The sequence below is a fragment of the Peptidiphaga gingivicola genome (genome assembly GCF_001652275.1).
GTDB classification, from domain to species: Bacteria; Actinomycetota; Actinomycetes; order Actinomycetales; family Actinomycetaceae; genus Peptidiphaga; species Peptidiphaga gingivicola.
This window is the reverse complement of sequence record NZ_LVZK01000002.1, coordinates 115,344-173,014: the sequence shown is the minus strand read 5'-3', so window position 1 is coordinate 173,014 and position 57,671 is coordinate 115,344. Positions and strand designations below refer to the sequence as shown.

The window sequence follows — 57,671 nt, the reverse complement described above, 5'->3', positions numbered from 1 at the left end:
ACACCGCCCGTCACGTCACGAAAGTCGGCGACGCCCGAAGCCCGTGGCTCTGCTTGTGCGGGGAGCGGTCGAAGGCGGGGTTGGCGATTGGGACGAAGTCGTAACAAGGTAGCCGTACCGGAAGGTGCGGCTGGATCACCTCCTTTCTAGGGAGTTTTTGTGGTGGTGTTGTCTGCGCGTGCTGTCAGGCTGTCGGGCGCTGTGCCTGTGCCTGCCTGTGGGGTGGGTGTGGTGTTTGGGAATCGTATAGCGGATGCGAGCATCTTGTAGTTGTGCGTCGTCTGCGTTCTGTTGTGGGGCGGGGCGGCGTGTGTTGGGTGTGTGCAGGGCGTTCGGTGGATGCCTGGGCATCAAGGGCCGAAGAAGGACGTGGCAGTCTGCGATAAGCCTCGGGGAGTTGGCAAGCGAGCGGTGATCCGGGGGTGTCCGAATGGGGGAACCTGGCCGGGGTTGTGCCTGGTCGCCCGTGTGTGAAGTTCATAGCGCGCGGGTGGGAACGCGGGGAAGTGAAACATCTTAGTACCTGCTGGAGAAGATATTCCGTTAGTAGTGGCGAGCGAAGGCGGAGGAGCCTAAACCGTGTGCGTGTATCAGCCGCCGGGCGGTGCGTGTGCGGTGTTGTGGGCATGCTTGTGGCCGTGCCGGTGTGCGGCCGGGCAGTGAGAAACCGTCGGGGTAGGCGAAGGGTCTGGGAAGGCCCGCCGGAGTGGGTGAGAGCCCCGTAGCCGAAATCGCGGCGGCTGTCTGAGTGTGTTCCTGAGTAGCACGGGGCTCGTGGAATCTCGTGTGAAGGTGGCAAGACCACTTGTCAAGGCTGAATACCCTTGGTGACCGATAGTGGATGAGTACCGTGAGGGAAAGGTGAAAAGTACCCCGGGAGGGGAGTGAAAGAGTGCCTGAAACCGGGCGCCTGCAATCCGTCAGAGCCCTTTGTTGTGGGGGTGATGGCGTGCCTTTTGAAGAATGAGCCTGCGAGTTAGGGGCGTGTGGCGAGGTTAACCCGTGTGGGGCAGCCGTAGCGAAAGCGAGTCTGAAATATGGCGGTCAGTCGTGCGTTCTAGACCCGAAGCGGGGTGATCTACCCATGTCCAGGGTGAAGCGCGTGTAAGAGCGTGTGGAGGCCCGGACCCACCGGGGTTGAAAACCCGGGGGATGAGGTGTGGGTAGGGGTGAAAGGCCAATCAAACTCCGTGATAGCTGGTTCTCCCCGAAATGCATTTAGGTGCAGCGTTGCGTGGTTCTTTGCGGAGGTAGAGCGACTGGATGGCTGATGGGCCCCACCGGGTTACTGAGGTCAGCCAAACTCCGAATGCCGCAAAGTGTGAGCGTGGCAGTGAGACGGCGGGGGATAAGCTTCGTCGTCGAGAGGGAAACAGCCCGGATCGTCGGTTAAGGCCCCTAAGGGTGTGCTAAGTGGGAAAGGATGTGTCGTTGCTGTGACAGCCAGGAGGTTGGCTTAGAAGCAGCCATCCTTGAAAGAGTGCGTAATAGCTCACTGGTCAAGTGGTGATGCGCCGACAATGTAGCGGGGCTTAAGCACACCGCCGAAGCCGCGGCGCCCTCCGTGTGGGGGGTGGGTAGGGGAGCGTCCTGCGTGGGGGGAAGCCGTCGTGTGAGCGTCGGTGGACTGCGTGGGAGTGAGAATGCAGGCATGAGTAACGAGTGGCGGGTGAGAATCCCGTCCGCCGATTGACTAAGGGTTCCAGGGCCAGGTTGATCCGCCCTGGGTTAGTCGGGTCCTAAGGCGAGGCCGTCAGGCGTAGTCGATGGGCAACGGGTTGACATTCCCGTACCGGACGGCGGCCGTCCGATGTCTGCTGGGTGGGGCGTTGTCGTCCCTGTGCGTCGTTTCTGCGCCTTTCGGGGTGTGGGGGGCGTGCGGGNGCGGGGCGTGCCTGTCTGGTGTGGCAAGCGTGGTAACAGGTGTGACGCAGTGAGGTAGCCTGTCCGTGTCTTATGGCTTGGCACGGCCAAGGGTGTGGCCCCTCGCCGTGGTAAATCCCGGCGGTGTGTGGGTGAGGCCTGATGGGGACCGTTGATGGGAAGCGGGTGATCCTGTGCTGCCGAGAAAAGCATCGACGCGAGGCCGTTGTCCGCCCGTACCCGAAACCGACACAGGTGGTCAGGTAGAGTATACCGAGGCGTTCGAGTGACTCGTGGTCAAGGAACTCGGCAAAATGCCCCCGTAACTTCGGGAGAAGGGGGGCCCTGCGCGTGGTCCGTCCGTGCGGCGGGGAGCGTGGCGGGGCCGCAGAGTCCAGGGAGAAGCGACTGTTTATCAAAAACACAGGTCCGTGCCAAGCCGCAAGGCGATGTATACGGACTGACGCCTGCCCGGTGCTGGAAGGTTAAGCGGACCGGTCAGCCCCTCTTTGTGGGGGTGACGCCGGGAAGTTAAGCCCCAGTAAACGGCGGTGGTAACTATAACCATCCTAAGGTAGCGAAATTCCTTGTCGGGTAAGTTCCGACCTGCACGAATGGCGTAACGACTTCTCCGCTGTCTCGACCACGAACTCGGTGAAATTGCAGTACGAGTAAAGATGCTCGTTTCGCGCAGCAGGACGGAAAGACCCCGGGACCTTTACTGCAGCTTGGTATGGGTGTTCGGCGCGGTTTGTGTAGGATAGGTGGGAGACGGTGATCCGCTCGCGCTAGCGGGCGGGGAGTCGCTGGTGAAATACCACTCTGGCCGTGTTGGGCTCCTAACCTCGGCCCGTGATCCGGGTCAGGGACAGTGCCTGGTGGGTAGTTTAACTGGGGCGGTTGCCTCCTAAAGGGTAACGGAGGCGCTCAAAGGTCCCCTCAGCCTGGTTGGTCATCAGGTGGCGAGTGCAAGTGCACAAGGGGGCTTGACTGTGAGACTGACAGGTCGAGCAGGCACGAAAGTGGGAACTAGTGATCCGGCGGTCGCGTGTGGAAGCGCCGTCGCTCAACGGATAAAAGGTACCCCGGGGATAACAGGCTGATCCTGCCCAAGAGTTCATATCGACGGCATGGTTTGGCACCTCGATGTCGGCTCGTCGCATCCTGGGGCTGGAGTAGGTCCCAAGGGTTGGGCTGTTCGCCCATTAAAGCGGTACGCGAGCTGGGTTCAGAACGTCGTGAGACAGTTCGGTCCCTATCCGCTGCGCGCGCAGGAGAATTGAGAAGGGCTGTCCCCAGTACGAGAGGACCGGGACGGACGAACCTCTGGTGTGCCAGTTGTTCCGCCAGGAGCACGGCTGGTTGGCTACGTTCGGGAGGGATAACCGCTGAAAGCATCTAAGCGGGAAGCCCGCTTCAAGACGAGTTCTCCACCACCCTCGCGGTGGGAAGGCCCCCCGAAGACGACGGGGTTGATAGACCGGACGTGGACGCCCCGCAAGGGAGTGAAGCCGACCGGCACTAATGGGCCGACCAACCCAACACACTTTTCCTCTCTCTCCATTCGTTGGGGGGAGGGCGATTCGCGTCCGCTATGCGATACCCGAACCCCACACCCCCCGCGGGGCAGGGGTGTGGCAGCCCGGGACCGCGTGGCGGCGGTCATAGCGGCAGGGACACGCCCGGACCTTTCCTTTCCGAACCCGGAAGCTAAGACTGCCAGCGCCGATGGTACTGCACCCGCCAGGGTGTGGGAGAGTAGGACACCGCCGCCCACACCACAAGAAAGGGGGGGGCCGCCCAGCGGCCCCCCCTTTCTTGTCGCCTGCCACCGCACGCACGCGGCTGCCCCCGCCCCCGCCGCCAACCCGCCAGACACCGCGGCAGACAACGCACCGCCAGACACCGCGGCAGACAACCAACACACCGCCAGACGCCGACGCGGCTGCCGGCGTGCTCAGCGTGAACCCAGCCATAAACACCGCCCGCCAAACAACCAACACACCAACCACAGATTTTCCCGGCTTTGTGCGACCAATCCCCCGAGAAGCGCCCTTAGCAATCGGAGGTGTGTCCAGCAGGCGATTCGGATGTCTTGTCCGGTGGCGTAACGTTTGCTTCGTGGCTGTCAAGCTTCGTGACAAGACAGGCCCCGTCCCTGCTTGTCGAAAGGCGGCTGAGAGGACGCCTCAAAGGTGAGTGCGAGAAGACGGCCTGGCACTGTGCCGAGTACGGAAAGAAAGCTCAGTGCCGTGTATGGAAAGGCGACCCAGCCGTGGCGCGTGAGAAAATGTTTTGGGGAGACGGGCATAGAAGGCGATCGACGTCGTTCTCGAGTCCGGCAAACTGACCGAGGGTCAAGACGCTTTTTTGGGGAGATGCTTGAGGGCACCCCCGATTGTTGAAGCAGCGTTGCCGGTTCGTTTCAACGAAGGCCTCGTTGATCGTCTCAAGGGCGGTTCTGTTGAACCTGCTTCGCAATGCCGGTTCGCGACTCCAACGATCGCGCATCTGTGACTCGGGTCGACTTTCTGTTGATTTGACTTTGCACAGGGGGCAACGGGGACATATGCGAAGGTGTCGCCGTCGTTCAGCGTTAGGTCAAGGAATTCTAGATCTCGTTCGCATCTTGCTTGCCCCAATTCGTCGTCTGTGCTTCGAGCGTGCGCGTGACAAACCCTGCAATGGCGACTTTTGAATGGGGTTATCGGAACGCTGTAGGCCAAACATGCTATGTCGATCAGCTTCGGAAATACCTTGCCTTTTCCTATTGCCTACACGGAACTTCTGCTCTAGGCTGAACTTGTGCGCACAAGAACGACCTGAAAAGTTGGAGACTGGGTTGCGAGCACCGGGCCGACAGGGTTTGACTCGGCACTTCCACCAGAAACAACGTACACAAGTCGATCTGGGACCGCGTACACAAGTTTCCTGCGTGTACAGGCTCACTTGTCTGGATCGTGGGTATTCATAAGGAGCAACTCGATGGAGAGCAAGTGGAATCCATCGCCGAGTCGGCACAAAAAGTCTAGACGACGCCGCGGGCAGCTGCGACTGACTCCTGCGAATGGGCTGCGACTGACTCCTGCAGATGGGTTGCGGCCGATTCCCATAAGCGGACGAGGCCCTTTGAGCGGCGCGCACCGTCTCAAAGGCTTGTGCAGCTTGAGCGAGTTGCGGAGCTTCGGCGGGTTGCGGCGTTCAGGCGGGTCGATTTGCTTCGGCTGGTTGGAGCGTTCAGGCGAACTGGGCACTTTCGGTGTTCGCCGTCGTCGAGGCAACCACTGTCCTTGCCGCGTTGGATCCCAAGAACGGAAAGGCATGGAATGAGCTTCGAAGAAAGCGTCGTTTATCAGATTTACCCAAAATCTTTCAAGGATTCGACGGGGACAGGAGTCGGCGACCTTCGCGGAATCATCGAAAAGGTTCCCTACATCGCTTCGCTGGGGATCGACTACGTCTGGTTCAGCCCCTTCTTCCCGTCGCCTCAACATGACAACGGCTATGACATCTCCGACTACTGCAACATCGACCCGGCGATGGGAACGATGGAGGACTTCGACGAGCTTGTCAGCGCCTTGGGGCGCCACGGCATCGGCGTGATGCTCGACATGGTTCTCAACCACACCTCCACAGACCACGAGTGGTTTCAGCGGGCCCTAGCCGGCGAGAAGAAATACCAGGACTACTACTACATTCGCCCGCCGAAGGCCGACGGCTCCCTCCCAACCAATTGGGTCTCCAAGTTCGGCGGGCCGGCGTGGGCGCCCTTCGGCGACACCGGCGATTACTACCTTCACCTTTACGATCTCAGCCAGGCTGATCTGGACTGGCACAACCCGGAGGTGCGGGCCGAACTCATCGACGTCGTCAACTTCTGGCGCCGCCGCGGCGTGCACGGGTTCCGCTTCGACGTCATCAACGTCATTGGGAAAGACGCGGAGCTTCTCGACGCGCCTGCCGGAACCGACGATCGGAAGATGTACACGGACGGCCCCGACGTTCACACCTACCTACGCGAGCTCAACGAGGCTAGCTTCGGCCGCGACGCCGATTCGATAACGGTGGGTGAAATGTCCTCCACGAGCGTCGAGGCGTGCGTCGGCTACTCGAATCCGCGCGACCGCGAACTCAACATGGTTTTCAGCTTCCACCATCTCAAAGTCGATTACAAGGACGGCGAGAAGTGGACGTCCATGCCCTTCGACATGGGTGCGCTTAAGCGCGTCCTGAACGAATGGGCCGTGGGCATGCAGGAAGGGGACGGTTGGAACGCGCTGTTCTGGAACAACCACGACCAGCCGCGCGCCGTCAACCGATTCGGCGATCCGGGACGCTATCGCGTCGAGTCCGCGACCATGCTCGCGACCGTCATCCACCTCCTGCGGGGCACGCCGTTCGTCTATATGGGCGAGGAAATCGGCATGGCCGATCCCGGCTACACCCAAATATCGGATTACGTCGACGTCGAAGCGCACAATGCGTACGCCGAGCTCGTCGAGTCTGGCCGCAGTGAACAAGAGGCATTCGCAATTGTCCGCGGGAAAGCGCGTGACAATGCTCGAACCCCCATGCAGTGGGATTCGAGCGAGGGCGCCGGGTTCACTACCGGGACGCCCTGGCTGCGCCCCACCGGTCAGGATCGAATCAACGTCGAAGAGGAAGAGTCCTCGGGCCGAATTCTCCCGTACTATCGGCGCCTCATCGCCCTTCGCAAGGAATGCGCGGTCGTCGCCCGTGGCACATATGAGCCGTACGCCATGGATCACGCCGACATATACGCGTACATTCGCGAGTACGAAGGGCAGAAGCTGCTGGTTCTCACGAACTTCCGTCCGAGACCGGCAGAGATCGACATCCCCGAAGAATTTCTCGACGGCAAGGTCTTGATTTCGAACTATTCGCAGAACGGCGTTAAATCGCGGCTAGGCTCGCATTCAACGCCGGACTCGCGGCCCGATCTCGACTCGGCGTCCGGCTCGGATTCGACGCCTGAACCCGGTCCGGCGGACGACGTCGAACCGACGTTGACCCTGCGCCCATACGAGGCGTTGGCGATTCTCATACACACAGACACGCTCGGCGAGTAAACCGCTCGGCGAGTGAACACAAAGCGGCCGATGAGCGAGCCCATGTGCGGGCTGAGCGAACCGAGGCGGACGGCGAGGCGTCCACGCGAGGCGAGCGAAACGGCACAGGCGAGCAGCGGCCGGCGCACCCGATGAGTGCGCGGAACCGTTAGGGACCGCGCCCCCGCGTCGCATTGAAGGCGGCGCAGTCAACAACACACAAAACGCATATCCTCACTGCACTTGGCTTTGAAAGGAGCCTCATGTCTGACATCCCCGCTTCAGGCATTCCGATCGTTTCACCTCTCACTGGCGAAGTGATCGAATTGCCCGATGTTCCCGATCCCGTCTTCTCCTCGAAGGTGATGGGCGAGGGCTTTGGAATCAAACCTTTGATCGGCGAGGTACTCGCGCCGGCCGACGCCGAAGTCGTCATGGTCGCCGAAACCGAACATGCCATCGCCTTCAAGATGGACTCGGGGCTGGAGATCCTCCTCCACCTGGGGATCAACACGGTGGAGCTCAAAGGCGGTCCCTTCCATCTCAATGTGAGCGCCGGCGACAGAGTGCGCGCGGGCGAGACCATCGGGACGATGGACCTCGCAGGCATAGCCGCGGCGGGAAAGAAGACGGAATCCGTCCTGGTTTTCACCAACGGGGACGAGTGCCTTTCCTCTTTGGATGTCAAGACGGGCCTGGCAGACGCAGGCGGTGAGGCAGCGCGTGTCACGCTCAAAGGAGCTGCCGCAAAAGCCCAGGCGGGGGCAAAATCCGCTCAGGTGCGAGCGGACGACGCCGCCGACGGGACCGACGTCGCCGCTCACACGGCGAACGGCTCAGCCTCGCCCGGCGCTATGGCTCCTAAAACCGAAGGGACCAATCCCATGAAAAACAACGCCCTGAGCGGCCCAAACAAACGCAAAGGAAAAAAGAAGGCGGCGTCGGCCGAAGAGCATGCCCAGCTCGACGCTGCTGCCCGCGACATCGTCGAAGGAGTCGGCGGGGCGGGCAACATCCGCAAGGTGATCCACTGCATCACTCGCCTGCGCTTCTATCTCAAGGACGAGGCGTTGGCGGACGACTCGGCGGTCATCGACATCGACGAGGTGATCGACGTCGCGAGGGCCGCCGGACAGTACCAGGTGGTCATCGGCCCGAAGGTCGGCCAGGTCTATGAAGCGATTGTCAAGCTCCTCCCTCGCAACTCTGAAGACGACGTGCTTGGAGGCGAAGAGGAGAGGGAGCGCCCGACCACGCCCTTCGGCTGGGTGAAGTACGGCTTCAGCTCGCTGATCGGCGTCATCACGGGATCGATGATTCCGATCATCGGCGTGCTCGCCGCCTCGGGCATCCTCAAGGGAATCTTGGCGTTGCTCACCTACTATAAAGTTGTTGAAGCAAATAGCGACACATACAAGTTCATCGATGCGATGGCTTCGTCGATGTTCTACTTCCTGCCAATTATCGTCGGTTTCACAGCGGCGAGAAGACTGGGGGCCAACCCGATCATTGTGGCCATTATCGGAGGAGTGCTCTGCTTCCCGAGCTTGGTGGCGATGTCAAATCCCAAGGGCGGAGGCTATCATGTCGTCGCCACGCTGGGCGATACCGTTTTCAACGCGGACTTCTTTGGCATTCCGGTGGCGTTGCCCACTGGAAAGGAAGGCATGGCCTACACCTCCACGATTTTCCCCATCATCATCGCGGCGTGGCTGGCTTCAAAGATGGAACCCTGGTTGAAGCGCTGGATTCCCGCCGTCATCCATTCGATGTTCGCCCCATTGGTCGAGATCTTCGTCGTCTCAACCCTGGTGTTGGTGGTTTTCGGACCTCTAGTCATGTTCTTCTCCGGCTTCATCGCCAACGGAATCGACTCGGTCATCGACTTTAACTACATTCTTGCCGGTCTTGTGATAGGCGGCCTGTACCAGACGCTCGTCATATTCGGTCTGCACTGGGCCGTCATCCCGATCATTGCGTCGCAGCTCGCCGCTTACCATGGAAACGGCCCTTCGAAGATCAACGCCATCGTTTCCGTTACGATGATCGCCCAGGGAGCGGGAGCCCTCGCCATCTGGGTGAAGTCCAAGAACCCGCGCATCAAGCAGATAGCAGGGCCGGCGACGATATCCGCAATGTGCGGCGTCACCGAACCCGCGATGTACGGCCTCAACCTCAAGTATGGACGGGCCTTCATCACCGCCTCGATCGGCGGAGCCGTCGGCGGATTGGTGACCGGCCTCCTCAATGTCAACATGTGGGGATTCACCGGAGCGTTCGTCGGTTTCACGTCCTTCATCAACAAGCAAACGGGAGAAATCGATTCCAGCTTCACCGGATTCTGGATCGCGTCTTTCGTCACGGTGATAGTCGCCTTCGCATGCACCTACCTCTTCGGATTCAAGGACTCCGATCTGGAAACCGAGCGGAAGGTGGAGAAGGTTCGGCTCGGCAGGCGCGAGCCGGTCGCGAAGTGACGCCGGCCGACTCCGCCGGGCGTTTCGCTCCAAACAATTGAAAAGTCAAAGCTGGGCCGCGCGGTTGAGACGCTGCGCGGCCCAGCTGCACGTTCTAGTGCCGCCGTGCGCTGATTTCGTCTTTAAGCGAGTCCGATACGTCGCTCCGCTCTCAGTGGGACCGCCGTTGCAGGGCCGCGTCGCCGATCAGATGGATGCCGGCAGCCGCCGGGCCGTCGTGTTGAACTCGAAGCCTATGGGCGAATGACGCGAAACGGTGTACTCGAACAGCAAACCGTTGGTGTCGAAGGTCGACGACGTCACGGCGACGATGCAGCCTAAGCCTCCCAGGTGGAGGAGTTCGACGTCGTCTTCGGTCGCGGGCTCCACGGTGACGGTTCGCGTGGCGCTGCCGACCGTCACTCCGAGCTCGTGTTCAAGGTGCGCGTAAATTGAGCTCTCCACGATGGTTTTGTTGAGGCTGGGGACGATAGATTTGAGGAAGACGTTCTCATCGAGAATGAGCGGCACGTCGTTGAGCAGCCTCAAGCGGCGCAGACGAAGAACCACCTCGCCCACCGCCATGCCGCTTCGTTTCGCCAGCTCTCGGTCTACGTAGCTTTCCTCTAGGGAGAGCATGCGAGTGCTCAGAGAGAATCCGTTGCGGTCGGCCGCCTCCTTTAGCGATTCGATTCCTCCCAGGAGGAAGGTCGACGGCGGCCGCGATGGGACGGGCCGACGCCGATAGATCACCTGGACGCCGCGCCCCTGCATGGTCAGGATGTGGCCTTGGCCGGCCAGAAGGGCGAGCGCTTTGCGGACGGTGTTGCGCGTGCATGAGAATTCAAGCGCTAAAGCGTTCTCCGAAGGCAACAGGCTTAGAAACTTGTATTCTCCCTGCTCAATCCTGTGCCGCAGGATCTGAAAGATAACGTTGTACTTCGGATCGGCCACTAATCGAACTTTCCTTGTCTGTCGTAATCTCGAATCTGAACGGCCTCCGCGAGGCGGCTTCGCGGCATTCGCCTTCGACGTCGCGTTTACGGAAACCGGAACCGATTTTATCAGGCGGAGGGCACGCAATGGCGAATGACGAGCTTGGAAAAGAATATTGGGACTTTTAAAAGGAAGAGGGTGAACTTCTTGACTCTAAACAAAGCGGAAAAGCACGTAGAGAAGGATGAAGCGCCATAGGAACGTAGGAACGACTTTCGCACTGCGTGACGGCGTTTGCAAAACGCGGGACGCCCTTGAAGCGTATGTGTCTGTCCAGTAATCTGGTCGCGAGAAGATGTCCTATTGAGCGTGACCTGGCGCTGGCTTCTCAGACATCGATTTGGCTCGATGACTATTAATTGACGCTTAACACTGAAGGGATGACGGCATGTCCGCAGAATACCGCGATCTTCCAAAGCTTGTGGGCAAACTCAAGCTGGCGGCGATAGACGCTTATATTGGTAGTTCTTCTAACTTTTCCTTGGACAAAAGCTCTAATTGTTACGTCCTTTCTGGCAAATTAGGAAGTCTAGACATGAGTATCTCCATGTCGCGCCCTAACGCGGATGGGACAGGAGGCGGCGAATTTGCGTCCCCGGAGCGGACTGAACGTAGTGGCTATAAGGAGCTTTTCGATCAGATTCGCAAACGGGTGGACAAGATTGTAAAACCATGGATGGATTTGCCCAATCCCTATTCGGATAGTTTTAATGGAAAAATAAATGAATACAGGGAAAAGGTTGCGGCCGTCTTGTCGGAGACATCCATTGAGGGGCTCGATCCCACGACGAAAACGACAGATGTATCAACGGTCAAACTCCAAAGCTTCGACAAAATCGCCCCCGGTCGCATGAGAACCCTGCTGAAAGGCATGAACGACTACGCTCCCGCACTCGAAGGCAGTGCGTTCAACACGTTCCGTGCGACTTTTGTGACATCGATGCCCTCTGTGATTGGGAATCTTGCTTTGTTGGCGCGCGTTCACGGCGAAACGCTTCTGGCGGAGCAGCTTTTCCTGAAGCAGTTGCGTAAGAAAGTTGTGGAGGCGGTCGAAAAAGCGACAGACGCTTTTGAGGAGATTGCCGAAGAGGAAGACGGTGTTAGTTTTGACATGCTCTTGAACATTCTAATATGGGGTTGCATGGCGGCAACAATTCCCGGAGGAGGGGCGGCTGCGACCGCGCGTCTGGCTGGAGGCGCTTCTGTTCCCTTAGCGGTCCTTAAAGACGTTAGATCGTTAAAGGGCAGCAAAACTGCAAAAAAAGCAACTTTTGAAGCGGACAATTTCGAAGAAATGATGAAAGAGTTTAAGAGGGCTTTCGAGGAAATCGGCGACGACTTCAAAGCCGCCGAAGAGGCTGTTGATGAGAACTTACGTTACAATATGAAGTTGGTGCTAGAAGACAGGGCGCGTCATGGATACACAGACACTTTCTTCCATTTGACGCCGGCGCCCATCCAAGACGCCGCCGGGGCGACCCGAATGGATGAGAACGCGGTCAATCAGATGACTGTGGGCGACGGAGCGACGGGTGGTTACATGTCCCAAATAGCCGCGGAGCTCGAAAAAGCGGCCAAAGCGTTGACCGGCATTTCAATGGTAGATCTCGTTAGGCGCAAACATAATATTGGAATGGGCCCGACGGGGCCTGGCGGAGCGTTTGCCGAGCTTCGCCAAGTGCTCTATGAGCTGCTTCAAGATCTTCGGTGGAAAGTCGATGAAGGGAACGTCAACCTCCGGGCTGCTATGCGAGATTTTCAGGAGAGCGACGCGAGTTCGCAGAAGGCTTTGGACGCGGTTGCGAGCAACGTCGCGCAGGGGAGCGGGATGGACCCCTGGGACCATAAGAAGCAGAAGGAGGAGAATCTGCGGCCCCACAGCAATGGCAACGTCTAAGCGCCAGGCTGCGGCGCCGTCCCGCGGGCGAGGCGTCTGCGCTGTGTGGCGGCGAGCGGGCCGGTGGACGGCGACGTCTGACCGACACCGGAAACGTCAAGCCGTCGTATAGCACGACATATTCGCAACACGCCCGTTCTTCGGCTCGACCGCCGAGCTTTCCCGTTAGACTCAAAGCTCACGACGACCTCCGATCCACGACTCCGCGGGAGGGAACTATGAGCACGAAAAAACGATTGACGACGAGCGCCGCCGCAGCCGCGGCATGCATGCTGTTGGTCCAAGCGGCGCCCGCGAACGCTGCACAGACCGCCCAGAATCCGGCGGGCCTTCGCGGCGGGATCGTCGCGGACGGGACCGGCCGGGGCGGCGGAGGGTCCGGCTCCCCGTCGCCCTCAGCTTCTGACGGGGCCGGAGCCGACCCCGCTGGTCCCACTGCGCCCGGCCGCCCGGGCTCTTCGAGCGCGGGCGGCTCGCCGACGCCGTCGGGCGACTCCTTCGATCTGACCGTCATGGCCACCACCGACGTCCACGGACACGCATACAACTGGGACTATTTCCGCGATCAGCCCTACCCGCAGGGGAGGGTTCGCAAGCTCGGCATGGCGCGGGCCGCCACGATCATCGAGAACGCCCGGAAGTCCAAACCGAAAGGATCCGTGCTGGTCGTCGACAACGGCGACGCAATTCAGGGGACGCCGCTGACTTACGTGGCCGCGAAGCGCCCGCAGCTGTTGCAGGGGCGAACGCACCCCATGGCGGAGGCCTTCAACAATGTCGGATACGACGCGCAGGCGCTGGGCAACCACGAATTCAACTACGGGCTCGACGTCCTCAGAAGCTACGGCGCCCAGCTGAAGGCGCCCCTTTTGGGGGCCAACGTCGTCAAAGCCGGCACGGAGACGCCTGCGTTCACGCCCTACACCCTCATCGATCGCACCATCGGCGGGAAGAGGGTCAAAATCGGAGTGGTCGGGCTCGTCACTCCGGGCGTGCGCGTGTGGGACCGGGCCGTCGTCGACGGCAAGCTCGAGTTTCGCGACCCCGTTGTAACGGCGCAAAAGTACGTGCCCCAGATGAAGGCGCGGGGCGCCGACGTCGTGGTGGCGCTCGTGCACTCGGGGCTCGACGCCGAGGGCGTGGCCTGGAACCCCGCGCTTCTCCAGGAAAACGTGGCCGGATCGGTGGCGTCGAAGGTCAACGACGTCGACGTGGTAGTCGGCGGGCACTCCCACGTGGACATTCCTTCGAAAGTCTTCCGCGCCCCCGACGGGGACCCGGTGCTCTTCACCCAGCCGACCTATTGGGCTCAGTCGGTTTCACAGGTGACGCTTCCTCTGAAGGCGAACGAAAACGGGCGCGGCTACAAGGTTTCCTGGCCTCGGACCGATACGCAGATCGAGGCGCTCGCCCAGGCGAAGTACGCCGACCAAGTCGCCGATTCGCCGACGTTCGCGGCGAACAAGAAGCTGAAGGCCGACCACGAGGCGACCGTCGCCTACGTCAACACCGTCGTCGCCCAGTCGAAGGAAAGGCTCACGTCGGCGACGTCGCACTACGAGGACACTCCCATCCTCGACTTCGTCGGTTACGTCATGGCCGACAACGTCAGGCGCGGGCTCAAGGGAACGAAGTACGAGGGCCTGCCCGTCGTCGCCCAGACCTCGCCGTTCTCGCGAACCGCCGTGTTCCCAAAGGGAAACGTGACGATCAAGGACATCGCGGGGCTGTACGTCTTCGACAACACCTTGGGCGGAGTGCTCGTCACGGGGCGCGAGCTCAAGGACTATTTGGAGCACTCGGCCCGGTACTTCGTGCAGGTCCCGGAGGGGTCGACTTTCGATCCGAGCAAAGTCAACGCCAAGTACGACGGCGCGACCCGCGGGATCCCGGACTACAACTACGACGCACTCACCGGACTCCGGTACCGAATCGACGTGTCGAAGCCGGTCGGCAGCCGCATCGTCGGCCTGAGCTATCCGGACGGCCGGCCGCTGGGCGACGGCGACAAGCTGATCCTTGCTGTCAACAACTACCGGCAGAACGGCGGCGGAGGATTCCCCCACATGGGCGGCAATGCCCGCGTCGTCTACGACGAGCAGCAGGAGATTCGCCAACTCCTCATCGACTACGCGCAAAACGCAAAGACCATCGACCCCGCTGTGTTCTTCGAGCGAAATTGGGAGGTCGTCACGAGCTCGTCCGCCGCTCCAGCGCCGTCGGCGAGCGCTCGGCCTTCTGACGTCGCTCCGTCGGCCAGCGCGGCGCCTTCGCGACCGGCTTCCTCCGGCCCCGCGGATCCCTCCGACGCCGCTCCTTCCGGCTCTCCAGCCCCGTCCGCTTCGGGCGCAGCGTCCTCCGCTTCGAACGGAGCGTCGTCCGATTCCAAGGCGTCGTCCGGCTCGGACGCTTTGCCAAGCGCCCGCGGCGCCCGGGGCGGCGAAGACTCGGACGGCCGGCAAGAAGCGCGGAATCCGCGCCGATCGGCGGACCCCGTCGCCGACCGCCGGCGGACCTTCAACCAGAAGTTGGCCGCGACCGGCCTGGACGCACGGGCGTTGGCGCTCGCGGGCCTGCTCGCAGCTGCCGCAGGATGGGTTGCGATTCGGCGCAGGCAAGCCTCGCTCCGCCGTCGTCCGTGAGCGGATTCATCCGAGGGCGTTGTCTCCCACTCACAGCTGCCTAGACAACTCGCCTAGAATGGGATGAGGCAACAGGCGCCCGGCGCCTCGCAACGACTTAGGAGACAGCCCCAGTGGGAAAGTTCATCAACAGAATCCTCCGCGCAGGCGAGGGTCGCACCCTGAAGAAGCTCGAGGCGATCAAAAAGCAGGTCAATGCGCTCGAGCCCACTTTCGAGGACATGACGGACGAGGAACTCCGGGGTCAGACCGAGCAGTTCAAGGAGCGTATCGCCGACGGCGAAACCCTTGACGAGCTTCTTCCCGAGGCTTTCGCCACTGTGCGCGAAGCCGCCAGGCGAACCATCGGGCAAAGGCCCTACGACGTCCAGATCATGGGCGGAGCGGCGCTCCACCTGGGCAACATCGCCGAGATGAAGACCGGCGAGGGCAAAACTCTCGTGGCGACGCTTCCCTCTTACCTCAACGCGCTGACGGGCAAGGGCGTGCACGTCGTCACGGTCAACGACTACCTCGCCTCCTATCAGTCCGAGCTCATGGGGCGCATCCACCGTTTCCTAGGGCTCACCACGGGGTGCATCCTCACGGGCCAGGATTCCGACGAACGCCGCAAGGAATACGCAGCAGACATCACCTACGGCACGAACAACGAATTCGGATTCGACTACCTGCGCGACAACATGGCGTGGCAGACCTCTGACTTGGTCCAGCGCGGGCACAATTTCGTCATCGTCGACGAGGTCGACTCGATCCTCATCGATGAGGCGCGCACCCCGCTCATCATTTCGGGCCCGGCGGAGGGCGACGCCGACAAGTGGTATTCGGAGTTCGCCCGTCTCGCTCTGCGGATGCGCAAAGACACCGATTACGAGGTCGATGAGAAGAAACGAACCGTGGGCATCCTCGAGCCCGGCATCGACAAAGTCGAAGACCTCTTGGGCATCGACAACCTCTACGAATCTCTCAACACGCCGCTCATCGGCTACCTCAACAACGCGATCAAGGCCAAGGAGCTTTTCGTCAGGGACAAGGATTACATCGTCCGCGACGGCGAGGTCCTCATCGTCGATGAGCACACCGGGCGAGTCCTGCCCGGGCGCCGGTACAACGAGGGCATGCATCAGGCGATCGAGGCGAAGGAAGGCGTGGAGATCAAGGCGGAGAATCAGACTCTTGCCACGATCACGCTCCAGAACTACTTCCGCCTGTACGACAAGCTTTCGGGCATGACCGGAACCGCCGAGACCGAGGCCGAGGAGTTCGCCTCGACCTACAAGCTCGGCGTCGTTCCGATCCCCACGAACATGCCGATGATCCGGGAGGACAAGGTCGATTATGTGTTCCCGTCCCGCAAGAGCAAGCTCAAGGCGATCGTCGAGGACATCAAGGAGCGCTACGAAGTCGGCCAGCCCGTCCTCGTCGGCACGACGAGCGTGGAAAAGTCCGAGGAGCTGTCGAAGCTTCTGCGTGACGCACGCGTTCCCCACCAGGTTCTCAACGCCAAGCAGCACGAACGGGAGGCCGCCGTGGTCGCCGAGGCCGGGCGCAAAGGCTCGGTCACAGTCGCGACCAACATGGCCGGGCGCGGAACTGACATCATGCTCGGCGGAAATCCCGAACACCGGGCCGTCGCGGCCCTCAAATCCCGGGGCCTTGACCCCGAAAAGACCCCCGATGAGTATGAGGCCGCTTGGCCGCAGGCCCTGAAGGAAGCTGAAGAGGCCGTGGCGGAGGAGCACGACGAGGTCGTCGAGCTCGGCGGGCTCTATGTGTTGGGAAGCGAACGGCACGAGTCTCGGCGAATCGACAACCAGCTGCGCGGACGATCCGGACGCCAGGGAGATCCCGGCGAGTCCCGCTTTTACCTTTCGCTCGAGGACGACCTCATGCGCCTTTTCGCCACGGGGATCGCGCAGAGGGCGCTCAATCCTTCGATATACCCGGAGGACGAGCCGCTGGAATTCAAGATCATCTCCAAGTCGATCGAACGCGCGCAGACGTCCATCGAGTCGCGCAACGCCGAGATCCGCAAGAACGTTCTGAAGTATGACGACGTCATGAATGAGCAGCGCAACGTCGTCTATGCGGAACGCCGCCGCATTCTCGAAGGAGAGGACCTCGAAGCGATGGTCGAAGGCTTCCTCGATTACGTCGTCGAAGACATAGTGGGCGTCCACACCCAGTCTGACGCCCCCGACGAATGGGACCTCGACAAGGCGTGGATTGAGCTCAAAGGCTTCTACCGGCCCGGTTTCACAGTCGAGGAGTTGATCGACGAGGTTGGCGGCGTGTCGAAGCTAGAACGCGAACACGTGCTTGACGAGCTCAAAACCGACATTCACACGAACTACCGCGACCGCGAGGAGGAGGTGGGCGAGGACGCCATGCGCGAGCTGGAACGCCAGGTGATCCTCAACGTCCTCGACCGAAAGTGGCGCGAGCATCTGTATGAGATGGACTACCTCAAAGAGGGCATCGGCTTGCGCGCGATGGCCCAGCGCGACCCGCTCGTCGAATACAAGTCCGAGGGCTACGACATGTTCCAGGCCATGAACGACGGAATCAAGGAAGAGTCGGTACGCTACCTGTTCAACTTCGAGCTTCCGAGCGAGAGGGAGGAACGCGAGGCCGCCATCGTCAGCGCCGAGTCCGCGGCGCAGGCCGCTGCCGAGGCGGAGGCCGCTCAGCGCGAGCTGGCTGCCGAGATGGCCGCGCAGACCGCGGCCCAAAGCGCCCGCTCGCGGGTTGATGCCGAGAAGGTTCTGGGCATCAAAACGCCGAAGCGCTCGCGGGCGGTTTCCTACTCGGCTGCTTCGGAAGACGGCACGGTCAAGACGACGGACGAATCCGGCAAGTCCGTGCGCCGCGCGGCCCCGAGAGGCTCGGAAGGGTCAAGCGACGGCATGAACCGCGCCCAGCGCCGGGCCGCCGCCCGGCGGCGCAAGCACTGAGAGCCCTCGGCGCCGTCCGGATCGAGGGCCGACCTCTCGGCGCGTCTGGGGATCAGCGGCTTCCCGTGAACGACTGCCGGTTGGCACCCTCGTGGATGCCCTCGGCTCCCGAGATTAGGCTATTTCGAGGGCGACGACCTTCCACCTGCCCCGCAGGAACTCCATGCGCAGACACGCCGCCCGCACCCTCTGCCCGTCGTAGACGGCGGCCGCCGCTTCGATGACGCGGGCGAGAGGTTTGTTCGCCAACACTTTGAGAATGCGGGGACGGCAGGTCCACGGCGCCCGCCCCTTGATTCGGATCGCGAGGCCCGCTCTGCGCGCAACAGGTCCGTAAACCTCCGGCGCGAGCCAGTGCCTGAGAGCCGTGGCCGGGCGGTGCCCGAGGAGCACCTCCACCACGAGAATGACAATCGACCCGATCAGCGAGGTCCCTTTTGGCGCGTCGGGCGGAAGTTCGGCGTCAAGCCGGGGCGCCTCCTCATCCCACGCGGTCTTGGCGGGCTTCCGGGCCGCGACTGAAAGACGATCCCATGGTCGCTCCGGCGTCGTGTGGGGAAAGGAGCGCGGAATGCCCTCCTCGGGAGCCGGGGAAGGGGCGAGCAGCTGGGAAGGCGGACGCCCGACGACGATTTGTCCGGCACGTTCCTTTTGACCGGTAGGCTCTGCCGGCCCGGTGGACTTCGCGGAGACTGGGGCTCTCTCTGAGATGGAGAGCTTTGTCGCCTCGGGAGGCTCCGAGACGGCGGGCGTTCCCCGACCCGGAGTGTTTGCCGGTCGGGGAGACTTCGTGGCGAGGGTGCTCATTGCGGATCCTTAGGTGCTTTCAGGACTTAGCCGGGGCGAAGAAGGTCGGGGAGGACAGCGTTGTGCGGTTCGCCTCAAACCAGAGCTGAGTGTGGGACGCGATGTCCGAGCGGCTCGCTTCTCCGGGAAGGTTCCGTGCCGCCATGGCCCACGGGCAGCCTCCCGGAAGCGCGGTGACCATTCGCGCTTCTGAGGGGCCACTGCGGGCGCGGCCCCTCTCCTCGCCCGCCGAGCGCCGGGGCCGCTTGGGTTTGGCCGCGGCGCCCGGCGCGAGCAGGCCGACGGCGCGTTTGACCGAGGGAGATCCGAATCTTCGAGCAAAGGCGACAAAGGCGCTTCTTCTTCCTCGGCGCGCGTGGGCGAGGCCCACATAGGAAATCGCGAACCAGGCGCAGACCAACGTGGCCTCACTCGCACAGAAGGCGACGGCGGCCAAACGGAAATTCGAGTTGCTCAGCTGTGCGTCCGCGGCGATACGCGGGATCAGCTTGGTCCACGAAACGGCTGCCGTCCAAGCGCAGGCAAATCCGCATAAGATGTAAGTAGTCGGTGAGTGACTCATTTTGAACCTTTTCTAAGCTCAAATAGTGGATTTCATATTCTTATATATGAATAGTTTGCATCGGCTTCTGTTTGAAGTCTGCAAAGTATGCACGGTATGAAAGTTGTCGCCCCGCAAGCTAGTTTAGCTTCCCGAACGAATCGTGGAGAGACGTCGCCGCCGACGCTGAAAGCCGCATTAAGGCGGATATTCGCCAGGATGCAATGGGGAAGAGGTCAAGCTGCGGCGCTGTGAGGGGGCGACGACTACCCTTGCAAACAAATTATACGCACACGTAGGAGAGGATGTCACGTTGATTGTGAGAGGAGATCCCTGAGGGTGAGACTGGAGGAGTGTGTAGAAGAATGGTTGCTGGGGGCGACGGGGTGGGCCATCGCGCGGCCTTGCGCGATTGGCACTGTTGTGAATCTGCCCGTCGCCGTCGAGGCGAGACCCGGGGTCGCTCGTAAGCTCGGCTTGACCTCGGGTCTGCGCCGTTATGCCGACGGACGGTTTATTACATGTAGAACGCGTGAAGGACTCCACATGGGAGTTCTGGCTCGTGTTGGGCGTGACTTCATAGATGTCGATACCCCGAGTGGCTGCACATGCATCAATCTGCAGGCGATACTAAGGGTTGACCTACGAGATTAGTTGGGTTGGTGGGGGATTAGTGACGTGACGACTCGATCTTTTCACGCGTGTTTGCGTATCCACGCGAGATGTATTCGTTTAGCCTGTCGTCTTCGATGCGCCATTGGCCGCGGCCGCCCACTTGGATTGCGGGAAGTTCGCCCGTCTTGATCAACGTGCGGACTTGGCCGACGGAAACGTTTAGATATTCAGCAACATCTGCAATAGTTAGAAACTTAGCCATAGATACATTGTGACATAGTTTTGCTCCGAATGGGAGTTATCCACAATGGTGTGGATAACTTTTTCGGGACAATCGCCGTTTTTGCGATGATAGGCGCATTCGCATGAGAAAGGAAATCGAAAATGGCGACATGATGGCGCGATCCACGGTTGGGGGTCGAAGTTCTTCTTGTGGCTCTTTCGGGGATGGGCGGCGCATTCGCGTTGTCTGGCCCCGAGAAAGTCCCCGTCTACCGGGCTTGTTCCGCGATGGTCCCCGGGGCTGTGATTTCTAAGGAGGATCTTGACGTTGTGGAGATTGCCGAAACGTTGGCCGTCTCGCATGTGGGGCCTTCCACAAAAGAAGGGGATATTGGAGAATCGGTTGAAAGGGCGAGCTTGTGGCGAGGAGTCGCATCGATCGGAGTGGCGAGGGCGGAACGAGGGTCGCCATTCGCTTGACGCCTCCGGCTTCTTTGTCCGCGACGCCCAGAGCGTGCGTCGAACTTTGGCGCGTTGCGTTCCGGTGGGGGAGGCGACGCTCCCGCGGCGGCCTTTTTGTGGCGCTGGATGTGCTTGTGTTGTCGGTCAACGCGGAGGGCTCGAACGCCGCGGAGGGGGGCGACGGCCGAAGTCCAGATGCCGGACCAGTGCGTGCGTCAGGTTTTCGGCCATGCGGTCGGACGACGGATACGTTTTGGCCGGGAGGCGGCGATGAGTCTGCTTTTGTGTCTTGGCGGCGCGCTGGAGGCCGAAGTCGCCCGCATCCTTTCGAAATCCGATCCCGTCGTCGGCATTGCGCGGCGATGCGCCGACCGTGCGGAAGTCGTGACCGCCGCGGAAGCCGGCGTCGGTTCGGTCGCGGTGCTCCGCGAATGGGATCTCAAGCTCTCCAAACATCTCCACAGATGTAGGATTGTTATAGTGCATGTCGACGGTTCCGGGAATCCCAATCTCGGCCCTCGACGCCGGTGTGTGACGCCCTGACCTCGCCTTTCCCGGGGACGTCGTTGCTTGTGTGCGAAGTCTCATTGAGGCGATGGCTGGCGATGCGGGGATTCCGCCCGCGGAGGAGAAGGCGATCGACGTCGTCGGTGCGGAAGCCGACGATATGAGCGAAGGCAAGGGGTTTGGGGAACGCCGGTCGCCGTCTGGGGCAGGGGTCGCCTGGAAGATCGACGTCGTCGGCGCGGAAGCCGACGATCTGAGCGAAGGCAAGGGGCCCGGGGAACGCCGGTCGCCGCCTGGGGCAGGGGTCTCCTGGAAGATCGACGTTGGCGCGCGACGCGGCCTGTGTACCTGCTCGGTGCCACAAGGCGTTTTGCTCGTCGACGCAGACATGTACGCGTCGCTGTCTCAGCCTTTCTGCGTGGAGGGCGAAGCTTCGGCGCTCGTCGGGGTTGCGCGCAGGCTCAATCGCGGCGATGCGGGCGATGTGCTGCGGGAGTGCCCCATGCGGGTGCACGGTGCCGTCCGAAGGCGGGCGGGCCAGACGTCGGACAGGCGGTCTAGGGCAAACAGGCAAAAGGAAAGGCACGTGACCGCTGAGAAAAGAGCAGCCTCGGGCGGAGAGCCGCATCGACGCGATCGAAAACAAGGCACCGGCGACGGCGCGGAAGAAAATGGCGATGGCGCGGAAGAAAGTCGTTTGCGGCGAATGAAGCGGCTGTTTCCGCTTCGAAAACGAAGGCAGGGGAATGCCGCAGGCTCGAGTGGCCGCACCTGAGTATTTCAGGGCGAGCCCGTTCCGAGAAGACAGATAGGCGTCCATCGGGTCTCAGAAATAATCGTTGGGAAAGAAACGCCGTGCGAGGGCGCTTCGAGATATTATTCGCCATGTGTCGCTAGTATGGCGCCGTGAGAATATATATTCCTGCGACGGGCGTGGACATCGGGCGAGACGCTCTCCTTCCCCGAACCGTGCATGCTGTCACCGACGAGTTGCGGGACCTTCTTCCGGGCGACGTCGAGGAAGTGCTTGAAGCGGTCGCCATGAACGCCGCGACAGACGAATCGTTGCGTGTGCTGGCTGCGTTGGCGGCCAGTGGGGAAACCGTCTATCCCCTTCGAGTGGTGATAGCGGCCGAGATCGAAGAGAAAAAGACTGCGCACGTCGAGGGGGAAGATATTCTCCCGACCGCCTTGCAGCTTGTCGAACCGGTTGGATGGGAAGACGTCGTTTCTTTTCACGTCGACGATGCAAAGGCCGCCAACGACGTCGTCCTCGCCATCGGCGGCGACGCAGCCGCGCTCGAGCGCGTGACCGACGACGAAGACCTCATGTGGTTCGACGTTGAGGAACGAGGTCGACTCATCGAGTACTTCGGCTGAATCGAATCGGCTGGACGTAGGCCCAAATCCGACAACCAAGCCGCCGACAAGGCGCGCCGCTTCAGAACGAGACGTTCGGCGGCCTGCTTGGCGGGCGCGGCGTCAAGCTGCTTAGGCCTGACACGCTGGAATCGCTTGTGTTCCGGAACATCGATTCAGCTGCGCTCAGGATATTGAGCGCCTTACCCTTGGCGGTAAGACCCCAAGTGCCAGACGCTGAGACTGCGGGCTTTGGCTTCGCCTCCCGCGGCGAAAAGCGACACCTTGTCCGCGCCTGCAGCGGGGTAGACCGTTTCGGTGAGGGCCAGCTTGCCGTCGTCGGCGAATACCTCGACGGACGAGGAGTCGACGATCACCCGCAAATGGACGAGGCCGTCCTTCCCGGGTTTGAAATCCGCGACGCTCCGCCCCGGGAAGGCGGGAGAGAATCCGACCTCGCCGGAGTTCGACCGATCGACGAAAATCTGCTGCTTCGCGGCGTCGTAGCCGATTCTCGTTCCCTGCGTTTTGCCGCGGGCGTCTTGTGTGGCGTCTGCCAGAACGGAGATTCCGCTCTCCTTCGCTTTGAGGGGATCCAGGGTCAACGAGATGTCGAGGGATTTGCCCGAGGCTGCAGCGTCAAGCGGCGTCGTGCCCTGCTCGATCGTCACGTCGGACTTCTTGAATTCGCCTCCGGTTCGCAGCGAATTGAGGGACGAAACTGGGGAGAACACGAGGCGCTCTTTGCCGTTTGCCTTGCGGAGCTTGAGCTCGCGCACGGTGCTCATCGCGGAGCGCCACGTTTTCGTGGGAACTTCCTTCGCATACGTCCAATTCGACATCCAGCCGACGGCGTAGCGTTTGCCGTCGGGGGCGCCTTCCCACGTGACAGAAGCGTAGTAATCGTGGCCGTAGTCGACTTTCGGCACGGACTCGTTGAACGCGGGCGTGTCGGAGAGCACGATCTGGTCGACCGTGATGTGACCCCAGTGACTCGAGGTGTTCTTGTCCTCTATGACGACACGGGCTTTCTTTCCCCGCCACTTCTTCAGATCGAGGCTCTGCCAGAACATCTTTGCGCTGTCGTTGCCCGTCGCGGTGGCGACCACCTTGCCCTCGACGACGACGTTGACCGACGTGTGCTGGGATCCTTCCACCGAACTGTAGGGGTGGCTTCCGCCGCCGATGAGCATGTTGAGGCGATTGGCGTTGATCGTGAATTCGGGCGACGTCAAAGTTCCCGTGTCGGAATCGCCCGATCCGTAGCTGTTGACGTAGCCTGAGCCGACGTACCCGGAAATGTCCCTGCCGGTGGCATGCGACGGCCCGTTCCCGAAGGCGGAGCCCGACGTCGTCCACGAGCCGTACGCGTCGTCTTCGAAGTCCGCCAGAGTCTTGCCCTCCTTGCCCGTGTAGGTTCGGGAGGAATCGGCTTTGAACGTCTTGCCGTCCCAGTCGCCGACGAAGTACTGAGCGGAAGGGGACGTGTTGACCGTGAGAACCCATCGGGTCTTGCCGCTTTCGCCCTCGACCTTCATGGGGAAGAGGTCGGGGCACTCCCAAACGGAAGAGACGTCTCCGACCGGCCCGAAATCGGACTCAAACTTCCAGTCCTTCAGGTTGGGCGAGGAATAGAAAGAGACTTTGTGTTCGTCGGCCTTGACCAAGACCATCGTCCAGCGCTTCGTCTTTTCGTCCCAGAAGACTTTGGGGTCTCGGAAGCTCTTCGATTTGACGTCCAAGACGGGCGCCCCGCCGTTGTGAAGGGTCCATGTTCGGCCGTTGTCCGTGGAATAGGCCAGCGATTGCGATTGGATGCCGCTCGCATTGTCGTTGCGCGTCCAAATCGCGACCATGGGGGGATTGTCTGCGGTCCCGAATCCCGACGTGTTGCGGGCGTCGACGACGGCGGAGCCAGAGAAGACGCCGTACTGGTCGGTCCCGGGTATGGCGACTCCTAGTTCTTTCCAATGCACGAGGTCGCTGGAGACGGCGTGCCCCCACGACATGTTTCCCCAGTCCGATCCCTTCGGATTGTACTGGTAGAAAAGGTGGTACTCGCCCTTGTGGTAGACGAGTCCGTTGGGATCGTTCATCCAGTTGCCCTTGGGCGTGTAGTGGGTGAGGGGGCGCCACGGGTCGTTTGCGTCAACTGGAGGGGAGACCGCGGTGGAGTTTGCGGGAGTCTGAGCGCTCGCGGCCTCCGGGTTGGGCGAGGCGGAAGCCCCCGCCGACGGCGTTGAGCTCGACCGGTTGGAGGACCCGTCGGTTTGGCCGGTCTGTGCCCGGGAAGACGATGCTGCGGAGGCGGGACGGGAAGCGCCCTCGCTCGAAAAACATCCTGCGCTCGTGAATGGAAGCAAGAAGGCGGCCGCGAGCGACAAGGCGGCGCGCGGCTCTTTTTTAAAAGATTTCACAACTTGTTCTTCCCAGGTAGTTGTTATGTACGTTTCTACATTAGTACTCGTGGGCGAATTGGGAAAGGGGCAGGATTGAACGAAAGGCAGAATTCTCCCGGGGGAGCGGACATGCGGACAGGGCGCGAAGACGTCGCCCCGGGTCCGCCGCTCGGCGGCGACGCCGGGCGGCGGACCCGATGAAGGGCGGTTTGCCCGGGGAAACGCGACTTTGCGCATTTCGCCGGGCGAGAGAGGCGGGCGGCTTTTCCGCGTGTGCTCCGATTGCCCGCCGCGCGCCCGCCTGCAGACGCGCCCCCGTGCCCGCAGTGACAATTAACCGGATTCCAGCTCGACCAGTGGCGGGCGGCGCGTACCCCCGTGCCTGCAGTGACAATGGACACTTAACAGCGGATCTCCACGCGCGACGAACCGTCGCCCAGGGGCCTGACCGTCACGCGTTCGGCGATCATCTTTTTCATCTCGGCGACGTGGCTGACCAGGCCGACTGCCCGTCCGTCCCTTGCCAGGCCCGTGAGCGTCGACATCACGAGCCCGAGGGTGTCTTCGTCAAGGGAGCCGAACCCCTCGTCGATGAGCAGGGTTTCCAGCGCTATTCCGCCATTCTCGGCGCGGACGACGTCGGCGAGGGCGAGCGCGAGGGCAAGCGAGACGTAGAAAGTCTCGCCTCCCGAGAGGCTGCGGGGAGACCGTTTGGCGGCGCCGTCGGCCTCTCCGTCGCGGTCGATGACCGTCACGGAGAGACCGGTTTTAATCTCGCGCGAGCCGCGTTCCTTTTCGTCGCTGCGGGCGAGTTGGTATCTGCCGAGGGAAATGTCGGCGAGCCGTTCGTTGGCGCGGTCGAGGATCTGCTCGAACCTATGGCGCACGACGAAGGTCGCGAGCGGAATCTTCGTGATCGAATCGCTTCCCGCGTTGGCGAGATTGGCCAGGCGCAAAACGGGCCCCGCCGAGCTCTGCAGCCGGGCCCACGCCTCCTCCCTTTCGGAGACGACGCCGAGCTGGGCGCGTGCTCCTAGGCTGCGCTCGTTCGCCACCGCGGCCCGCCTCTGGGCGGCTCTGGAGGTTTCGGCGGCTTCTTCGGCGAGGCGGGCGGTTCCTTCGACGTCGGGCGCCTCGTCTCCCGTCAGCTCGGCGATTTCAGGCGCGGCGAGGTCGCGGGCGACGTCGTGGGAGGCCTGTCGGTGCTCAGCTACCCGCGTTCTTGCGGCTTCGGCGGCCTCGCGGGGCATGAATGCCTCGCGCGCGGCCGTCGCATCCGCGAATCCCGCCTCCGACAAGGCTGCGGATAACTCGCCCTCCCGCGCGTCAAGCTGCCCGCGTGCGCCGAGCAGTTCCCGCACGGCCTCGACCAGGCGGCGCTGCGCGTTCGCCCGCTCGACATGGGCTTTCAGCCTTTCGGATATCGTTTCGTAACCCGCCAATTCGGGGACGATTCTGGCCTGCGCCCGTTCGACGGCCGCATCTAGGCCCGCGATTCTGGCTTCGGCTGCCGCCTGTTCGCTTTGGGCGGCGGAAAGGGATGATCCTGCAGCCTCGGAGCGCTCTCGCAGGTCTCTCAGCTCGACTTGGCTTGCCGCGGCTTTGCGCTGCGCGCGACGGGCCGACGCGAGCTCGGAGCGGGTCCGTTCGAGCGCGGAGGCGACGGACTCTCGCGTGAGGCCCTTCAAATCCGCCTCGGCGGACGCAACCTCGGCCTGGGCCCGCACAGCGTGTTTTTCGGTCTCGGCGAGCAGCCCCCGGGCTGCTGCTGCGCCCTTCTCCGCGTCCTCGACGTCTTCCCGGGTCGCCTTGACGTTCGAAGGCGGCGCGGGAGCGGGATGCTCGGTCGAACCGCAGACCGGGCAGGCCTCGCCCTCGGAAAGCCCGCCCGCGATGATCGCCGACATCGAAGCGGTCCACGCGAGCGTCTGTTCGTCGCGCAGCAGGCGGGCCTCCTCGAACGCCGCGGCCGCCTTGGCGACGGCCGCATTCGCCTCCTTCGACGCGGAGCGCGCGCGGTCCAGATCGGCGAAGCGCGCCGCCGCCTTTGCGAGCGACGCGGCTTCCAATTCCATGCTCTCGACGCGCGACGCCTCCGCTTCTTCGGCGGCCAGCCTCTCCTCGACCCGAAGGATCGCCTGCGGGAGCGCTGATGCCTGCGCCCGCGCCGCCGCGACTTTCTCCTGTGCGCGCCGAAGGACCTCGCGCGCGGCGGTCCGCTCGCGTCGCGAGGCTGCGAGTTCCTTTTCCACGGCAGCCAGCTCAGTAAGGCGGCCGGTGAGGGAGGTCATGGTTTCAAGGAGCGCGGTCTGCGACTCCAGTGTCGCCGCGTCGACGTCGTGCGGCGAACGATCCGAGGCGTCGAGGAGCGCAAAGCGCCGCTCGGCCTGGCCGAGCTCGGCTTTTGCTCTGTCGAAGGCCGCGAGGAAAGAGGCGACGCCGGCGGCGAGGGCGTGGGCCGCGAGGGATTCGTCGAGCTTGTCGATCTCGGGCTCTTCCGCGCGCAAGCGGTCCCGGCAGGCCAGAAGCCGCGAGCGTTTCTGGAGGCGGGAGGCGAGGTCGGCCGCCTCTTGAGCCGCAACGGCTCGCTCGCGGGCTCGCTTTGCCGCGAGCGCGGACTCTTCTTCGGCTGACTCGCTTTCTTCTTCTGCTCGGAGCACGGCGGCTGCGGCGAGCGCCGTCGTCCGGACCGCGTCTGCCGGGTCCCCGGCCGCGTCTGCGGCTTCCGCCAGCTCGGCCTTCGCTTCGCCTTCGAGCCTGAGGGCCGTTGCCAGGCCTTCGACGGACGACGCCCATTCCCCGCGGGCCGAATCGACTTTTGACTGCGCCGCCGCGGCCCTTTCCTTGAGCAGTTCGGCGACCCGCCTGTAGGCGGACGTGTCGAAGACCTGCTCCAGCAAGGCGGTGCGCTTGGTCGAGTCCAACGTGAGGAAGTCGGCGAACTTCCCCTGGGGGAGCACGATCGTTTGGAGGAACTGTTCCCGGCTGAGCCCCACGAGGCGTGCGATCTCAGCGCCGGTTCCCGCGGGCTTGGCCTCCAGGATCTCGCACGCGTCGAACTGTTGAGCCTCCACGGCGCTTTCGGAGAGCCGCCACAGCTTGGCCGACGCGTTCGTCGGATTCTTGTTTCCGGCCTTGGTCCATTGGGGAGTGCGGCGGACGCGGAAGGTTCCCGCCTCGACGGAGAAGACGAGATCGACGAAGGACTCGCGAGAGGGGCTGGCGTGCGTCGAACGCATCCTGGCGTCCGTCGAATCCCTCCCTCCGGCGACGCCGCCGTAGAGCGCCCACACGACGGCGTCGATGATCGTCGACTTTCCCGAGCCCGTGGGCCCCTCGAGCAAGAACAGCCCTCCCGCTGTGAGGGCGTCGAAGTCGATGGAAAACGTGTCCGCAAAAGGGCCGATGCCCGAGACGGTCAGTCGCCTAAGCCTCATCGCCTCGCTCCTTTCATGGGGGCTCGCTCTTTGTCTCCGTTCACGGGAGTGCCTTTCATCTCCGTTTCCCGTCCAGACGGGCGGCTTCCCACGCCTCCGCGAGGATCGCGCGTTCCTCGCCGGTCAGGTCTCGGTTGCCCGCGGCGGCCATAAAGGAGGAAAGGATGTCGAGGGGCGCCATCGCGGCAATGGAATCGGCTCGCTCGTGCGAGCGAAGGCCTCCCTCGGGCGTGTGGCGGAGCTCGAGGACGTTGTCAAAGGCGCCGTAGATCCGGGCGGCCATGTTCGCAGGCCTGCTCGGATCCGTGATGACGATTCGGAAGAAGGCGTCGGCCGGCTCGTGCGGGGCTTGGGCCAAAAGGTCCTCGAAGCCGCCGGCCAATGTGCGAACCTCGCGCCACACAGGGGCGGGAACGATCTCGGTTTCGACCCGCTTGCCGTCAATGTGGAGCAGGATCGAGCTCTTGGGCGCGGTTTCGGAAAAAGAGAACGCCACGGGCGATCCGGAGTAGCGCATAAGGGGATCGCCCGGCCTTCCCACCCGCTGCGGCGAGTGCAGGTGGCCGAGCGCCACGTAGGAAAGCGGGCCCGGACCGTCCTCGCCGAGCCTGAAAAGCCCCGACGGGGCGCTGTCGACTCCCCCGACGGAAATGTCGCGCTCGGAGTCGGCAGGCTTCCCTCCGGAAATGAAAGCGTGGGCCATGACTATGAACGCCCCGGCGTCCTGCGGGCGCGAGCGGACGTCGGCTGAGACGAGCTTGAGAGCCGCGGCGAGGACGGCTTCGTGAGACCGGCCGAGAGGCTCGGCGGCTCCGTCGTCGCCCGACGTCGGATCGGAAGGCGCCAATCGCAGCCGCTCGACGTCGGGGTCGAGATACGGAATGGGGTAGACGAAAACTCGGTTGCCGTCCCTTCCGACGATTTCGACGGGCCTCCCGCATCGGCGGGCGTCTGTGCGGATATGGACGTTCGGGCGCATAAGCGAGGACCCGAAGCCCAAACGCTGAGGCGAATCGTGGTTTCCGGAGGTGAGGACGACCGTCGTCAGCTCAGCGAGCTCCGCCAGTGTTCGGTCGAATAGTTCAACGGCCGACGTAGGCGGCACGGCTCGATCGTAAACGTCGCCCGAAATGAGGACGGCGTCGATCCGGCGCTCTTTGACAAGGTCGACGACGTGGCGGCTCCACATTTCGAAGGCGGGCGAGAGGTCCGCCCGGTGGAGGCTGCGGCCTAGATGCCAATCGGACGTGTGCAGAACGAGCATGGAGTCAACCTATCGGGGGCCTCCGACGCTTTTCCGGGCGGGCGGACTCCTTGAAGCCGCCCGGACGGCGCGCTTCGGAGCGTCAAGAGGCGGCGGGCGGGCGTTTCACGCGGCGGAGCGCCTTTCAAGCCTCGGAGTTTTTCTGGGAGTTTACCGGCGGGAGCGCGCTCCACGGGAAGGCGATCCAGCGGTCCGTCCGCTTCCAGACGTATTCGCACTTGAGGACGGTTCGGGGCTTCTCATAGAGGACGGCCGTCCTGATCTCGGAGGCGTACTGTTCGCAGATCTCGTGGACGAATTTGAGCGTTCGCCCCGAATCGGCGACGTCGTCGACGATAAGCACCCTTTTTCCCGCCATCCCGTGGTTGTCGGGGACGGGATCGACCAGTCGGGGATCGAGGAGCGTCGTTCCGATTCCCGTGTAGAATTCGACGTTGAGCACGAGCAGGCTCTTGATGTCCAGGGCGTATCCGATGGAGCCCGCAGGAAGGAGGCCGCCCCTGGCGACGCACACGATGATGTCCGGGCGAAAACCCGAATCCCACACGGAGCCGGCCAGGTCGCGGCACGCCTCCCCGAATTCATCCCAGGTGAGTATTTCGCGCTCGTCAGTCATGCGTCAATTATGCCCGCTTTGGCTTCGCGCGGCCGACGCGCTGAGGCTCGGCGCGCCTTCGCCGACGGCGTCCTCGTCGCGAATGGACCCCAGTATCTCAAGAACTTCGGGGTGGAGTGCGCCGTTGGTGGCGAGGGCGCAGCCTCCCCACGGGCCGGGTTCGCCGTGCAGCGACGTGAAGGAGCCGCCAGCCTCGGTCACGATGGGAACGAGGGCAGCCATGTCGAACAGCTCCAGCTCCGGCTCGCACGCCAGGTCGACGGCGCCCTCGGCGACCAGCATGAAGCTCCAAAAGTCCCCGTAGGCTCGCGAGCGCCACACGCGCTGGGCGAGGCGGAGAAACGCGCGAAGCTGGCCGCGGTCCGCCCAACCCTTGAGCGAGGAGTAAGACATCGAGGCTTCCGCCAGATCGGAGACTTCCGAGACCAGGAGCCGGCGCGCGCCCACCCAGCTCTTGCCCGTGAACGCGCCGACGCCTTTAGCCGCCCACCACCGCCTGCCGAGCGAGGGCGCCGAGACGATGCCCACAACGATCTCGCCTTCTTCTTCCAGCGCCAAAAGCGTTCCCCACACGGGGACCCCGCGGACGAAGTTCTTCGTCCCGTCGATGGGGTCGATGATCCAACGCCTGGCCGAACGCAGGAGAATCCCGCCGTGTTCCTCGCCATAGATGGCGTCTCGCGAGCGCGAACGGCCGAGCATCGCCTTGATGATCCGCTCCGCCTCCCTGCCGACGCCGGTCGCGGGGGAAAGGCCCTCCTTCGTTTGGGCGGAGAAATCTTCGGTCTGAAAATGGCGAAGCGTCACAGAGTCGACGCGGTCGATGATCGAGCTCGCGAAGGCGAGGTCGTCGTTGACGCGGGTGAGGGACATTCTCAGCTCCAATCCTCGGTGCAGGCGGCCAAGAGCCGGCGAAAGGAGGCCGTTCGGGCAATGAGCCTCAGATCCGTCTGCTCGGACAGCGCGCATTCCGGGGAATCCCACCCGTGCTCGCAACCGCGTGGGCAGTTCTCGGCGATCGCGGCGAGGTCGGTGAATCCCCTGAGAACATCCTGCGGCGAGACGTGGGCCAAACCGAAGCTGCGCACCCCCGGCGTGTCGATGATCCTCCCGCCGCCGGGCAGGGCGAGCGAGACGGCCGACGTCGACGTGTGCCGCCCTTTTCCGGTGACCGCGTTCACCTCTCCCGTCGCCCGATCGGCGTCGGGCACCAAAGCGTTGATGAGGGTCGATTTTCCGACTCCCGAATGGCCGACCAGCACCGTTTCGACGCCCGCGAGCGCCTTCCGGAGGGCCTCCAGCCCGCTGGCCTCGGCGTCTCCCTCCTCGAGCCTGCGAGCCTCCAAGTCCCTGCGGGATCCCAAGTCGACGACGACGACGCGCAGGCCCAGCGCCCCGTAGGAATCGAGGAGCCGGTCGGGCGAGGCGAGGTCCGCCTTCGTCAGCACGAGCAGCGGCTCCATCCCGGCGTCGTAGGCGGCGACGAGGCAGCGGTCGATCATCCCGGTTTTCGGCGGCGGGTCGGCCAGCGCCGTGACGATCGCGAGCTGCTGGGTGTTGGCGACGATGCAGCGCTCGCGGCCGTTTCCCTCCTCGGTGCTGCGCAGAAGCCGGGAGGCGCGGGCCTCGACCGAGACGACGCGGGCCAAGGTGTCTTTTTTCCCCGAAACGTCGCCCGTCACCCGCACTCGATCGCCGACGACGACGGAGCCGCGGCCCAGCTCGCGAGCCTTGACCGCGGTGACGGCGAGGCCGTCGGCGAGCACGAGGCGGTAGCGGCCGCGATCGACGCCCACGACCTCCGCTGTGCTGGCCGACGAATAGTCGGGGCGGATCTTGGTGCGGGGCCGCGACCCCTTGCCGGGGCGGACCCTCACCCGAGGGTCGTCGGTGCCGATGTCCCGCCTCATGCCCCGAGTCCGGCGTGTCCGAAGATGTCGCCGAGCGGGGCGGGTGCGACGTCCTCGGCGCCCGCCGCGAGGTCTTCCCACATGTCGACGAATTGGGGGAACGTTTTGGCGGTCGTCTCGACGTTCGCAACTCTCAGGCCGGGAATGCGCAGTCCGAGGATCGCCCCGAAGGTGGCCATGCGATGGTCGGCGTAGGTCTCGATCGTCGCGGGCTTCGGCGGGCCCGGCTCGATGAGAAGGTCGTCGCCTTCGATTTGCGCCGTCGCGCCGACCTTCGTCAATTCTGCGACGAGGGCCGCCAGACGGTCGGTTTCGTGGCCCCTGAGCTGGCCGATGTTGCGCAAAGCAGACGGGCCGTTCGCGAAGGCTGCGACCGCGGCGACCGTGGGCACGAGCTCGCCGACGTCGTGCATGTCCGCGTCAAGAGGGGCGATCGTGGCCGGTCCGCGCAAGGCGAGCCTGCCATCGGCTGCGCGGGTGCGCGCCCCCATGGCCTCAAAGAGCTCGCGATAGGCCGACCCGGGCTGCCTCGAATCGGGCCAGTCGAGGATTGTCTCGCCGCCCGTCGCCATAGCGGCGGCGAGGAACGGCCCCGCATTCGACAGGTCCGGTTCGACGGTGACGTCGCCGATCCTCGGGATTCCGGGCTCGACCGTCCATCGCGTGGGCTGACCGGGGGGATCGGCGGGTTCGGCGCCGAGTCCGCCGCAGGCGTCGGAGCCGTTGCACGGAGACGGTTCGACGGAAGGCGAAAGTCCGCCGGACCGGCCGGAACCGTCGATGGCGCGCACTGCGATGCCCGCCTCGCGCAGTACGTCGACGGTCATGGCGATATGCGGCGCCGAGGGTATTCGCCGGCCTGTGTGGCGTATGTCCAGGCCCCTTTCCATTCGGGGTGCGGCAAGCAATAGCGCCGAGACGAATTGCGAAGATCCCGACGCGTCGATCTCGACCGTCCCTCCTGTGACCGCTCCCTTTCCCTTGACGGTCATCGGCAGGGCGGCCTGGCCTGAGGCGGACGTTGAATGCGCGATCTGGCCGCCCAGCTGCTCCAGCGCCCGGACGAGCGGGGCGATCGGGCGCGTCCGAGCGGCCTCGTCGCCGTCGAAAACCACGTCCCCCCGCGCAAAGAGGGCGATTGGGGGGACAAAACGCATGACGGTTCCGGCCAAGCCGACGTCTACGTGCGCGCCCCGCAGCGGGCCGGGCGTGACGACGATCGCTGCGCCGTCGCCTTCGACTCCTGCCCCCATCGCAGCCAAGGCCTGCGCCATCAATGCGGTGTCCCGGGAAATGAGGGGGCGACGTATGACTGCGGGCTCCTCGCCGAGCGCCGCCGCAAGCAGGTACCTGTTCGTCAGCGACTTTGAACCGGGAAGGCTCACGTTTGCGCGGACGGGGCCGGAAGGCTGCGGCGCGGTCCACACGGCCCGCGGCCCGGGCGACGACGAGTGCCGCGCGGACGGTTGCCGCGGCTCTGACTGCTGTGCCGCCGCGGATGCTTGCTGCGCCGGGATCGGGTGCGGCACCCGTCGCTGCGCCGACGCGGAACGTTCATGCGTCATGGCGCTCGGCTTTCTCTGCCTCGAAGGGAACGGCGCCGTCGCGGCCTCCGTCGCTCAATGAGGCGGAGCCCATTGCGGTCGAGCTCATTGCGCCCGATTCGCCCGAGCGGCCTTGAGCGCCTCCTTGTGGCGGCGATTGGCCTGCCGGCGCCAGGAGAGGGAAGGCTTGCCGTCCCTGTCGGCCGCGGCGAGAAGAGCGCCGCCGACGAGCCCGGCAGCCCCGAGAAGCCCCGTCAGCTCGGTGAGGCGCTCCTTGCGGTCTTTGCCCTTGCCCGACCACACTGGATTGTTCGCCAGCGCCACCGGGACTTGCGCGGCCGCGAGGACGGCCCCCGCCGCGCGCGGGAACTTGCCGGCGGCCAGAGCGACTCCAGCGACCGCGAAGACCGCGCCGAGGCTGCGAATCGCCGAATCCGACGTCGTCTCATCCAGTTCGACGCCGAACTTCGAAGCGACGGGGGCGAGCCGCTGCGCGCGCTCGCGGTGAGCCTTGGGGCGGGCGAGCGCATCGGCGCCTGAGACGATGAAAGGCGCTGCGAGAAGGGGCCGGGCAACTGCACGTAGAATACTCATGTGTCTATTCCTACAGCATAAAGGGCCTTGCTCGCAGTAATCACTCCGGTTCGAAAGCGCGGATCGCGGGTGGGACGCTAAGCGAGGCGCAGGTGGGACGCTAAGCGAGGCGCGGGTAGGCCGCCGGGCGAGAAGCGGGCTGGCCGCCGGGCGAGAAGCGGATAGGACGCAAGACGAGGCGCGGGCTGGCGGCTAGACATGCTGCGGGTTGGCGGCCGTGGACAAGCGGGAATCTCGGGAATGTCACCATGCAAGGCGGATCGCGACGGCCGCCGCGAAAGGACGGCAAACGAACGGAAAGGCCGCCGAGGCCAGCAGGCGGGCGGCAGGCAAGCAGGTGCGCCAGGGGCGAACCGGGCGCAGCGACCGGGAATGAAAACCGCCGCGAAGCGTTACCTTCGATGGCGGGGCCAATCCCGCTACCCTAGGAGACGATGACTACCGAGACAACCATTCCAGAAGCCGAGGGCCCCGACGCCGACCGGGCGGCGGAGTTCGACGTCGCAGGCGAGACGCAGGCCGAAAGGTCGCGTCGCTTCGAAAGCGAGGCGCTTCCGTTCCTCGACCAGCTTTACGGAGCGGCCATGAGGCTCACCCGCAATCCGCAGGACGCCGAGGACCTCGTCCAGGAAACGTACGCGAAAGCCTTCGCCGCGTTTCATCAGTACAGGCCCGGCACGAACCTCAAGGCGTGGCTCTACCGCATCCTCAACAACACGTTCATCTCGAACTATCGGAAGGCTCAGCGCCAACCGAAGCAGGCGGATGTGGCGGAGGTCGAGGACTGGCAGGAGTACGACGCTTCGACCCACGCGTCGAGCGGATTGCAGTCCGCGGAGGCTGAGGCGATCGAGAATCTGCCGGATTCCGAGATTCGGGACGCCCTGGCTCAGCTTCCGGAGGATCGCCGCCTCGCGGTCTATCTGGCCGACGTCGAAGGTTTTTCCTATCAGGAGATCTCGGAGATCATGGACACCCCGATAGGGACGGTCATGTCGCGGCTTCACCGAGGCAGGCGGCAGCTGCGCGATCTGTTGACCGACTACGCGCGGGATCTGGGGTACGGCAAGAAGGAGACGAAATGAGAAGCGACGAGGAGATAGCGAAGGCCGTCGAGGAGATCTTGAGGGCGAAGTCGGATCGGAGCTTGCAGGACGCAGGGGCAGGCGGGGCCGAGGGTCTGGCTGGAGCCGGCGACGGGCCGGACGGCTTTCGCGACAGGGCCGATGGCTCCGGCAATGGGCGCGACGGCGTCGGCGACCGGCGTGACGGCCTTGACCGCGGGCCAGGCGGCGACGGCGGCAGGCTGAACGGCGACGGCAGCCGAGGCGTGCGAGGCGCGGGCGTCGGCGGCCCGTGCGGGGCGGCGGGGAGCTTCCTCGAAGGGTCGTGCGAAGAGGTTGCCGACCACCTTTTCGAGTTGCTCGACGCTCAAATGCCTCTCGAAGCGGCCGCGCGTCTGCGGCGCCACTGCGAGACGTGCCCCCACTGCTCGGAGCTGGCCGAGGCGGAAATCCACGTCCGCGAAATCGTTAAGAGGTCGTGCTGCGCAGAATCAGCGCCCGTCAGCCTTCGCATGCGGGTGACGAACCAGATAGCCGTCTACAGGTCGACGACGGCGTAAAACGGCTGCAGGCCGGCGAAGGCCTAGAGCGTCTACGAGTTGGCGACCGTATGAAAGCCGTGGTGGTTTTCAGACCGGGCGAAGGAGTAGAGCGTCTGCGGATTGGCGGCGGTGTAGCGCTGCGCTGCATAGGGAGGGGCGGCGTAGAACCTCGGGCCGGGGCGGCCATAGGGCAGAGGTCGCCGCCAGACCTGCGCCCGCGTCGTGGTGTCTGTCCCGACACCGGGGACGAGGGCCTGGCGGCGGAGCCGAGTCCTGTGGGGGAGGCCCGGCGGCGAAGCGGAGCTCGGCGGGGTGGACTGGCCTGAGGCTGCGGCAACTGTGGCTTTGAACGTCCGGCTTTGCTGGGCCCGAGTGGAGAATGCGGTTTGCCGCGTTCCTTGGCTGCCGTCGTTATCTGGCGTCGTCGCCCTCGATAACTTCTCTAACTGTTTTCTTTAGCTGTTCCGTTTCCTCTTCAGCTGCTCTTCTCGAAGAAATGCTCGGAAAGATCGGAAAAGAGAAGCGTAGAGGCGGCGAAGACCGCTTGAAGGTCAAGCAGCGTGGCGTTGTCTTTGATGTTGTCGAGGAGGGAGTTGCTGGTGTCGATGCGTTTCGGGTTCTCGGATTCCCAGAGGATGGCCCCAATGTGCTGTTTCCCTTTGCTCAGACGGACGCCCTTTAATGAGCGTGGTTTGAGGGTGAGGTTCCCGTATTCTTCCTCCGTGAAACCTAATTCTAGAGATTCTGCCCTGACGCTCCGTTCATGTTTGCGCATGTGGCTGCATTCCCCTTGTTCCCAAACTTTCCCCAGATACCCTTGTGAGTCCGGATAGGATGTTCGATTCTTTTTGGCCAGTTTTGGGTTGTCAGAGCCCCGAACTATGGGAATGAACTCGCGTTTGTCGTCGTCGTGCGCATATATCGTAAAACGAACTTCAGGCGACCATAGGCCGAGCTCCTCCGAAAGATTAGTGCCTATGACTTCAATTGCCTCGGAAAGAGCTTCTTGAGCAGTTGACTTTTGCTCCCTTGCCTTGTCCAGATCGATTAAAACCTGACGGAGGCTCTTCCCCTTTTTCTCCGACTGGATCTGTCCAATGATCGTCAAGGACGCACCGCCGCCGAGGAAAAGCCACAAAAGGAGCGATGAGGTCGGGAAAAATGCGGCCACGGCCAACAGAACTGATCCTGTGGAAGTTAAGAAAGCTCCAAGGTGGCTGTTTACCATGCGCGCAAAGCGAACTAAGAGCGGTTCGCGAGACACGTCCTCGCTCATGCCGGGACCAAGCTGAGTCCGTCTTGTTCCAAGTTGTATTTGTCTTCTGAACGCGGAGTGTCGTCGTCGACGACATTTATGCCGACCTCTGAGGCCGAGTCGCTGATCAGCCGATCGGCCTGGCGCACGCTTTTTGATACAGGGTCGCGAACGATGAGAGAGACGGTTATAACCGTCTCTCCTCGGGAGAAGTCGCGATACACGTTTCCTTCGACGATTTGGGAAAACTCGTCATTTTTGTTGTCGATGATGCTTCTAACGAGGTGAGAGCGAAATGCTTCGAACTTTTCCCTGCCCGAATCGGGGTCCATTACGGTGTCGATGAACTGGGCTTTCAGGCGACTCAGCGTTTCGGCCATCGTGGCGGTCCTTTCTCCTCGAGTGGTTCCAAGTCTATACGAGGACGGGTGTGCAGAGTTCCGCTTGTGGACAACCCTCTCTTGTGGGCCGTTCTTGCGCGTAAAGCGTTTTCCATGCGAAATGCTCTTCCGTGAAAGTCGGGAACGCATCGCGCCTTTTGGCGCTCTCCGGCGCACCACGATTCTTCCCGGCGGCGGGGGCAGGCGAGCGCGCGGGCCTTTTTGGGGCGACGGGGAACAAACGGAGAACAAGAGGCGCGGGACGACTAAAGCAGGACGACCAAAGCTGAACTGGGTGCGGTTTGACAGGCCTTTCATGCCGCGGGGGATGCGCAGGCCATATTGGGCGGCTGGCGGTTGTGGCGGCGCATAGCGGCCGACGTCGTCGGCTGATACACTTTCGATCTGTCGTGTGCCTTTCGGGTGCGCAATCGATTTGAGGAGCAACAATGAGCCGTCGCGGTCGCAAGCGTCGCTCGCGCGCGGGAAAGCCTGCCAACCACGGCAAGCGTCCCAACGCATGAGCGCCGGGCCCGGGTCTAAGATCCGGGCCCTTTCGACGCCCGTATTTTCCCCGTTTCGCGGGTTTTCCGGGCGCGGCCGTGCTGTGGCTTTGTTTGCGTGCGGCCCGCAGGTGTGGCTGCGCTATGGCAGTGTATTTCGCGCGTCCGATCGCGGGGTGCGGTGCGCGGTATCTCGTTGCGCGAAACCGGTCGGGTGTTTGCCGCGCCCGATCGTGAGTGCGGTGTTTTCGGCTGGCGTTCGCGGAATCGGCTGCGTTTCATTCGCCGCCCAGGGAGTCTGCCCGGTGTTTCCTGCCGTTCGCCGAGTCTGCGCCGTGCTTCCTGCCGTTCGCCGAGTCTGCCCGGTGTTTTCCTGTCGTTTGCCGAGTCTGCGCCGTGCCTCCTGCCGTTCGCCGAGTCTGCCCGGTGTTTTCCTGTCGTTTGCCGAGTCTGCGCCGTGCCTCCTGCCGTTCGAGGAGTCCGCTGTGTACGTCGGTGATAAATTCGGTCCATGGCCGTTGGACGATTGACGCAACTTGTTTTTGAATGCGACGACGCCGTCGCGCTGGCGAGGTTCTGGCAACAGGTTCTCGAGCTTCCGGAGCCGCCGGGAGGGCGGGGGCTTGTCAAAGGCGCCGGGGGTGAAAGCGGGGCTTTTGCCGACGGGGACGGTCGCGGTCGGGAGGCAGGCGGTCGGGCTTCCGCCGTCGGCGACGCGTGCGAATGGAGTGTTGTCGGCGATGCGTGCGAATGGAGTGTTGCCAGCGAAGAGCCGGAGCTGGCTGTTTCCGGCGAAGAGCGGCCGGAGTGGGTGACCTTGGAGTGGGAACCCGTCGGGAGATTTTCATTCCATCGCTGTGAGGGGTACGTGCCTCCGAGGTGGCCCGGAGGGAGCGGCGAGCATCAAGTGCATTTCGATCTGCTGGTTGAGGATTTGGCAGAGGCCTGCGGCGTCGTCGAAAAGGCCGGCGGGCGCCCTCTCACGCCGATTCTTGACCCCGGACCTAAAGAATGGCGGATCTACGCCGATCCCGCAGGGCACCCGTTTTGCCTGGTGACTGTTCCTGAATAGGGCTGGTTGCGTGGTGATCTTTGAATAGGTTGGTTGCGTGATGACTGTTCCTGAATAGGCTGGTGGGCGTCGGTTGAGGGCCGAACGCTCCATCGCGGTTTTGCAAACTTAGGTTTCGATGTCGTTTGTTTAGTCGGTAATTATAAAGTATTTAAAAGAATAATTTGAAAGATTTTATCGAACAAAAAATTGACATTGGGCTGCTGCTTCTGTAGGATGGTGGGCGAAGGGATGGAGAGCGAAAGGAGGCGAGTTCGATGAGTGTCGACGCCGATATGCAGCCGGATGCCGCGGGATCCGGCTGCGGCCCGTCCGATGTGGATCCGCCTGTCCAGCGGCGGAGTCTAGGGGGCGACAACAGATTTGCCGATTGCCTTTCGCGTTTGAATGAAGTTGTGACGGAGTTGGGGGAGGTCGACCTTTCCGCCTTGTCCGAGGAAAGGCTGACGGCTGGAGCTGCTGATCTCGCGAAGGCCGTTTCTCGGCTGGGAGCGGTGCGCGGGCGGATGCTCGTCGCCATTGAGAAGAATGAAAGTTGGCGCGCTTCGGGGGCTCGCACCTTTGTGCTTTGGAGCGAGAAGACTTCAGGGCAATCCCCGAGCGCGGCTGTCAAGGAAATCAAACGGGCCGAGGCCCTTGATTCGGGGCTGCGCAGGATGTCGGAGGCCTTGAAGAACGGCGAGGTTTTTGCGGGGCACGTCGATGTCGTTCGTCGCTTCTTGTCGGCGCCCGAGTTGGAAGACGCGTTCACCGACGCCGTTGAGGAGGAGTTTGTCGCATGGGCGCGGGAGTGCGCCCCGCGGGAGTTCGAGCGGCGCGTCAAGGCGCGCGCTTATCGGCACAGCCCGTCGTTCGGAGTCGAGACCGAGAAAGTCGAAGCGAAGAAAGAGAACGTGGCCTTCGCGAAAGAAGGGTCGGGGATGCGCATTTCCGGGTGGCTATCGGACGAGAGTTCGGCGATCGTGGACACCGCCTTGTCGGCGTTCATGGGCCGCAAACGCGTTGAGGACGCCAGAAGTTTGCCGCAACGGCGAGCCAGTGCGCTCGTCGAACTGGCCGGCGCGAAGCTTGACGAAGGCGGCCTCGGCAAAGGAGCAAGAATCCGACCGCATATTTTAGTGCACGTCCCCTTCGAGACTCTTCGCGGCTTGGAAAACGGGACGCCTCGTCCGGGAACTGAAGACGTGCAAGGCCGGAGTGTTGCGGGCGACGACGGCATCGGCGAGGAACGCGACGGTTCGCCTTCAAAGGAGGAGACGCGGCTGTCGAAAGCGAGGACGGATCGGAGCCGTGGCCGCACCGACCAACCGGAACGCCGCGACGGTGTGGGCTGCCTAGGGGAAGCATGCCGTGAAGCTGGTCGAGGGCAAGGGCGTTTCGGCGCGTGCCTGGAATCGTCTGTGAGCCAACAAGAAGAATTTGGAACGATTTTAGGGGCGATTCCTGCTCTGACCGACGTTGATGCCTTACGAGGGAACGATCCTGCTGTTTTAGACGACGACTCGCCCCTGTCTGCCACCCAGCTGGCGAGGCTGGTTTGCGATTCGTCCGTTTCACGCCTCATTTTCTCGGCAAACGGCGAAGTGCTCGACGTGGGCAGGGAGAAACGCCTGTTCACTCCCGCGCAAACCCGTGCGGTCATCGCGAGAGATCGGACATGCCGATATCCGGGATGCGGAGACACGATTTCCCATGGACAGGTTCATCACGCCTTGCCCTGGGAAGCGGGCGGTAGAACCGACCTTGCGAACGCCGTCCTGCTGTGCTGGCACCACCATGCCCTAGTTCACCGTGAAAAAATCGCGATCGCGCACCACAGCGGAGGCTTTGTCTTCACATCGCCTGACGGCAAAACAATGGGTACCAGGAAGCACGGAACATGACTGAGCAAGAGACGTAAGGCGGTTGGGCAAAGAGTCGGCGCGGTCGCCAAGGCCGCGGGGGGGGGGAACGCCTTGAAGGGTGGTTTAGGCCCTAAGTGGGACTAAAGAGTCTAAATTGATCTAAAGACTCTAAGCGGGCCTAAGACGCGCCGACGGCCGGGACTCCCAGCCAATCGTTCCACCCATTGTGGAGAACCAGCCATGCGATGAGGCCGTAGCCGGCTTGGCGTGGTTCGTAGCCGCTGGACATCGACAAGTCGGTGTTCCACTGTTCATGCTCGACGAGAGGAGTGAAAGTGTCGACGTAAGGGAGATCGCGGCGAGCGCAGACGTCGCCGAAGGCTTTCGACAGATCCAGCTGGATTTTGAAAGGCACTTCTCGACGCGGGGGAGGACCGACGATGAAGGATCGGAGCTTCATTCGCGCAGCCGCATCGAGGATGTTCGCCAGATGGAGGCGAGCGCGGGCAAGCGTCTGGCCTGAGTCGAGGTCATGGGATCCTAGACCGATAATGAGACGATTGTCTTCATCGTGGCGAAGGCGTCGGGCCACTTCGTCGCCCCAGCGTTTGGCCAGCGCTGCTGTGTCTTCGCCTGGAACGGCAAGGGTTATTGGCATGAGAGGCGGTTCGCTGCGGGTTCGTGCCATGACTCGCCCAGTCCAGCCGAGAGCCCGCGCGTCGCCGAAGCCCGCGACGAGCTCGTCGCCGATGAAGAAGATCGCCACGTTTGCTCCTCAGTTGTGCTACATCTTAGAAGTTACCTCAACTCTAGACTGTAGCGCCTCCGCTGTTGTGGAAGCGGTGCCAATCTGGGGCGAAGAAGCGTCAATCTGGGGCGAAGAAGCGCTCCCATTCGGATCGGAGGGCCGCCCGTCGGCATCAGAGAGCCGCCCGTCCAGCTTGGAGAACTGCCCCCAATCTGCGGGGCTGGGAAAGGTTGAGGGCAGTGTTGCCGTCGTCGGCGGGAACCGCCCCCATTCTGCGGGGCTGGGGCTGCCTGCGCCGAAGTCGACGACAAGCCGGGCTAGAATCAGCCGAGGACAAGCCGGGCTAGAATGCCCCAATCTGGGGACTGGGAAGCAGCTCCGAGAGAAAACCGCGCGGAGCGGCAGTCCGTGAAAGCGTGCGGCGGCTCCTGGAGGTCGGCGTCGGCGTTTTGAAGGCGCGCGGAGGCTCTTGAACGCGGGCCTCAGCGCTCGAACGCAGCACGCATGAGGATCTCGTTCTGAGTGGTGTGGGCTCGGGCGATGCCGACCGACGGCGACGCCGAGGCAGGGCGGGAGACAAGCCTTGGCGTGAGCCCGAGCTCGCGAAACACGGTGACGAGGAGGAAGCGCCACGCGCCCATGTTCTCGGGCTCGTCCTGGACCCATACGATCTCGGCGCCGGGGTACTTCGCCAGCTCCGCCCGCAGAGCCTCGGTGGCCAGCGGATAGTACTGCTCGAGCCGGACGATCGCCGTCCGCCAGTCCCCGATCTTCCTGCGGAAATCGGCCAAATCGTAATAGATGCGTCCGGAGCAGAGGAGGACCCGGTCGACGTGGGCTCGCGGCATGTTTCGGGTAGTCGCCTCTCGCGTGGATGTGCCTCCGGCGGGCGCCTCTCGCGTGGATGCGCCTCCGGCGGGTGCCTCTCGTGATGCTCCTCCGGCGCTCGCCTCTCGCGCCGGCGCATCTCCGGCGGGCGCGCCTTTCGAGGCATCGCTTCTGCGGGCTTCATGCTCGGCGTCGTCGCCGATGACCGGGAGGAAGGAACCCCGAATGAAGTCTTCTACCGGCGAGACGACGCCCCGACGTCGCAGAAGCTGTTTCGGCGAGAAAGCAATGAGCGGCCGGCGCGGACGCTCATAAGCCTGCGTGCGCAGCATGTGGAAATGGTTGGCCGGGGTCGACGGTTGGCAGACCCACATGTTGTCTTGCGCACACAGCTGGAGATACCGCTCGATTCGCGCGGAGGAATGGTCGGGCCCCTGGCCTTCGTATCCGTGGGGAAGGAGGAGCACGAGAGACGAATGCTGGTTCCACTTCTGCTCGGCGGATGAGACGAATTCGTCGACAACCGTTTGGGCGCCGTTCGCGAAGTCGCCGAACTGCGCCTCCCACACCACCAGCGCGTCCGGGCGTTCGAGGGAATAGCCGTACTCAAAGGCCATGACCGAATACTCGGAAAGGGGGGAGTCGTAGATCCACAGCTTTGCCTGGTCTTCCGTCAGATGATCGAGGGGCGTCCACTCTGCGCCGGTCTCATGGTCGTGGGAAACCGCGTGCCTTTGGACGAAGGTTCCGCGGCGCACGTCCTGCCCGGACATGCGCACGGGAACCCCTTCGATGAGGAGCGAGCCGAATGCGGCGATCTCTCCCATGCCCCAATCGACGTCTCCGGTGCGCATCATCTTCGCCCTGCGCTCGTAGAGCTGGGTGATCTTCGGGTGAGGCGTGAAGCCGTCGGGGATTTGAAGGTGGGCGTCGCCGATCCTGGCCAGGATCTCGCGGGTGGTCCAGCTGGTCCAGCCGATCATCGTCCCCGCGTCTTCCTGCTGGGCTGCGGGAATCTCGAGGCCTTCGTAGACGCCGGACTTGCCGGCCGCCGCCTCGGCCTCGGCGGCCTTGACCTGCCGGAAGGCGTTGTCGAGGGTCACCCGGTAGTTCTCTTCGAAGGCCTCTGCCTGCTCGGCTGTCATCTCGCCTCGGCCGATGAGCGCCTCCTTGTACAGCTGGCGGGTCGTCCTCTTCGAATCGACCAGGGCGTACATGACCGGCTGGGTCATCGACGGATCGTCGCCTTCGTTGTGTCCGCGGCGTCGATAGCAGACGACGTCGACGATTGCGTCTTTCGAGAAGGCCTGGCGATACTCGTACGCGAGCGCGGCCGCGCGCACGACTGCCTCCGGGTCGTCGCCGTTGACGTGGAAGATCGGTATCTGCAGGCCCTTCGCCACGTCGCTCGCGTAGTTCGAGGAGCGCCCGGAATGGGGGGCGGTTGTGAATCCGATCTGGTTGTTGACGATGATGTGAACGGTTCCGCCGGTGCGGTAGCCGCGAAGCTGCGAAAGATTGAGAACCTCCGGGACGACGCCCTGGCCGGCGAATGCGGCGTCGCCGTGGACGAGAATCGGCAAGACGGCGAAGCCCCGGTCTCCCCGGTCTTGGAGGTCCTGGCGTGCGCGGACGATGCCCTCCAAAACGCCGTTCGCCGCTTCGAGGTGCGAAGGGTTCGCCGCGAGATAGACGCCGGTCGTCTCGCCGGTCGGGGAGGTGTACGTCCCCTCGGTTCCCAGGTGGTACTTGACGTCGCCCGAGCCCTGGACGGTGCGCTCGTCGACGAATCCGTCGAATTCAGTGAAGATCTGCTTGTACTGCTTTCCCGCGATGTTCGTCAGGACGTTGAGCCTTCCCCGGTGGGACATCGAGATCGCAACCGAATCGAGGCCGTCGTGGGCGGCGCGGGAAAGTATGGCGTCAAGCGCGGGAATGAGCGATTCCCCGCCTTCGAGCGAGAAGCGCTTCTGCCCGAGGTACTTGGTGTGCAGGAAGGTCTCGAACGCCTCCGCCTGATTGAGCTTCTCGAGAATCTGAAAGCGCTCGTCGTCGGTGAGCTTGGCGCGCGGGCGCTCGATTCGCTCCTGGAACCAGCGGCGCTGCTCCGGATCCGTGATGTGCATGTACTCGAAGCCGATCGACGCGCAGTATGTCTCTCGCAGCAGCGAAAGCGCATCGCGCAGGGTCATCGAGCCGTTGTCCGTGAAATCCCCGGTGGGAAAGGAGCGGTCTAGGTCCCACGACGTCAGGCCGTAGGACCCGAGGGAAAGGTCCGGGTGGCGGAGGGTGCGGAAAGAGATCGGGTCCGTGTCCGCAATGAGATGCCCCCGCGAGCGATACGCGTGGATGAGGCTCGTCACGCGAGAAGCCTTGTCCAGGTCTTTGAGCGGGTTGTATTCGACGTCGCGCTCGAAGACGAAAGGCTCCGTCGGAACGTGGAGCGAATGGAAGACCCTGTCGTAAAAGCCGTCGAGGCCGGTGAGTTTGCGTTCGATGAGGCGTAGGAACTCGCCCGACGTGGCCCCCTGAATCACGCGGTGGTCGTAGGTGGAGGAGACGGTGACCACTTTGGAGACGCCGAGGCGGGCCAGCACGGCGTCTGACGTGCCGGCGAACTGGGCGGGATAGACCATGGAGCCGACGCCGATGATCGCGCCTTGCCCCGCCATGAGCCGGGGGACGGACTGGGTTGTGCCGATGCCTCCGGGATTTGTGAGCGAGACGGTGGTTCCCGTGAAGTCGTCGATTCCCAAGGCGCCTTCGCGTCCGCGGCGCACGAGGTCTTCGTAAGCGGAGAGGAAATCGCGGAAAGTCATGAGTTCGGCGGCTTTGACGGAAGGCACGACGAGGGTGCGGGAGCCGTCGGGGCGGCGAGCGTCGATCGCGATGCCGAAATTGACGTGCTCGGGATGGCGGACCGCGGGCTTGCCGTCGGCCAGCGCGTACGAGTCGTTCATCTCAGGCATCTGGACGAGCGCCTCAATCGCGGCGAAGGCCACCAGGTGGGTGAAGCTCACCTTGCCGCCCCGAGTGGCCCGCAGCCGCTCGTTGACGATGGCGCGGTTGTCGAACATCGTTTTGGCTGGGATTTCGCGGAACGACGTCGCCGTCGGAATGGCGAGCGAAGCGTCCATGTTGGCCGCGACGGACTTCGCCGTGCCCTTCATGCGGACGGTTTCGCCCGAAGAGATAGGGGTGTCGCTCGCCACCAGCTTGTGCCGCTTGGCATAGGGGGTGAGGGCCGGCTGCGCCGCGGCCGGCGGAGCGGGAGGGAGGTCCGAACGGGTGGAGACCGAGTCCGGGGCCGCCTGCCGGGAGTCGTTCTGGGAGTGAATCTCGATTTGCGCCTTGGCGGTGTCGGGATCCGCCCGTCTGTGCACGGGGCGCCCCTCGGCGCGCCATCTTCTGAAGAGGTCGCCCCACTGCGGAGGGACGGCAGACGGATTCTTGAGGAAGTCGGCGTAGAGATCCTCGATGAAGCCGCGGTTGGGCCCGAAGTCGTCGTGTGGCTGCGTTGACACTGTTTTCCCCACTCCTTTGGAATTCGACACATTAAGGCTACGGGACTTGGCGACGAGTTTCATGCGTCAAAAGTGATGTGTACTTCTAAAACCGACGTCGACCGCAGATACATGCGATATTTGTAGGAGTGATTTAAAAGGGAGTGAGGGGGCGTTTGGGAAAACGTCCCGCCATTGAGAAGGTCGTCTCGGCCGTCGTCGCGTGAAGCGGGTGGTGGCCTTTCGGCGGGTCCGTTATCATTTTGTAATGGAGTCACCGGAAAATCACGTAGAACCGGAGGATGATGGGCAGGCACGCACTTAACACCGAGCCGCAGGCTCAGGTTCAGGCTGCCCGGACGCGCCGTTCGGGTGTTAGGCAGGAGACCCCGAGCCTCAACCGCCGCCAGGTGCGGTTGGCTCGCGAGATGGAAGAAGCTGCCGAAGCACGCAAGGCGAGGCGGGCAGAGCACCGTGAGGCTGAGAATCGCGCGCGCCAGGAGGCGGAGCGTGCGAGGATCGCCGAGGAGGAAGCTCGGTTAGAAGAGATTTCGCGAAGGGTTGAGGCCGCGCGCAAGGCCGAAGAGGTCCGCGAGGCTGAAGAAGCCCGCAAGCTGGAGGAGGCGCGTCGGGCTGAAGAGGCCAGGCGGGCCGAGGAAACCCGCAAGGCTGAAGAGGCCCGCAAGCTGGAGGAGCTTCGCAAGGAGCGCGCGGCGCGGAGGGCCGCACGCAAACTCGAGGAAGTCCGCCGCGCCGAGGAAGCGCGCAAGGCCGAGGAGGCCCGCAAGCTGGAGGAGCTTCGCAAGGAGCGCGCGGCGCGGAGGGCCGCACGCGAGGAAGCTCGTCGCGCCGAAGAGGCACAGAGAGCTGAAGAGGCCCGTAAGGCTGAGGAGGCGCGCGAAGCCGAAGAGACCAGGCGCGCCGAAGAGGCGCGCAAGGCTGAGGAGGCGCGTCGGGCGGAGGAAGAGCAAGAGGCCGAGGCGATTCGCCAGGCCGAAGAGGTGCGGCGGAAAACCGAGGAGGCCCGGAAGGCTCAGGAAGCCCAGAAGGCAAAGGCCGCAGCCGCCGGACCCGCGGGAAGCAGCCCGTTCGCCGTCATTACGAGGCGTCTGGAGATCGTCCGACAGGCGGAGGCGGACCGCAAAGCCGAGGAGGCGCGCAAGGAGCGCGAGGCCAAGAAGGCCGCTCGCCTGGAGAAGTCCCGCAGGGCGCAACAGCTGCGGGAACAGGAGGCCGAGGCGTCGCGAAAAGCGGCGGAGGCCCGCGCCGCCGATGAGCAACGCGCCGAAGACGAGCGCAGGGCCGCCGAGGAGCGTCGCGCAGATCAAGAAACCGTGAGCCAAGAGGCTCGCCGGGAGCGCAGGCGGCAGCAGGCCGAGTTGGCGCGGAAGATCCTCGAGGCCGAACGTGAGGCCGAGGCCGCGGCAGCGGCCTTCGACAGCGAGGCCGGGGCGAATGAGTCCGACGAGGAGACCGCCGTTCTCACCCGCAACGAGATCAGCGACGCCATTTCCGAAGGCGCGCAGATGTCCCGTTTGGAGCGTCGGCGCAGAAGCGGCAAAGCAGGAAGGGCCGCCGCGCAGGCGAAGGCCCCGGCAGACGCGAAGGACGGAAAAGCTGCAAAGGACGGCAGGGGCGCCAAGGGGAAAATCGCCAAGGCGGACTCCGAGCGCGCCGCGAGCGAGCAGCCGGCTTCCTTCGGATCGAAGAAGTGGGCTATCCAGGGCGTGGCGGCCGGCGTCGCGACGCTGGTGGCCGTAGGCGTGCCGATTCTTGCAACGAACAACACGCCGGCGACCGCCGCGCAGAACAATCTCTCTCGCTCCTACATCGGCGGCGAGACGAAAGAGAAGGCCGACGTTCCTGCCGCTCTCACCGGCGACGCCAACGCGCAGGCCCGCTCGATGGCCAACGAATTCTCTCATCAGGCCAAAGAGAACGAGAGCGGCAACGAGACGACCACCTGCTCCGCCGCCGGGGCGGCCGGGGCGCGGGCGGCATTCGCTGGCTCTCGCCAAGGCGGTCAAATCGTCATGCCCCTCCAGCAAGGCGTTTATCGTTTGACGTCGGCCTTCGGATACCGCGTCGACCCGATTTACGGCGACGTCTCGATGCACGCCGGCCAGGATTTCGCGGCGCCGATGGGAACGCCGATCCACGCCGTCGCCGACGGCGTCGTCACCCACGCCGGCGCCGGGATTCAAGGGCGTTCGAGCAACCTCATCATCGTCAAGCACGAGATCGGCGGCAAGACGTACTACACGTGGTACATCCACATGTACGACAACGGGGTTCTCGTCAAGAAGGGCGACACGGTCAAGGCGGGCCAGGTCATCGGAAAGGTGGGCTCCAACGGCAATTCCACCGGTCCGCACCTGCACCTGGAGGTGCACGACCAAAACGACAAGCTCATGAACCCCGTCCAGTTCCTGAAGGATCAGAAGGCGGTCGACGCCTCGCAGGTTTGCGGCTGATGCGATGCTCTATCCCATCGGCGCCCCTATCGTCGTCGCCCACCGCGGCGGCGCCGGGGAGTGCCCGGAGAACACCGCTGAGGCCTTCCTGACCATGGGCGAGCGAGGTTTCCGCTACCTGGAGACCGACGCTCGCGCCACACTCGACGGCGTCGCCGTCCTCTGCCACGATGCGACCCTGGACCGAACCGTCGGCGCCGCCGGGAAGGTCCGCGGCTACACGTGGAGGGAGCTCGCCAGGGTTCGCGGCGGCGGACCGGCGGTCTTGCGCGTGGACGAGGCGCTCGAAAGACACCCCGACGCCGTTTTCAACATCGACGCGAAGTCCGACGACGTCGCAGCCCCGCTCGCCCGAGCGATACGCGAGGCGGGCGCCCAGAGCAGGGTGTGCGTCGCGAGCTTTTCGGAGCGCCGGCTGCGGCGCTTGCGAGGCGAGCTGCCGGGGGCCGCGAGCTCGCTGGGCATAGGCGCCATCGCCAGGATCGTCGCGGCTTCGCGAACAAGGACGGGGGCGGCGCGTCGGCGTCTGCTCAAGGGCCTTCCCGACGCTCAAGTCGCCCAAGTCCCGCTTTCCTTCCGCGGGGTTCGCGTGCTGACGGAGAGATTCGTCGCATCGGCGCACGAGGCGGGGATCGCGGTCCACGCGTGGACGATCGACGACGTCGATGCCGCCGCCCGGCTTCTCGACATGGGCGTGGACGGCATCATCACGGACGTTCCGACTGCGATGTACGAGGGGCTGCGGGAACGAGGGCTCCCGGTCAGCCGCTCGTAGCGACGCCCCGGTTCCCAGCCGCGCCCCGGTTCGTAGCGGCATCCGAGTTCATAGGCTGTACCCCAAACAGGATTCGAACCTGCGACCTTTTGCTCCGGAGGCAAACGCTCTATCCACTGAGCTATTGGGGCCTGAGAAGTAACTTTAGCAGCTATGACCGAGTTCGCGCTTCCCGGGGCGGCCCGTTCGCGAGAATGTGTCGGAGCCGCCGCGTAGAATTGCGCGCATGACACCCGAAGAACTCAGTCGGCTTGTCGCCGACGAACTTGCCTCCGCCGTCGCCGACGGCACTCTGACGATCGAGGGCGAGCTGCCCGTCGTGAAGGTGGAGCGCCCTCGGTCTCGCGAGCACGGCGACTGGGCCACGAACGTCGCGATGCAGCTGGCCAAGCGCGCCGGGAGGAATCCGCGCGAACTGGGCGAGCTCCTCGCGGCGCGGATCGCTGCGCACGACGGGGTGGAGGAAGCCGAAGTCGCAGGTCCCGGGTTCGTCAACATACGGCTCTCCGCCGCATCGGTCGGCGAGCTCGCCCGGGCTGTCGTCGAGGCGGGCGGCTCCTACGGGCGCACGGAAGGCGGCGCCGGCAAGACGGTCAATCTCGAGTACGTCTCGGCCAATCCCACCGGCCCCCTCCACATCGGCGGAGCGCGCTGGGCCGCCGTCGGCGATTCGCTCGCTCGGATCCTCGAGTTTTCGGGGGCGAAAGTCGTCAAGGAATATTACTTCAACGACCACGGCAATCAGATCGACCGTTTCGCCGCGTCCCTCCTGGCGCGAGCGCGTGGCGAGGACGTCCCCGAGGACGGATACGGCGGGCAGTACGTCACGGAGATCGCCGAGAGGGTCGTCGCCGATTCAATCGCCGACGGCGAACCGGATCCGCGCGAGCTCCCCGACGAGCAGGCCCACGAGGCTTTCCGTTCGCGAGGCGTCGAGCTGATGTTCGCAGAAATCAAGTCTTCGCTCCACGATTTCCGCTCCGATTTCGACGTCTTCTTCCACGAGGATTCGCTCCACGAATCGGGTGCGGTCTCCAAGGCGATCGAGCGTCTGCGCAAGCGCGGCGTCGTCTATGAAAAAGAAGGCGCCCTGTGGCTTCGCACGACAGACTTCGGCGACGACAAGGACAGGGTGATTGTCAAATCCGACGGCGAAGCAGCCTATTTTGCGGGCGACCTCGCCTATTATCTCGACAAGCGCGCCCGCGGCGCGGACAACTGCGTCTACATGCTCGGCGCCGACCATCACGGGTACATCGGCCGCATGTACGCCATGGCCAGAGCCTACGGCGATACGGCCGGGCCGGGCGAGAACATGGAGATCCTCATCGGCCAGCTGGTCAACCTCGTCCGCAGCGGCGTCCCCGTGCGCATGTCCAAGAGGGCGGGAACCGTCGTGACGCTTGAGGACCTCGTCGACGCCGTCGGCGTGGACGCGGCCCGTTATTCGCTCGTCCGGGCATCCGTGGACACGACGCTCGACCTCGACCTCGACCTCGTCGCCTCCCGCACGAACGACAACCCCGTCTACTACGTCCAATACGCCCACGCGCGCACGTGCTCGGTGGCGTCGAACGCCGCCTCCCACGGCGTCAGGCGCGAGGACGGATTTGCCCCCGGTCTGCTCGACGCCATCGATTCCGAGCTTCTCGGCACGCTTGCGCGCTTTCCGGACGTCGCAGCACAGTCGGCGATTCTTCGCGAGCCCCACCGCGTCGCGCGCTACCTCGAGGAGGTTGCGGCCGCATACCATACATGGTATGGTAAAGCTCGGGTCACACCTCGCGCGGAAGAGGAGGTCGCCGATCTTCACAGAACGCGCTTGTGGGTGAACGACGCCGCGGGCGTGGTTCTTGCCAACGGGCTGGGCCTGCTCGGCGTCGGCGCTCCGGAGAGGATGTAGTGCTTATATGAATCTCGAAAACCTTCCCGCGGCCGAACCCGACGGTTCGTTGGACGGGCTGTGGCCCTCGTCGGCCCGCCGCGTCGGCGGCGAGATCGCGATCGGCGGCGTCGGCGTGAGCGAGTTGGCGGCGGAGTACGGAACGCCGCTTTACGTTCTTGACGAGGACGTGCTGCGCGCCCGGGCGCGCGCCTGGAAAGAGGCCATGGACGAGGCCTTCTCCCGCCTTCGGGGGGCTGACGTCTATTACGCAGGCAAGGCTTTTTTGTGCGTCGCTGTAGCCAAGGCCGTCGCACACGAGGGGCTCGCCGTGGACGCCTGTTCCGAGGGGGAGCTTCGCACGGCGCTGGCTGCGGGCGTTCCGGGCAGCCGCATCGGGATGCACGGCAACAACAAGTCGCGCGAAGAAGTCGAGCTCGCTCTGCGGGCGGAAGTCGGGCACTTCGTCGTCGATTCTTTGGCCGAGTTGGAGTTCGTCGATTCGATCGCGCGCGACGAGGGTGCCGTCGCCTCCGTCATGCTCAGGGTGACGACCGGGGTGCACGCCGGCGGCCACGAATACATGTCCACCGCTGTGGAGGATCAAAAATTCGGTCTGTCGATCGCGAGCGGCGCCGCTTGGCAGGCCGTCGAGAAAACGGTGAACGCGCCGAATTTGCGGCTCGTCGGCCTGCATTCGCACATCGGTTCGCAGATCCTGGTCGTCGAGGCCTTCGAGGAAGCCGCACGCGCGGTGCTCGACTTGCGTGCCCGGGTCCATCGCGAGATCGGATTGGAGCTTCGCGAGGTCGATTTCGGCGGAGGCTATGGCATCCGCTACACGGGCGGCGACTCGGCTCCCCCGAGCCCCGCGCAATTGGCAAGTGCCCTCGCGTCCGTCGTCGCTTCGCATTCCGCGGAGTCGGGGATCGAGCCGCCGAGGGTTTCGATCGAGCCGGGACGCAACATCGTGGGCCCCGCGGGCGTGACTCTCTACACGGTGGGGACGGTCAAAACGGTCGAATTGGAGGACGGGCCGCGTCGCTATGTTTCCGTCGACGGCGGGATGAGCGACAATATTCGGCCTGCCTTGTACGACGCCGCGTACACGGCCGCCCTCGCGTCTCGCGAGGGGGAAGGTCGCGTGAGAAGCAGGGTCGTCGGCAAGCATTGCGAGAGCGGGGACATCGTGGTGCGCGACGTGTCGCTGCCCGAGGACCTCGCGGCGGGCGACATTCTGGCCGTCCCCGCCACCGGTGCGTACGGACGGTCGATGGCCTCGAATTACAATCACGTGCCGCGTCCGGGCGTGGTGGCCGTTCGAGGCGGTGCGTCGCGCTGGATTGTGCGCCGCGAGACTGTGGAAGACCTCCTCGCCCTCGACGCCGACTACCTCCGCCGCGGCGAGGACTGAGGCTGAGGGGAGGGCTGAGGATTGCGGCCGCGGCAAGGACTGAGGCTGCGATGCAGCAGGATAAGAAGCGGCGCAGCAGGCTAAGAAGTCGCCGACTGCGCCGGATCCAGCAGGTCAAGCGCCGGGCGTAGGTCCGAGACCGGGATCTGGCCCGGCGCCGAGCCTTTGCCGACGGCTGCGAACGTGGCGCATGAACCGAAAACGCCGCCCGCGATGCGCGAGAGCGTCCCGATCGGTCCCATCGCCACCGTGATGAGGGGACGGTCGAAAGTACGCGAGGCCTGATGCGTCGCGCTTAGGAGAACGAGCAGATCGTCTACGGAGTTAGGCATGCAGGCGAGCTTGAGAACGTCCGCCCCGGCGGCGTCCATGGCCCCGAGCCGCGAGATGATCTCCTCTGACGTCGGCGTGGCGTGAAAATCGTGGTAGGAGGCCACGACGGCCACGTTTGCCCCGTGAGCGCCGTCAATGACTTCCCTCACTGTCGATTCGTCGCGGAATGCTTCGACGTCGATCGCGCTGACCTTTCCCGATCGAGCGACGGCCAGGAGCAGATCCCGGTAGGCGGAGGCCTCAATCGCCTTTCCTCCTTCGTCCGCGGTGCGGAAAGTCGCCAAGACGGGCAGATCGGCGGAGCCCGCAAGCATTTCGAGGGCTGAGAGGACGTCAATCGAAGGGGAAAGGAAATCCATCCGCCATTCGACGACGTCGACGCCGTTCCACGCGCCGCTCGCGGTTTGCCCGCCGAGCTTCGCGATGCTCGCGGTTTGCTCGGAGATTTCGTTGAAAGTCTCCGCCGTGACGGGGACGATGACCTTCGTCCGGCCTTCGCCGAGAACGACGCCGCCGAGGGTCGCCGTCTTTTTTCCGCTGCTCATGCCGTCGCCTTTCTCGACTGTTTCTCAGACTTGGATTCTCCGAACTCGCATCCGCGGGGATTCGCATCCGCCCGGACTCAGATTGAACCGGGATTCGATTCTCCCAGAATTTCGTCAAGAAGGCTTGTGCGGCGGCGCGGCGCGCGAAGGCGCGAACATCGCGCATAGGCAAGGGCTGTGTGCGCCCAGGTGACCGCTGCGCCTCGATGACACGTGGCGAGAGGCTGCGGATAGGAGAGGGGCCTGTGGGCAGAGAGGCTTTGGACAGGCGAGGCGCCAGTGGACAGGGGGCTGCAGACAGGAGAGGCGCCAGTGGACAGGGGGCTGCAGACAGGAGAGGCGCCAGTGGACAGGGGGCTGCAGACGGGCGAGAGGCTGCGGATTGGCGAGAAGCTGTGGATAGACGAGCCTCATCGGCCCGATGGCGGTAAGCTACTTCCAGCGAAAGGAGAACAGTGACCGTCGTTAAAATCGCCCTTCTCGGAGCGGGAACCGTGGGAACCCAGGTCGCCCGCCTGCTTTCGGAGCAAAAGGAGGACCTCGCCGCCAGATCGGGCGCTCAGCTCGAGCTCGTGGGAATCGCTGTGAGGGATGTCTCAGCTCCTCGCGATCCCGCCGTCGACAGGTCCCTTCTGACGGACGATCCCGAGTCGATCATCGACGAGGCCGACGTCGTCATTGAGCTCATGGGCGGAATCGAACCCGCGCGCGCCTACATTCTTCGGGCGTTCGCCGCGGGCGCATCGGTCGTCACGGGCAACAAGGCGCTTCTCGCGGCCCACGGCCCCGAACTTTACGAGGCCGCGGCGCAGGCCGACGTCGACCTTTACTACGAGGCCGCGGTGGCGGGCGCGGTCCCCGTCGTCTACGGACTGCGCGAATCGCTTGCGGGCGACAGGATCACCGCCGTCTTGGGCATCGTCAACGGCACAACGAACTACATTCTCGACGAGATGACCGTAAAGGGCCTCGATTTTGACGAAGCGCTCGCCAAAGCGCAGGAGCTGGGCTACGCGGAGGCCGACCCCACCGCCGACGTCGACGGCCTCGACGCCGCGGCCAAGTGCGCGATTCTAGCCTCGCTCGCCTTCCACACCCGTGTGAGCATCGACGACGTGCACGTCCACGGCATTCGCTCAATAGCGAAGGCGGACATCGAATCCGCCGGACGTTCGGGGTGCGTGGTGAAGCTTGTGGCGTCGGCCAAGCGCCGCCCCGAAGGCATCGAGTTGCACGTCGGCCCGACCCTCGTTCCGCTCGACCACCCGCTGGCCTCCGTTCGCGGGGCGTTCAATGCGGTCGTCATCGAGGCAGAAGCGGCCGATCGGCTCATGTTCTACGGTCCGGGGGCCGGGGGAGCGCCGACGGCCTCGGCCGTCCTCTCCGACGTCGTCGCCGCCGCCTCGCACAAGGTCGACGGCGGGCGCGCCCCGCGCGAACTCATATACGGGGACATTCCGGTGCTCGAAGCCTCGCGCGGCCGTTCGAGCTTCCAGGCGGAGTTCGCCGTGCGCGACGAAATCGGTGTGTTGACGAAGGTCACAGGGGTGTTCGCCGCACACGGCGTCTCGATCAGGGCCGTCGTCCAGACGGTCGGAGAAGACGGGCTGGCGCGTCTGACTGTCAACACGCACGAAGCCCTCCAAGCGGATCTCGAGGCGACTTTGGCCGAGCTGGCCGACGCCGAGTTCATTTCCGAGGTTCACAACGTCAACCGAGTGGAGGAATCCTGATGGCGCATCAGTGGCAGGGGCTCATTCGCGAGTATGCCGATTGGCTCCCCTTCGACGACGGCGATCCGATCGTCACCCTGAAGGAAGGCGGGACCCCGCTCGTCCACGCTCGCGCCCTTGACTCGCGAACAGGGGCTTCCGTCTACGTCAAGGTCGAAGGCGCCAACCCCACGGGCTCCTTCAAGGACCGCGGGATGACGACTGCCATTTCCCAGGTGCTGACAACCGACGCAAAAGTCGTCGCGTGCGCCTCGACGGGCAACACGTCGGCTTCGGCCGCGGCCTATGCGGCAGCCGCAGGTTTGAGCGCCGCCGTCATCTTGCCCGCGGGCAAGATCGCCGCCGGGAAGCTTGCTCAGGCGATCGTCCACGGCGCCACGCTCGTCGCCGTCGACGGGAACTTCGACGATTGCTTGAGGATCGTCCGCGAACTGACCGAAAGCCATCCCGTCGCCCTCGTCAATTCCGTCAATCCATACCGGCTTCAAGGGCAGAAAACAGCCGCGTTCGAGATCGTCGACGAGCTGGGCGACGCTCCCGACATCCACGTGCTTCCGGTGGGCAACGCCGGAAACATCAGCGCGTACTGGATGGGCTATTGCGAATACGCAGGCCGCACCGCTCTCACCTCGATGGCCCGCACCGCCGGAGCGGCCCCCGTTTCGACGAAGACGCCTCAGATGTGGGGCGTCCAGGCGTGGGGCGCCGCGCCGCTCGTGCTCGGCCACGTCGTCGAGAACCCGGAGACCGTCGCCACAGCCATCAGAATTGGAAATCCGGCGTCGTGGAAGTACGCCGAGGCCGCCCGCGACGATTCGCGGGGATGGATCGACAGGGTGACCGACGAGCAGATCCTTCAAGCTCAATCGATCCTCGCCGCAGAGACGGGCGTTTTCGTCGAACCGGGGTCGGCCGCTTCCGTCGCTGGGCTTTTGCAGGCTGCTGAGCAGGGGAAGGTGCCTGAAGGCGCGACGATCGTGTGCACCGTCACGGGCAACGGCCTCAAGGACACGGCCACCGCGCTCGAGGGGCGCGAATTGTCTTTCGACCCGGTTGCGCCCACTCTCGAGGCGGTTGCGTCCGCTTTGGATTTGTGATGCACATCGTACGGGCGACGGCGGGAGTGAGGGTTCCCGCCACATCCGGGAATCTGGGGCCGGGGTTCGACTGCCTCGGACTTGCCCACAACGTGTGGGACGAAGTCCACGTGCGGTTGACCACCGGGTCCACGCGCGTCCATATTCTGGGCGAGGGCCGGGGGGCGCTGCCCACCGACGATTCCCACCTCATCGTCAGGGCGATGAGGCGTGGCTTCGACGCTGCGGGGCTCCCGCAAGCAGGAATCGAGCTCAATTGCCGCAACGGAATCGCCCAGGGAAGGGGACTTGGATCGAGCGCTGCTGCGGTTGTCGCGGGGCTCATGCTCGTGCGAGGCCTTGTCGACGAACCCGAGCTTTTCGACGACGACGCAGTCCTGCGCCTCGCCACGGAATTCGAGGGGCACCCCGACAATGCGGCGCCTGCGCTCCACGGCGGGGCCGTTCTCTCATGGATGACGGACGAGGGGCCCAAGGCCGCGAAGATCGACGTTGCAAAAGAGATAAAGACCACCCTTTTGGTTCCAGAAGCGGAATTGGCCACCGAAGCCGCGCGCTCCGTCTTGCCGTCGGATGTGCCCCACGGGGACGCGGCTTTCAACGCGTCCAGGGCAGCCATGCTGGTCCTCGCGCTTCAAGGGAGGCCGGACTTGCTCCTCGAGGCGACCGGCGACCGCCTGCATCAGCGCTACCGGGCCGATTCCATGCCGGAATCGGCTGAAGTCCTTCGGGCCTTGCGCGAGGCAGAATGGCCCGCTGTCGTTTCCGGGGCGGGCCCTTCGGTGCTCGTTTTCGACAAGTTGGACCGGCGCACGCGGGATTTGCTCGCCGCCCGGGGATTCAGATCGATTACCGCGGGAATCGGCAGCGGTGCGCACCTCATTGAAGAATCGCGATGAAATGGTAGGACGGTCCGTTGAAATGCGGTGGACGCAGAGGGTCGTGGAAAGGAGAAGACGCGCCGGTTGGGGAGAAGAACTCACCGGGAATTTCCTCAAAATGTAGGTACTGATAAAAAATGCTGCTATTCTAGAACCAGCTCGGAGAGACCAGAGGCGTCCCCGGCTATTCCCTTCACCGAAATTACGCACATTCGGTGTTACTCCCCCACAAGTCGATTGTCGACATAGGCCGACAATCCGAGGAAGGAACCTCGTGAGCCAAATCAACCTGGGCGCGGTATCGACCATGCGCCTGCCCGAATTACGGGAAGCGGCTAAAGCTCTGGGTCTTGAGGTTGACCCGAAAGCCAAGAAGGCAGATCTTGTCGCCGCGATTCGATCCGTAACGGGACCGGCGCGGCGCGGACGCCCGCCTAAAAACAGGACCGAGATCAAGGTGCGCTACGAAGCCCCCAAGATCAAGGCCGACGCCGCCAAATCGGCCTCTGGCGAGGCCAATCCGCTCGCCGGGCGGGTCAACGCGGCCCCTGCTTCCGCCGGTGCAAATGCGGCCAAAGGAGGCGACGCAGGCGCCTCGGCCGGAGCCAAGCCTGCCAAGGAAAAGGAAAAGGTCGAAACCAACACCC

The 57,671-nt window shown here is 63.8% G+C and carries 38 protein-coding genes, 1 tRNA gene and 3 rRNA genes (2 of these 42 cut by a window edge); 24 read left to right on the top strand and 18 right to left on the bottom strand.

Annotated elements, in window-relative coordinates:
• The 5 genes from A4H34_RS08520 to A4H34_RS08500 all read left to right on the top strand — a co-directional run.
• Positions 1–146 (top strand): 16S ribosomal RNA (locus tag A4H34_RS08520); it begins 1,392 nt to the left of the window's first position.
• A gap of 165 nt (positions 147–311) precedes the next feature.
• Positions 312–3,409, top strand: a 23S ribosomal RNA gene (locus tag A4H34_RS08515).
• A 108-nt stretch (positions 3,410–3,517) separates the two neighbouring features.
• Positions 3,518–3,638 (top strand): 5S ribosomal RNA (rrf, locus tag A4H34_RS08510).
• The 16S, 23S and 5S rRNA genes sit together here, the layout of an rRNA operon.
• A 1,551-nt stretch (positions 3,639–5,189) precedes the next feature.
• Positions 5,190–6,953: an alpha,alpha-phosphotrehalase gene (gene treC, locus A4H34_RS08505; RefSeq protein WP_064231804.1), complete on the top strand. Its 1,764-nt coding sequence runs from the start codon at positions 5,190–5,192 to the stop codon at positions 6,951–6,953.
• Positions 6,954–7,195: 242 nt separating this feature from the next.
• The gene (locus tag A4H34_RS08500; protein ID WP_009200050.1) at positions 7,196–9,409 is read left to right on the top strand and encodes a glucose PTS transporter subunit IIA; all 2,214 of its coding nucleotides are present in this window, start codon (positions 7,196–7,198) and stop codon (positions 9,407–9,409) included.
• A 186-nt stretch (positions 9,410–9,595) separates the two neighbouring features.
• On the opposite strand, the gene A4H34_RS08495 is transcribed toward A4H34_RS08500, so the two are convergent.
• Positions 9,596–10,342, bottom strand: a complete 747-nt coding sequence (locus A4H34_RS08495) for a UTRA domain-containing protein (protein ID WP_009200051.1) — start codon at positions 10,340–10,342, stop codon at positions 9,596–9,598.
• Positions 10,343–10,772: 430 nt separating this feature from the next.
• Here A4H34_RS08495 and A4H34_RS08490 point away from each other — a divergent pair, with 430 nt between their 5' ends.
• The 3 genes from A4H34_RS08490 (at position 10,773) to secA (ending at position 17,874) form a co-directional block, all read left to right on the top strand.
• The gene (locus tag A4H34_RS08490; RefSeq protein WP_138587092.1) at positions 10,773–12,281 is read left to right on the top strand and encodes a hypothetical protein; all 1,509 of its coding nucleotides are present in this window, start codon (positions 10,773–10,775) and stop codon (positions 12,279–12,281) included.
• Between the two features lie 218 nt (positions 12,282–12,499).
• Positions 12,500–14,923 (top strand): 5'-nucleotidase C-terminal domain-containing protein, encoded by a 2,424-nt coding sequence (locus A4H34_RS08485; RefSeq protein WP_156510305.1) that lies wholly within the window; start codon positions 12,500–12,502, stop codon positions 14,921–14,923.
• 113 nt (positions 14,924–15,036) lie between these two features.
• Positions 15,037–17,874 carry a preprotein translocase subunit SecA gene (gene secA, locus A4H34_RS08480; RefSeq protein ID WP_064231803.1) on the top strand — a complete coding sequence of 946 codons (2,838 nt, stop codon included), beginning with the start codon at positions 15,037–15,039 and terminating at the stop codon, positions 17,872–17,874.
• A gap of 114 nt (positions 17,875–17,988) precedes the next feature.
• On the opposite strand, the gene A4H34_RS10735 is transcribed toward secA, so the two are convergent.
• The 3 genes from A4H34_RS10735 to A4H34_RS08465 all read right to left on the bottom strand — a co-directional run bounded on the left by A4H34_RS10735 (position 17,989) and on the right by A4H34_RS08465 (position 20,099).
• On the bottom strand, positions 17,989–18,681 hold the full coding sequence (locus tag A4H34_RS10735) for an Rv3235 family protein (RefSeq protein WP_009200057.1): 693 nt from the start codon (positions 18,679–18,681) through the stop codon (positions 17,989–17,991).
• 19 nt (positions 18,682–18,700) lie between these two features.
• Positions 18,701–19,243, bottom strand: coding sequence for a hypothetical protein (locus A4H34_RS08470; protein ID WP_156510304.1), 543 nt, complete (start codon positions 19,241–19,243; stop codon positions 18,701–18,703).
• A 649-nt stretch (positions 19,244–19,892) separates the two neighbouring features.
• The gene (locus A4H34_RS08465) at positions 19,893–20,099 is read right to left on the bottom strand and encodes a helix-turn-helix domain-containing protein (RefSeq protein WP_009200062.1); all 207 of its coding nucleotides are present in this window, start codon (positions 20,097–20,099) and stop codon (positions 19,893–19,895) included.
• A gap of 692 nt (positions 20,100–20,791) precedes the next feature.
• On the opposite strand from A4H34_RS08465, the gene A4H34_RS11065 reads away from it, so the two are divergent.
• From A4H34_RS11065 to A4H34_RS08450, 3 genes are all read left to right on the top strand, one after another.
• Positions 20,792–21,064 (top strand): hypothetical protein, encoded by a 273-nt coding sequence (locus A4H34_RS11065; protein WP_156510303.1) that lies wholly within the window; start codon positions 20,792–20,794, stop codon positions 21,062–21,064.
• A gap of 52 nt (positions 21,065–21,116) precedes the next feature.
• Positions 21,117–21,803, top strand: coding sequence for a hypothetical protein (locus tag A4H34_RS08455; protein WP_064231800.1), 687 nt, complete (start codon positions 21,117–21,119; stop codon positions 21,801–21,803).
• Between the two features lie 131 nt (positions 21,804–21,934).
• Positions 21,935–22,408: a DUF6912 family protein gene (locus tag A4H34_RS08450; protein ID WP_040323670.1), complete on the top strand. Its 474-nt coding sequence runs from the start codon at positions 21,935–21,937 to the stop codon at positions 22,406–22,408.
• A gap of 182 nt (positions 22,409–22,590) precedes the next feature.
• Here the strand turns inward: A4H34_RS08450 and A4H34_RS08445 are convergent, their stop codons facing one another.
• The 8 genes from A4H34_RS08445 to A4H34_RS08410 all read right to left on the bottom strand — a co-directional run bounded on the left by A4H34_RS08445 (position 22,591) and on the right by A4H34_RS08410 (position 34,151).
• A complete protein-coding gene (locus tag A4H34_RS08445; RefSeq protein WP_197480465.1) occupies positions 22,591–24,804 on the bottom strand; it encodes a glycoside hydrolase family 32 protein in 2,214 nt (737 codons plus the stop codon).
• Between the two features lie 383 nt (positions 24,805–25,187).
• On the bottom strand, positions 25,188–28,223 hold the full coding sequence (locus A4H34_RS08440) for an AAA family ATPase (RefSeq protein WP_064231799.1): 3,036 nt from the start codon (positions 28,221–28,223) through the stop codon (positions 25,188–25,190).
• Between the two features lie 55 nt (positions 28,224–28,278).
• Positions 28,279–29,487: an exonuclease SbcCD subunit D gene (locus A4H34_RS08435; RefSeq protein WP_064231798.1), complete on the bottom strand. Its 1,209-nt coding sequence runs from the start codon at positions 29,485–29,487 to the stop codon at positions 28,279–28,281.
• A 124-nt stretch (positions 29,488–29,611) separates the two neighbouring features.
• Positions 29,612–30,103, bottom strand: a complete 492-nt coding sequence (locus A4H34_RS08430) for a phosphoribosyltransferase (protein WP_009200074.1) — start codon at positions 30,101–30,103, stop codon at positions 29,612–29,614.
• Between the two features lie 3 nt (positions 30,104–30,106).
• Positions 30,107–30,976 (bottom strand): inositol monophosphatase family protein, encoded by an 870-nt coding sequence (locus tag A4H34_RS08425; protein WP_064231797.1) that lies wholly within the window; start codon positions 30,974–30,976, stop codon positions 30,107–30,109.
• A 2-nt stretch (positions 30,977–30,978) separates the two neighbouring features.
• Positions 30,979–32,013 (bottom strand): ribosome small subunit-dependent GTPase A, encoded by a 1,035-nt coding sequence (gene rsgA / locus A4H34_RS08420; protein WP_064231796.1) that lies wholly within the window; start codon positions 32,011–32,013, stop codon positions 30,979–30,981.
• Positions 32,010–33,578 (bottom strand): 3-phosphoshikimate 1-carboxyvinyltransferase, encoded by a 1,569-nt coding sequence (locus A4H34_RS08415; RefSeq protein WP_231871010.1) that lies wholly within the window; start codon positions 33,576–33,578, stop codon positions 32,010–32,012. The genes rsgA and A4H34_RS08415 overlap by 4 nt, the downstream gene beginning before the upstream one ends.
• An 84-nt stretch (positions 33,579–33,662) precedes the next feature.
• The gene (locus tag A4H34_RS08410; RefSeq protein ID WP_009200079.1) at positions 33,663–34,151 is read right to left on the bottom strand and encodes a DoxX family membrane protein; all 489 of its coding nucleotides are present in this window, start codon (positions 34,149–34,151) and stop codon (positions 33,663–33,665) included.
• 434 nt (positions 34,152–34,585) lie between these two features.
• On the opposite strand from A4H34_RS08410, the gene A4H34_RS08405 reads away from it, so the two are divergent.
• Positions 34,586–35,236, top strand: a complete 651-nt coding sequence (locus tag A4H34_RS08405; protein ID WP_009200081.1) for a sigma-70 family RNA polymerase sigma factor — start codon at positions 34,586–34,588, stop codon at positions 35,234–35,236.
• Positions 35,233–35,775, top strand: a complete 543-nt coding sequence (gene rsrA, locus A4H34_RS10730; RefSeq protein ID WP_082903172.1) for a mycothiol system anti-sigma-R factor — start codon at positions 35,233–35,235, stop codon at positions 35,773–35,775. Before A4H34_RS08405 ends, rsrA begins: the two co-directional genes overlap by 4 nt.
• Positions 35,776–36,232: 457 nt before the next feature.
• Here the strand turns inward: rsrA and A4H34_RS08395 are convergent, their stop codons facing one another.
• Complete coding sequence (locus tag A4H34_RS08395) at positions 36,233–37,033, bottom strand: hypothetical protein (protein ID WP_156510302.1); 801 nt, start codon at positions 37,031–37,033, stop codon at positions 36,233–36,235.
• Positions 37,030–37,392, bottom strand: a complete 363-nt coding sequence (locus A4H34_RS08390; protein ID WP_064231794.1) for a hypothetical protein — start codon at positions 37,390–37,392, stop codon at positions 37,030–37,032. The genes A4H34_RS08395 and A4H34_RS08390 overlap by 4 nt, the downstream gene beginning before the upstream one ends.
• A 449-nt stretch (positions 37,393–37,841) precedes the next feature.
• Here A4H34_RS08390 and A4H34_RS11590 point away from each other — a divergent pair, with 449 nt between their 5' ends.
• The 3 genes from A4H34_RS11590 to A4H34_RS08380 all read left to right on the top strand — a co-directional run bounded on the left by A4H34_RS11590 (position 37,842) and on the right by A4H34_RS08380 (position 40,850).
• On the top strand, positions 37,842–37,916 hold the full coding sequence (locus tag A4H34_RS11590; RefSeq protein WP_379051184.1) for a 50S ribosomal protein bL37: 75 nt from the start codon (positions 37,842–37,844) through the stop codon (positions 37,914–37,916).
• A gap of 490 nt (positions 37,917–38,406) precedes the next feature.
• Positions 38,407–38,967 (top strand): VOC family protein, encoded by a 561-nt coding sequence (locus A4H34_RS11300; RefSeq protein ID WP_197480464.1) that lies wholly within the window; start codon positions 38,407–38,409, stop codon positions 38,965–38,967.
• Between the two features lie 395 nt (positions 38,968–39,362).
• Entirely contained in the window at positions 39,363–40,850 is a 1,488-nt protein-coding gene (locus tag A4H34_RS08380; RefSeq protein WP_064231793.1) for an HNH endonuclease signature motif containing protein, read from the top strand.
• A 139-nt stretch (positions 40,851–40,989) separates the two neighbouring features.
• Here A4H34_RS08380 and A4H34_RS08375 read toward each other — a convergent pair whose 3' ends face one another.
• Entirely contained in the window at positions 40,990–41,577 is a 588-nt protein-coding gene (locus tag A4H34_RS08375; protein ID WP_009200090.1) for a GDSL-type esterase/lipase family protein, read from the bottom strand.
• 464 nt (positions 41,578–42,041) lie between these two features.
• Positions 42,042–45,974 (bottom strand): multifunctional oxoglutarate decarboxylase/oxoglutarate dehydrogenase thiamine pyrophosphate-binding subunit/dihydrolipoyllysine-residue succinyltransferase subunit, encoded by a 3,933-nt coding sequence (locus A4H34_RS08370; protein WP_064231792.1) that lies wholly within the window; start codon positions 45,972–45,974, stop codon positions 42,042–42,044.
• 218 nt (positions 45,975–46,192) lie between these two features.
• Here A4H34_RS08370 and A4H34_RS08365 point away from each other — a divergent pair, with 218 nt between their 5' ends.
• Both A4H34_RS08365 and A4H34_RS08360 read left to right on the top strand, forming a co-directional pair.
• The gene (locus tag A4H34_RS08365) at positions 46,193–48,364 is read left to right on the top strand and encodes a M23 family metallopeptidase (RefSeq protein ID WP_156510301.1); all 2,172 of its coding nucleotides are present in this window, start codon (positions 46,193–46,195) and stop codon (positions 48,362–48,364) included.
• A 4-nt stretch (positions 48,365–48,368) separates the two neighbouring features.
• A complete protein-coding gene (locus tag A4H34_RS08360) occupies positions 48,369–49,139 on the top strand; it encodes a glycerophosphodiester phosphodiesterase family protein (protein WP_064231790.1) in 771 nt (256 codons plus the stop codon).
• 58 nt (positions 49,140–49,197) lie between these two features.
• On the opposite strand, the gene A4H34_RS08355 is transcribed toward A4H34_RS08360, so the two are convergent.
• Positions 49,198–49,270, bottom strand: a tRNA-Arg gene (locus A4H34_RS08355).
• 95 nt (positions 49,271–49,365) lie between these two features.
• Here A4H34_RS08355 and argS point away from each other — a divergent pair.
• Both argS and lysA read left to right on the top strand, forming a co-directional pair.
• A complete protein-coding gene (gene argS, locus A4H34_RS08350; protein ID WP_064231789.1) occupies positions 49,366–51,042 on the top strand; it encodes an arginine--tRNA ligase in 1,677 nt (558 codons plus the stop codon).
• A gap of 7 nt (positions 51,043–51,049) precedes the next feature.
• Positions 51,050–52,435, top strand: a complete 1,386-nt coding sequence (gene lysA / locus A4H34_RS08345; RefSeq protein WP_064231788.1) for a diaminopimelate decarboxylase — start codon at positions 51,050–51,052, stop codon at positions 52,433–52,435.
• Positions 52,436–52,515: 80 nt separating this feature from the next.
• Here lysA and aroD read toward each other — a convergent pair whose 3' ends face one another.
• On the bottom strand, positions 52,516–53,313 hold the full coding sequence (aroD, locus tag A4H34_RS08340; protein ID WP_064231787.1) for a type I 3-dehydroquinate dehydratase: 798 nt from the start codon (positions 53,311–53,313) through the stop codon (positions 52,516–52,518).
• A 455-nt stretch (positions 53,314–53,768) separates the two neighbouring features.
• On the opposite strand from aroD, the gene A4H34_RS08335 reads away from it, so the two are divergent.
• The 4 genes from A4H34_RS08335 to rho all read left to right on the top strand — a co-directional run.
• Entirely contained in the window at positions 53,769–55,046 is a 1,278-nt protein-coding gene (locus A4H34_RS08335; RefSeq protein ID WP_009200100.1) for a homoserine dehydrogenase, read from the top strand.
• A complete protein-coding gene (gene thrC, locus A4H34_RS08330) occupies positions 55,046–56,143 on the top strand; it encodes a threonine synthase (protein ID WP_064231786.1) in 1,098 nt (365 codons plus the stop codon). Before A4H34_RS08335 ends, thrC begins: the two co-directional genes overlap by 1 nt.
• Complete coding sequence (gene thrB / locus A4H34_RS08325; protein ID WP_009200102.1) at positions 56,143–57,042, top strand: homoserine kinase; 900 nt, start codon at positions 56,143–56,145, stop codon at positions 57,040–57,042. The genes thrC and thrB overlap by 1 nt, the downstream gene beginning before the upstream one ends.
• Positions 57,043–57,298: 256 nt before the next feature.
• Positions 57,299–57,671, top strand: the start of a protein-coding gene (rho, locus tag A4H34_RS08320) for a transcription termination factor Rho (RefSeq protein ID WP_407946324.1). 1,763 nt of this gene lie beyond the right edge of the window; 373 of the gene's 2,136 nt are visible here — the first part of the coding sequence; it begins with the start codon at positions 57,299–57,301; its stop codon lies beyond the right edge, outside the window.

Excerpts from the sequence above, each read along its gene's own strand:
- treC (WP_064231804.1), top strand. The coding sequence starts at position 5,190 with ATGAGCTTCGAAGAAAGCGTCGTTTATCAGATTTACCCAAAATCTTTC.
- A4H34_RS08500 (WP_009200050.1), top strand. The coding sequence starts at position 7,196 with ATGTCTGACATCCCCGCTTCAGGCATTCCGATCGTTTCACCTCTCACT.
- A4H34_RS08490 (WP_138587092.1), top strand. The coding sequence starts at position 10,773 with ATGTCCGCAGAATACCGCGATCTTCCAAAGCTTGTGGGCAAACTCAAG.
- A4H34_RS08485 (WP_156510305.1), top strand. The coding sequence starts at position 12,500 with ATGAGCACGAAAAAACGATTGACGACGAGCGCCGCCGCAGCCGCGGCA.
- A4H34_RS10735 (WP_009200057.1), bottom strand. The coding sequence starts at position 18,681 with ATGAGCACCCTCGCCACGAAGTCTCCCCGACCGGCAAACACTCCGGGT.
- A4H34_RS08470 (WP_156510304.1), bottom strand. The coding sequence starts at position 19,243 with ATGAGTCACTCACCGACTACTTACATCTTATGCGGATTTGCCTGCGCT.
- A4H34_RS08465 (WP_009200062.1), bottom strand. The coding sequence starts at position 20,099 with ATGGCTAAGTTTCTAACTATTGCAGATGTTGCTGAATATCTAAACGTT.
- A4H34_RS11065 (WP_156510303.1), top strand. The coding sequence starts at position 20,792 with ATGAGTCTGCTTTTGTGTCTTGGCGGCGCGCTGGAGGCCGAAGTCGCC.
- A4H34_RS08455 (WP_064231800.1), top strand. The coding sequence starts at position 21,117 with ATGGCTGGCGATGCGGGGATTCCGCCCGCGGAGGAGAAGGCGATCGAC.
- A4H34_RS08440 (WP_064231799.1), bottom strand. The coding sequence starts at position 28,223 with ATGAGGCTTAGGCGACTGACCGTCTCGGGCATCGGCCCTTTTGCGGAC.
- A4H34_RS08435 (WP_064231798.1), bottom strand. The coding sequence starts at position 29,487 with ATGCTCGTTCTGCACACGTCCGATTGGCATCTAGGCCGCAGCCTCCAC.
- A4H34_RS08430 (WP_009200074.1), bottom strand. The coding sequence starts at position 30,103 with ATGACTGACGAGCGCGAAATACTCACCTGGGATGAATTCGGGGAGGCG.
- A4H34_RS08425 (WP_064231797.1), bottom strand. The coding sequence starts at position 30,976 with ATGTCCCTCACCCGCGTCAACGACGACCTCGCCTTCGCGAGCTCGATC.
- rsgA (WP_064231796.1), bottom strand. The coding sequence starts at position 32,013 with ATGAGGCGGGACATCGGCACCGACGACCCTCGGGTGAGGGTCCGCCCC.
- A4H34_RS08415 (WP_231871010.1), bottom strand. The coding sequence starts at position 33,578 with ATGACGCATGAACGTTCCGCGTCGGCGCAGCGACGGGTGCCGCACCCG.
- A4H34_RS08410 (WP_009200079.1), bottom strand. The coding sequence starts at position 34,151 with ATGAGTATTCTACGTGCAGTTGCCCGGCCCCTTCTCGCAGCGCCTTTC.
- A4H34_RS08405 (WP_009200081.1), top strand. The coding sequence starts at position 34,586 with ATGACTACCGAGACAACCATTCCAGAAGCCGAGGGCCCCGACGCCGAC.
- rsrA (WP_082903172.1), top strand. The coding sequence starts at position 35,233 with ATGAGAAGCGACGAGGAGATAGCGAAGGCCGTCGAGGAGATCTTGAGG.
- A4H34_RS08395 (WP_156510302.1), bottom strand. The coding sequence starts at position 37,033 with ATGAGCGAGGACGTGTCTCGCGAACCGCTCTTAGTTCGCTTTGCGCGC.
- A4H34_RS08390 (WP_064231794.1), bottom strand. The coding sequence starts at position 37,392 with ATGGCCGAAACGCTGAGTCGCCTGAAAGCCCAGTTCATCGACACCGTA.
- A4H34_RS11300 (WP_197480464.1), top strand. The coding sequence starts at position 38,407 with ATGGCCGTTGGACGATTGACGCAACTTGTTTTTGAATGCGACGACGCC.
- A4H34_RS08370 (WP_064231792.1), bottom strand. The coding sequence starts at position 45,974 with ATGAAACTCGTCGCCAAGTCCCGTAGCCTTAATGTGTCGAATTCCAAA.
- A4H34_RS08365 (WP_156510301.1), top strand. The coding sequence starts at position 46,193 with ATGATGGGCAGGCACGCACTTAACACCGAGCCGCAGGCTCAGGTTCAG.
- A4H34_RS08360 (WP_064231790.1), top strand. The coding sequence starts at position 48,369 with ATGCTCTATCCCATCGGCGCCCCTATCGTCGTCGCCCACCGCGGCGGC.
- argS (WP_064231789.1), top strand. The coding sequence starts at position 49,366 with ATGACACCCGAAGAACTCAGTCGGCTTGTCGCCGACGAACTTGCCTCC.
- lysA (WP_064231788.1), top strand. The coding sequence starts at position 51,050 with ATGAATCTCGAAAACCTTCCCGCGGCCGAACCCGACGGTTCGTTGGAC.
- aroD (WP_064231787.1), bottom strand. The coding sequence starts at position 53,313 with ATGAGCAGCGGAAAAAAGACGGCGACCCTCGGCGGCGTCGTTCTCGGC.
- thrC (WP_064231786.1), top strand. The coding sequence starts at position 55,046 with ATGGCGCATCAGTGGCAGGGGCTCATTCGCGAGTATGCCGATTGGCTC.
- thrB (WP_009200102.1), top strand. The coding sequence starts at position 56,143 with ATGCACATCGTACGGGCGACGGCGGGAGTGAGGGTTCCCGCCACATCC.